The following is a 56,874-nucleotide window of genomic DNA, read 5'->3' on the forward strand; positions in this document are numbered from 1 at the left end:
GCCCGGGCGAGGGCCACCAGCACGAAGGGCAGCGCACCGCCGAGCAGCAGCAGGGCGGCCCACCGGCGCGGCCCGCGGGGGGCGCGGGTCGGGCCGGCGGCGGGTGCCGGGGGAGGGGCCAGGGTGGCGGTCACGGGGTCCTCGGGACGGGGGCGGTCCCCCTCTCCGTCGGCCGGTCGTCAGCCCGCCTTGAGCCCGACCGGTTCCGGATCCCCCGCACGGGCGGGGAGGTGGACGGCGACCAGCGGCAGGAACAGCTGCACCAGCGGACCGATCGCCACCGCGTAGAGCACGGTGCCCACCCCGACCGTGCCGCCGAGCAGCAGGCCGACGGCGAGCACGGTCAGCTCCAGGCAGGTGCGCACCAGCCGGACGCTGCGCCCGGTGCGGGCGACCAGACCGGTCATCAGGCCGTCGCGCGGGCCGGCGCCGAACGCGCTGGCCAGGTAGGTCGCACCGGCCAGGCCGTTGAGGACGACGCCGCCCACGAGCAGGCCGACCCGCAGCGGCAGGGAGTCCACCGGCGGCAGCACCGCCAGGCCCGCGTCCACCGCGACGCCGATGACCACGACGTTGCTCACGGTGCCCAGGCCGGGCCACTGGCGCAGCGGCACCCACAGCAGCAGCACCAGGGCGCCGACCACGACCACCACCGTCCCGAAGGACCAGCCCAGCTGCTCGGACAGGCCTTGGTGCAGCACGTCCCACGGGTCCAGGCCGAGGTCGGCGCGCAGCACCAGGGCCATCGAGAGCCCGTAGAGCACCAGGCCGGCGTACAGCTGCACCAGGCGCCGGGGCAGCCGGCCGGTGCGCAGCTGCTGGATCGGGGAGGGCACGGGCGGGTGGGTCACGGCGTCCAGGGTGGACCGGCTGCGGACCGGCCGGTGCGGTCCACCGTGGCCCGGTGGACTGCTCCGGGCGGGTGGTGTTCACCGCGCGGACGGCTGCTGCACGTGATGGGCGCGCCCGGGCGTGTCACCATGGACGACGGCCCGGACGGCGGGCCCGTCGACCCTGGAGGTGCCGCGGTGCGCAGCGAACCCCCGAGTAGTCCCGAGGTCCCCGCCGTCTGACCACCTGCGCGTGGTGCGAGCGGGACCTCCTCCGGTGCCCCGTTCCGCTCGACCCCCAGGGAGCCCGTCGTGGCCGACCGCCGCCGTCCCCAGCTCACCGCCCCGCTCACCGCGCTGACCACCCTCGCCCGCCGGCCCCGGCCGAACGGGATCGCACCCGAGCCGGCGACCCGGCTCGAGCTGCCCGGCCGCGGTCCCAAGGTGATCGACAACGCCGTCTACAGCGCCGGCAAGCGGGTGGCCACCGCCGACTCCCCGGCCGAGAGCCGCACGCTGCTGCAGCTGGCCGACGGGTTCACCGACAGCCGCCTGGCCTGGCTGGGTCTCTACCGGCCCGAGCCGCGCCAGGTGGGGGAGCTGGCGGAGCTGTTCGACCTGCCCGAGCTGGCGGTCGAGGACGCCATCCACGCCCACCAGCGGCCCAAGTTCGAGCGGTACGGGGAGACGCTGTTCGTCGTCCTCAAGGCCGCCCGGTACCTCGACGCCCGCGAGGAGGTCGAGTTCGGCGAGCTGCACCTGTTCCTGGGGCGCGACTTCGTCATCACCATCCGGCACGCGGAGTCCCCCGACCTGGCCCGGGTGCGGCGCCGGCTGGAGAGCGACCCCGAGCTGCTGGCCAAGGGCAGCGAGTCGGTGCTCTACGCGATCCTGGACGCCGTCGTCGACGGGTACCTGCCGGTGCTGGCGGGCCTGGACAAGGACATCGACGAGATCGAGCTCGAGGTCTTCCGCGGGGACCCGCGGGTGTCGCGGCGGATCTACGAGCTGTCGCAGGAGGTGCTCGACGTGCAGCGGGCCACCGCACCGCTGTCGGGCATCTGCGCGGCGATCGCGGCCGGGTTCGAGAAGTACGGCGTCGACGAGGAGCTGCGGGCCTACCTGCGGGACGTCGCCGACCACGTCACCGGCATCAACGAGCGGGTCGACGGCTTCCGGTCGCAGCTGCGCGACATCCTGACCGTGAACGCCACGCTGGTGGCGCAGCGGCAGAACGAGGAGATGAAGACGCTGTCGGAGACGGCGATCGCGCAGGGCGAGGAGGTCAAGAAGATCTCCGCCTGGGCGGCCATCCTCTTCGCGCCGTCCCTGGTCGGCGGGGTCTACGGGATGAACTTCGACCACATGCCCGAGCTCCGCTGGGTGTTCGGCTACCCCTTCGCGCTGACCCTGATGCTGGTCACCAGTCTGACGCTGTACGTGATCTTCAAGCGTCGCGACTGGATCTAGGGAAGCTTCCGGGCGGCCGGCGGGTTACGCTCTGCGTACAACTGCACAGGGGGTGATTGGTCTCGACTTCGGTCGGGTCACCAGGGGAAGCGAGCCGAGGAAGCCAACGATGAGCTCGTTAACCACGCGTTGGAAAACACACAAGCGCCGACTCCAGTCAGCGCGACTTCGCTCTCGCTGCGTAAGCAGCCGGAGTGAGTCTGTCAGCCCGGGTTCTGTCATCGGCCCGGATCCTGGCATCAGCTAGATGACTCACCGTGCTGGTCGGTCGCGGACCGGCACGGGACACCCCACAGCGACTGGGCCTGTCGTCCCGACCTGTTCGTGGGATCGGGAAGGTCGAGCAGGGACACAGCGGACTGCGCTCGGAGAAGCCCTGGTCGCGCGTCGAAGGACGCGGGTTCGATTCCCGCCACCTCCACCATCACAGCACCACCCCTTGCAGAGCAGAGCCCGGACGGTCCCCGACCGCCCGGGCTCTGCTGCACCTGCCGTGCCCGACCTGGGCGATACCGTCCGCGGCATGAGCTCGGACTTGGCTGCCCAGCACGAGGCCAACGTCGCGCTGGTGGCGCAGCGGGTGGCGATGGGCGACGACCCGACCGTGCCCCGCCCGCTCGACCACCTGGTCCGGGTGCCCCGCAGGCACGCCGACGCCGTGCAGGCCGACCTGGTCGCGGCCGGCTTCCGGGTCGACGGCGTGCGGCGCGGGCTCCGCAGGAGCTCGGTCGAGTTCTCCCGCATCGACGCCGCCGACGTGGCGACCGCCGACGCCTTCACCCGCGAGGTCCTCGACGTCGTCGACCGCTACGGCGGCGAGTACGACGGCTGGGCCGGCTTCCTCGCCGCCACCCCGACCGACGACCGACCCGGTCAGCCGCCGACGTAGTCGGCGAGGTGCTGGCCGGTGAGGGTGGAGCGGTCGGCGACCAGCTCGGCGGGGGTGCCCTGGAAGACCACCCGGCCGCCGTCGTGGCCCGCACCCGGGCCGATGTCGACGACGTGGTCCGCGTGGGCCATCACCGCCTGGTGGTGCTCGATGACGATCGCCGACTTCCCCGAGTCGACGAGGCGGTCGAGCAGGCCCAGCAGCTGGTCGACGTCGGCCAGGTGCAGGCCGGTGGTGGGCTCGTCGAGCACGTAGACGGTGCCGCCCTCGCCCATCTGGCTGGCCAGCTTCAGCCGCTGCCGCTCGCCGCCGGACAGCGTGTTCAGCGGCTGGCCCAGGGTCAGGTAGCCCAGCCCGACGTCGACCATCCGGGCCAGGATCCTCTGCGCGGCGGGGGTCCTCGCCTCGCCGTCGCCGAAGTACTCCAGCGCCTCGCTGACCGGCAGCGCGAGCACCTCGGCGATGTTCTTCCCGCCCAGGCGGTACTCCAGCACCGCGGCCTGGAACCGCTTGCCCTCGCACTCCTCGCACGGGGTGGAGACGGTGCCCATGGTCGGGATCTCGGTGATGATCACGCCCGCCCCGTTGCACGACGGGCACGCACCCTCGGAGTTCGCGCTGAACAGGGCGGGCTTGACCCCGTTGGCCTTGGCGAACGCCTTGCGCACCGGCTCCAGCAACCCCGTGTAGGTGGCGGGGTTGCTCCGCCGCGACCCCTTGATGGCGCTCTGGTCGATGCTCACCACGCCCTCGCGGCCGCTGATCGAACCGTGCACCAGCGAGCTCTTCCCCGACCCGGCCACCCCGGTGACGACGACCAGCACGCCCAGCGGCACGTCGACGTCCACGTCGCGCAGGTTGTGGGTGCTGGCCCCGCGCACCTCGAGCACCCCGGTCGGGGTGCGGACGGCGTCCTTGAGCCGCGCGCGGTCGTCCAGGTGCGTGCCGGTCAGCGTGCCGCTGGCCCGCAGCCCCTCCAGCGACCCCTCGTAGACCACCTCGCCGCCGGCGGTGCCCGCGCGCGGCCCGATGTCGACCACGTGGTCGGCGATGGCGATCGTCTCGGGCTTGTGCTCGACCACCAGCACGGTGTTGCCCTTGTCCCGCAGTTGCAGCAGCAGGGTGTTCATCTTGCCGATGTCGTGCGGGTGCAGCCCGATGGTCGGTTCGTCGAAGACGTAGGTGACGTCGGTCAGCGAGGACCCGAGGTGGCGGATGAGCTTGGTGCGCTGGGCCTCGCCGCCGGACAGCGTGCCGGCCGGGCGGTCCAGCGAGAGGTACCCCAGGCCGATGTCGGTGAAGGCGTCGAGGGTGTCGCGCAGGCCGCCCAGCAGCGGCGCCACCGACGGCTCGTCGAGCGCGCGCACCCACTCGGCCAGGTCGCTGATCTGCATCTGGCACAGCTCGGCGATGTTCTTGCCGCGGATCCGCGAGCTGCGGGCGGTCTCGTTGAGCCGGGTGCCGTCGCAGTCGGGGCAGGTGGTGAAGGTGACCGCCCGCTCGACGAAGGCGCGGATGTGCGGTTGCATCGCGTCGACGTCCTTGCTCAGGAACGACTTCTGGATCTGCGGGATGATCCCCAGGAAGGTCAGGTTGATGCCCTCGACCTTGATCTTGGTGGCGTCCTGGTACAGCAGTGCCCGCAGCTCGCGCTCGGACAGGTCGCGGATCGGGGTGTCGCAGTCGAAGAGCCCGCAGCCGCGCAGGATGCGGCCCTGCCAGCCGTCCATCGACCAGCCCGGGATGGTCAGCGCGCCCTCGTTGATCGACTTGGTGTCGTCGTAGAGCGCGCTGCGGTCGACGTCCGTGACCGAGCCGCGGCCCTCGCACCGGGCGCACATGCCGCCCTGCACGCGGAACTCCTTCCGCTCGACCCGCTTGCCGGCCTCGGGGTCGCCCTTCTCGACGGTCAGCCCGCCCTTGCCGCTGACGGTCGCGGTGTTGAAGGAGAACGCCTGCGCCGAGCCGACGTGCGGTGAGCCGATCTTGGCGAACAGGATCCGCAGCAGCGCGTTGACGTCGGTCGCGGTGCCCAGGGTGGAGCGCGGGTTGGCGCCCATCCGCTCCTGGTCGACGATGATCGCGGTGGTCAGGCCGTCGAGGACGTCGACGTCGGGGCGGGCCTGCGACGGCATGAACCCCTGCAGGAACGCCGGGTAGGTCTCGTTGATCAGCCGCTGGGACTCCGCGGCGATCGTGGCGAACACCAGCGAGCTCTTGCCCGAGCCGGACACCCCGGTGAAGACCGTGAGCCGGCGCTTGGGGATCTCGACGTCGACGTCCTTGAGGTTGTTCTCGCGGGCGCCGAGCACGCGGATGAGGTCATGGCTGTCGGCCGGGTGCTCCACGGCGTGCTGTCTACCGCATGCCGACGACGATTCCGAGCCGGTCACGTCCGCCGGCGCCCGGTCGTCAGGAGGATGTGGACGTGATCGAGGAGTTCGAGGCGCAACGACCCCGGCTGACGGCGCTGGCCGCCCGGGTGCTGGCCGACCGGGCCGAGGCGGAGGACGTCGTCCAGCAGGCCTGGCTGCGGCTGGACCGCACCGCGACCGTCGTCGACGACCTGCCGGCCTGGCTGACGACGGTGACCACCCGGCTGTGCCTGGACCGGCTCAAGGCCCGGACGCCGGTGCCGGTCGAGGAGGTCGAGCTGCCCGGCACCGCCCCGGACCCGGCCGAGGACGTCGTCCTGGCCGACACCGTGGGCGTCGCGCTGCAGGTGGTGCTCGACCGGCTGCCGCCGCGGGAGCGGGTGGCCTTCGTGCTGCACGACAGCTTCGGCTTCGCCTTCGACACGGTCGCCGCCGTCCTGGGCACCACGCCCGCCGCCGCCCGCAAGCTCGCCTCGCGGGCCCGTGCCCGCATCGCCCAGCCCGCGCCCGAGGACCGGCTGGCCGACGAGGAGGTGGTCGACGCCTTCATGGCCGCCGCCCGCGGGGGAGACCTGGCCCGGCTGCTCGAGCTGCTGGCGCCCGGCGCCGGGGTGACCGCGGACGCCGCCGCGCTGCAGGCCGGCACCCCGGAGCGGATCGAGGGCCGCGAGGCCGTGGCCGCGTTCTTCGACGGGAGCGCGCACGCCGCCCTGCCGGTGCTGGTCGGGGACCGGCCCGGCTACGCCTGGTACCACCGCGGCGAGGCGAAGGTCGTCTTCGACTTCACCGTGGTCGGCGGCCAGGTCGCCGGCATCGTCTTCCGGGCCGGGGCCGACGTGCTGGCGGGCGTGCAGCGCCGGTCGGTCACATCCGCGGCGCCGCCGTCGTCAGAGGGGCAGGACACCACCACGACGGAGGAGCACCGATGAAGACCATGACCTGCGCCCAGCTCGGCGGGCCCTGCGACCACCCGCACCGCGGCGAGGACGCCAACGCCGTCATCAACGCCCAGGACCAGCACTTGAAGGAGCGCGAGGCGGCCGGCGACGGCACCCATCAGGAGGCCCGGGACGCGATGAAGGCCCGCTGGCGGCACCCGAAGAGGTCCATGGACTGGTACCGGGGCGCGCAGCGGGCCTTCGCCCAGCTGCCGGAGGACTAGATCCTCACGACCATCTTGCCGGTGTTCTCGCCGCGCATCATGCCGAGGAAGGCGTCGACGGCGTGGTCGATGCCCTCCACGACGGTCTCGTCCCAGGCGATGCGGCCGTCGGCGAACCAGCTGGTCATGTGCTCGCGGAACTCCGGGGCGAGGTGCCCGTAGTTGCCCAGCGTGAAGCCCGTGAGGGTCAGCCCGCCCTTGATGACGTTCATCAGGTTCCGCGGCCCGGGCGGCGCCTGCTCGGCGTTGTAGCCGCTGATCGCGCCGCACAGCGCGGCCCGGCCGCCGTCGTTGAACACCGCGAGGGCCGCCTCGAGGTGGTCGCCCCCGACGTTGTCGAAGTACACGTCGATGCCGTCGGGGGCGGCGTCGCGCAGCTGGTCGAGCACGGGGCCGGCCTTGTAGTCGAACCCGGCGTCGTAGCCGTACTTCCCGGTCAGCAGGGCGACCTTCTCCGGGGACCCGGCCGAGCCGATGACCCGCCCGGCGCCCAGCAGCTTGGCGATCTGGCCGACCGCGGAGCCCACCGCGCCGGCGGCGCCGGAGACGAAGACGGTGTCGCCCTCCTGCAGCTGCGCGATGGCGGTGAGGCCGACGTAGGCGGTCATGCCGGTGAGGCCGAGGATGCCCAGGTGCAGGGAGTGCGGGGCGCCCGGCACCGGCTGCACGACGCGGAAGCCGCGGGCGTCCTCCTGCACGACGTCGCGCCAGCCGAAGTTGTGCAGCACGAGCGAGCCGACCGGGTGGGCGTCGGAGGTGGACTCCTCGACCCGCCCGACGGCGCCGCCGGTCATCGTCTCGCCGAGGGCGAAGGGCGGGACGTAGCTCTTGACGTCGTTCATCCGGCCGCGCATGTAGGGGTCGACGGAGAGGAACTCGTTGCGCACCCGGACCTGGCCGGGGCCCAGGTCGCCGTAGGTGACGGTGACGGTGGCGAAGTCCTCGTGCGTGGGCCAGCCCTGCGGACGGCGGACGAGCTGGATCTGGGTGCTCTCGGTCATGGCGCTCCCCACGGAGTAGTGGAATGATCGGTTCAGAACTTGACCGTACACGTCCGAGGAGGCCGGGTGCCCCGACCGCAGGCCTACGCCACCGCCGACGCCGTCCGCGCCGCGCGCGGGGTGTTCTGGGTGCAGGGCTTCGAGGGGGCGTCGGTCCCCGACCTCGAGCGCGCGACCGGGCTGAACCGGTCGAGCATCTACCACGCCTTCGGCAGCAAGCGGGGCCTGTTCGACGCCGCCGTGCAGAGCTACCTCGACGAGGTGGTGCGCCCGCGCCTCGCCGTCCTCACCGGGGCCGAGGTGGCCCCCGACGCGCTGGTGGAGTACCTCACCGGGCTGCGCGCGGCGGTCGCCGCCGGGGACGACCACCCCGACGCGGCCGGCGCCGGGCAGGGGTGCCTGCTGGTCAACACGGCCACCGCGCCGATCGGCGGGGACGCCGCGGTGCGCGCCGTCGTGGCCGGCTACCGGGCCGAGCTGCGGACGGCGTTCGAGCGCGGTGTGCGGGCGCGGTTCCCCGGCCGCGACCCCGCCGAGCTCGCCGACACCCTCACCTCGCTGGTGGTCGCCGCGTTCGCCCTCGCCCGGGTCGACCCCGACGGCGCCGTGCGCTCGCTGGACGTCGCGCTGGCCCAGACGGCCTAGAGCTCCCCGCGCACCAGCTCGGCGGCGGTGACCAGGGCGCGCATCTTGCCGGCGGCGGACTCCCGCGGCAGGTACTTCAGCCCGCAGTCGCTGGACAGCACCAGCTCGGCGACGTCCACGTGGTCCAGCGCGCGGCGCACCCGGTCGGCGATCACCACCGGCGTCTCGACCTCGGGCGTGGACAGGTCCAGCACGCCCAGGGCGATGCCCTTGCCGCGCAGCGGCTCCAGCGTCGCCGGGTCGAGGTGGGACTGCGCGGTCTCCACCGACACCGCGTCGCAGGCGACGTCGGCGAGCTCGGGCAGGAAGGAGTAGCCGTCCGGTCGCTGCGCGACCATCGCGGCGTAGCCGAAGCACAGGTGCACGTGGGTGGTGCCCGCCGCGCCCGCCAGCGCCCGGTTCAGCGCCTCGACCCCGTACTGCCGGGCGACGTCGGGCCGGGCCTGCAGCCACGGCTCGTCGAGCTGGACGACGTCGGCGCCGGCGGCGAACAGGTCGGCGATCTCCAGGCGCACCACGTCGGCGTAGGCCAGCGCCAGCTCGCGGTCGCTGCCGTAGTGGTCGTCCTGGGCCTGCTGCGCCATCGTGAACGGCCCCGGGACGGTGATCTTCACGGCCCGGTCGGTGTGCGCGCGCAGGAACCGGACGTCGTCGGCCTGCACCGGCCGCGGCCGGGTGATCGGGCCGACCACGCGGGGGACCGGGATGTCCAGGCCCGACCGGTTGCGCACCGTCCCCGGGTGGTCGAGGTCGATGCCCTCGAGCGCCGTGGCGAAGTGGTTGGAGTAGGACTCCCGCCGGACCTCGCCGTCCCCGACGATGTCCAGGCCGGCCTCCTCCTGGGCGCGGATGGTGACCAGGGTGGCGTCGTCCTGCGCCTCGGCCAGCCGGTCGGCGGGGATCCGCCACAGCTCGGCGGCCCGCACCCGGGGCGGGAACTGGTGGCCCAGCCGGTCGCGGTCGATCAGCCAGTCGGGCTGGGGCAGGCTCCCGACGACGGTGGTGGGCAGCGCCGGCAGCGGACGTGGCATGCCGGTGATCCTGCCGCAGGGACGTCAGGCCGGGCGCGGCGAGCGGCGACCGGCGGGGGTGACGGCGGGGAGCTCGGTGGTCAGCAGGCGGACGTGCCGGCGCCGGCCGGGACGGCGGGCGGCCAGGAAGTCCAGCGCGATCGCCGCCGTCCAGGACTGGTCCTTGGAGCCGAGCTGCTCGCCGGTCAGCGGCTCGTAGTACTCGGCGAAGTCGCAGTCGACCAGCTGCGCGAGCCCGGCCAGCCGCAGCGCGTTGGCCGCCTCCTGCTCCCCGGACCGGTTCAGCGCCCAGGCCATCAGCCAGTTGAGCACCGGCCACTGCGGCCCGCGCCAGTACGTGCGCTCGCGGAACGCCGGCGAGGCCGGGGACACCGAGGGGACGACGGGCCAGCGCAGCCGGGAGTGCCCGCACCAGCGGGGGCCCAGCAGCAGGTCGCGCTGACGGCGCAGCAGCGCCTCGTCGCCCCCGCAGACCAGCGGGGCGAAGCCGGCCGCGGAGTCCACCGACAGGTACTCACCGGTCCGCAGGTCGAGGTCGCGGGCGAGGTCGGTGGCCGGGTCGACCGAGCGCAGCACGCCGGTGCGGAACCGCCGGGCGATGGCGCGGGACTCCTCGATGCCGGCCGGGTCGGCGCCGAGCTCGGTGCCCATGTCGGCCAGCAGGTCCGACGCCGCCGCCAGCAGCGCCGACACCAGGACGTCGCCGACCACGAAGTCCCCGGTGGCCCGGTACGCGGCGTCGTCGTAGCGGGCGCGCACCTTCTGCTCGACCAGCCAGAGGTAGCGGGCGTACTCCGCGTCGCTGGGCCGCTGGGAGGGGTCGGACACGTGCGCGAGGTCCCGGCGCACGAACGGCGGCATCGGACCGGGCACCACCCGCGAGTAGGGGGAGTCCCAGCGCGGGGAGTCGTCCATCCCGGACTCCCACCCGTGGTGGATCTCCACCAGGCCGTGGCGGTGCGGGTCGCGGGCGGTGGCCAGGTAGCGGTGCCAGGCCAGCCAGCGGGGGAAGGTCTCGACGACGAAGGCCTCGCACAGCTCCTGGTCCACGCCGCCCCGTCGGCGGGCGTCGTGCAGGATCCGGGAGAGCGCGATGACGTGGATCGGCGGCTGGGTGATGCCGCTGGTCGGCACCCCGACCGGCCGGGCGGCCGCGACCTGGGTGCGCCAGCGGTCCGGGTCGGGGAAGTAGTCGCTGGGGGAGTGGAACATGATGTGCGGGATCATCCCGGTCGTCCACTGCCCGCTCAGCAGCGTGCGCAGCTCGTCCAGGGCCCGCGGCACCGAGACCGTGGCGATGCCGAGCGCGACGAACCCGGCGTCCCAGCTCCACATGTGCGGGTAGAGCGTGGGCGAGGCGACGGTGAACCGGCCGCGGTCGTTGGCCCTGAGCACGTAGCCCGCCCGCCCGGCCATGAGCGCGATGTCGACCGGGGTGGGGTGCTGGACGGCCATGACCCATCCTCACCGGCGGGCCCGCCCGGCGGTAGAGGTGCGCGTCACCACCCGGGCGGGGCGGGTGGGCTGGTGCGCGGGGGCCCCGCCGGGCACCGTGTGCCGGTGCGCAGTGTCCCCGGGCCCGGTCGCTCGTTGACCCGTGCTGTGAGGGCTGCTTGATCACCACCGTGCTGCGGGGCGTGCGCGCGCTGCCGCCGGCGCTGCTGCGCGTCGTCGTCCCGGGGATCCGCCGGGTGGTGCCCGCCGACCGGGTGGTCGCCCCCGGCATCGCGCTGCTGGTGGTGGCGGCCAACGTCGTCGGTGCCGGAGTGGTCACCGTGCTGCTGCTGGGCGTCAACGGCGGCAGCGACGCGGAGTCCCCGACCGGCCGGCTGGTCACCGGCATCGTCGGCGCGGGCTACCTGCTGCTGGCGATCCCGGTCGGCGTCGTCCTCGGCCTGCACAAGCACCGCCGCACCAACCGGTGGCTGTGGGCCGGGCGCGCCCCCACCCCCGAGGAGGTCGTGCTGGCCCTGCGGATGCCCGGGGACGTCGCGAAGCTGGTGGCCTGGGTCTGGGCGGTGGCCGCGGTCGGGCTGGGCGTGGTGTCGGCCGCGGTCTACCCGCAGGCGCTGGTCGGGCTGCGGATCGGCATCTCCGTCGTCCTCGGCGGGGTGGTCACCGCCGGCGTCACCTACCTGCTGGTCGCCCGGGCCGCCCGGCACGTCACCGCCCGCGCGCTGGCCGCCCAGCCGCCCGACCAGCCCCGCACGCTCAGCGTCCGCCGCCGCCTGCTGCTCACCTGGGGCCTGACCAGCGGCGTGCCGATGCTGGGCCTGATCCTGCTGGTCATCGACCCGACCGGCCAGGGCACCCCGGGCCGCTTCACCGCCATCTTCCTGCCCGGCGTGGCGCTGGTCGTCGGCCTGCTCGCCACGCTGCTGCTGGCCCGCGGCGTCGGCACGCCGCTGCGCGAGCTGCGCCGCGCGGTGCAGCGCATCGGCGAGGGCGAGACCGACGTCCGGGTGGTCGTCGACGACGCCGGGGAGATCGGGCTGCTGCAGAACGGCGTCAACACCATGGCCAGCGGGCTGGCCGAGCGGGAGCGGCTGCGCGACCTCTTCGGCCGGCACGTCGGCGCCGACGTCGCCGCCCGCGCCCTGTCCGACGGCGTCGAGCTGGGCGGGGAGACCCGCACGGTGGCCGCGCTGTTCGTCGACGTCGCCGGCTCCACCGGGCTGGCCGAGCGGCTGGGCCCGCAGGAGATGGTCGGGCTGCTCAACCGGTTCTTCGCCGTCGTCGTCGACGCCACCTCCGCCGAGGGCGGGCTGGTCAACAAGTTCGAGGGCGATGCCGCGCTGTGCGTGTTCGGCGCGCCGCAGCCGCTGCCCGACGCGGCCGGTGCCGCGCTGCGGGCGGCGCGGGCGATCTGCACCGCGGTCGCCGCGGCCGGCGAGGTGGAGGTCGGCGTCGGGGTGGCGTGGGGGGACGTCGTCGCCGGCCAGATCGGGGCGGACAGCCGCTCGGAGTACACCGTCATCGGCGACGCGGTGAACACCGCCGCCCGGCTGACCGAGCTGGCCAAGGACCACGCCGGCCGTGCGGTGGCCAGCGACGCCGCCGTGCAGGCCGCCGACGCCGGCGAGCGCGTGCACTGGGTGGCCGGCGAGGAGGTCGTGCTGCGCGGCCGCTCCGAGCCGACCCGGCTGTGGGTGCTCGCCGGGGGATGATCGACCCGTGCCGGGCTTCGAGGACGACCTGCGGGCCCGGTTCGGCGACCTCGCGCGGGACGACGGCCTGGCCCGCGCGGTCTTCTCCACCGACGCCTCGAACTACCGGGTGCCCCCGCGCGCGGTGCTGCAGCCCCGCACCCGCGCCGACGTCGTCGACGCCGTCGCGCTGGCCGCCGCGCACGGCGTCCCGGTCACCCCGCGGGGCGGTGGCACCTCCTGCGCCGGCAACGCCGTCGGCCCCGGCCTGGTCCTCGACTGCTCCCGGTACCTGGACCGGGTGCTGGCGGTGGACCCGGTGGCCCGCACCGCCACCGTGCAGCCAGGCGTCGTGCTCACCGACCTGCAGGCCGCCGCCGCGCCGCACGGTCTGCGCTTCGGCCCCGACCCCTCCACCGCCTCCCGCGCCACCCTCGGCGGACTGATCGGCAACAACGCGTGCGGCCCGCACGGGCTGTCCTACGGCCGCACCGCCGACAACGTCGTGGAGCTGACCTGGCTCACCGGCGACGGCCGGGTCGTCACCGCGGGCTCGGGCCCCGGCGCGCTGGACGCCGTCCCCGGGCTGGCCGGCTTCGTCCGCGACCACCTCGGCGTCGTCCGCACCGAGTTCGGCCGCTTCGCCCGGCAGATCTCGGGCTACTCCCTGGAGCACCTGCTGCCGGAGAACGGGTCGTCGCTGGCCGCCGCGCTGGTGGGCACCGAGGGTACCTGCGGGGTGCTGCTGGAGGCCGTCGTCCGCCTGGTGCCGCGGGCGCCGGCCCCCGCGCTGGCGGTGCTGGCCTACCCCGACATGGCCGCGGCCGCCGACGACGTCCCCGCGCTGCTGCCGCTGGCCCCGCTGGCGCTGGAGGGCCTGGACGCCCGGCTGGTCGACGTCGTCCGGCGGGCGCACGGCCGCGTGCCCGACCTGCCCGCGGGCGGCGGCTGGCTGATGGCCGAGCTGGGCGGGGAGACCGCGCAGGAGGCCGTGGACGCCGCGCACCGGTTCGCCGCCGCGTCCGCGGCCCGCGACGTGCGGGTGCTGCCCGCCGGCCCCGCGGCCACCCGGCTGTGGCAGATCCGGGCCGACGGAGCGGGCCTGGCCGGGCGCACCCCGGCCGGCACCCAGGCCTGGCCGGGGTGGGAGGACTCCGCGGTGCCGCCGGAGCGGCTGGGGGACTACCTGCGCGGCCTGGAGGCGCTGATGGCCGACGAGGACGTCACCGGCCTGGCCTACGGCCACTTCGGCGACGGCTGCGTGCACGTGCGGATCGACTTCCCGCTGCACCTCGGCGGCGGGCCCATGCGCCGGTTCCTGGAGCGCGCGGCGGAGCTGGCCACCGCGCACGGGGGGTCGCTGTCCGGCGAGCACGGCGACGGCCGGGCCCGCTCGGAGCTGCTGCGCACCATGTACTCGGAGCAGGCGCTGGGCGCGATGGCCCGGTTCAAGGGCCTGCTCGACCCGCAGGACCGGATGAACCCCGGTGTCGTCGTCCGGCCCGCCCCGCTGGACGCCGACCTGCGCCGCCCCCGCGCCCTGCCGGTGGTGGCCGCCGACGGGTTCGCGTTCACCGCCGACGGCGGCGACGTCACCGCGGCGCTGCACCGCTGCACCGGCGTGGGCGCCTGCCGGGCCGACCTGCGCGGGCAGGGCGCGTTCATGTGCCCGTCCTCCCTGGCCACCCGGGAGGAGCAGGACTCCACCCGCGGCCGCGCCCGGGCGCTGCAGGAGATGCTGGCCGGCGGGGTCGAGGGCGGCTGGGCGGCCCCGGAGGTGCACGAGGCGCTGGACCTCTGCCTGAGCTGCAAGGCGTGCGCGAGCGACTGCCCGACCGGCACCGACATGGCCACCTACAAGGCCGAGACCCTGCACCGCACCTGGGCCGGGCGGGTCCGCCCGCGGGCGCACTACACGTTCGGCCGGCTCCCGCGGTGGCTGCGGCTGGCCGCCCCGTTCGCCGGTCCGCTGCGGCTGGCCGCGCGGGTCGGCCCGCTGCGCCGCGCGGGGCTGCGGGCGATGGGCGCCGACCCCCGCAGGTCGCTGCCCGACCTGCCGCTGCGGCCCTTCCGCTGGACCCGCACGGCCCGCCGGCGCCGCGCGCCCGCCGGCACCGGGACGCCGGTGCTGCTGTGGGTGGACTCCTTCTCCGACGGCCTCGAGCCCGCGGTCGCGCGCGACGCCGTCGCCGTGCTGGAGGCGGCCGGCTGCGACGTCGTGGTCGCCGAGCCCGGTGCCTGCTGCGGGCTGACGCTGGTGACCACCGGCCAGCTGACCGCCGCCCGCGCCCGGATGCGGCGCACCCTCGCCGTCCTCAACCCGCACGTGCGGGCCGGCCGCGTCGTCGTCGGCCTGGAGCCCAGCTGCACCGCGACGCTGCGCTCGGACCTGGTGGAGCTCCTGCCCGACGACCCGCGGGCCGCCGCGGTGGCCGCCGCCGTCCGCACCGTCGCCGAGCTGCTCACCGAGCTGGACTGGACCCCGCCGGCCGGCGCGGGGGAGCGGCTGCTGGTGCAGCCGCACTGCCACCACCACGCGGTGCTGGGCTTCGACGCCGACCGCGCCCTGCTGGACCGGATGGGCTGCGACGTCGAGCTCTCGGTGGGGTGCTGCGGGCTGGCCGGCAGCTTCGGCATGGAGCACGGCCACCACGACCTGTCGGTGGCCATCGCCCGCGACGGCGTCCTCGCCCGGGCCGCCGAGCACCCCGACCGGGCGCTGCTGGCCGACGGGTTCTCCTGCCGCACCCAGGTGCGCGACCTGGCCGGGCTGCCGGCCCGGCACCTGGTGCAGCTGCTGGCCGACCGGCTGCGCTGAGCCGGACCGCGGTCAGCCGTTCGAGCGGACGACGACCAGCACGTCCTCGCTCTGCAGGGTGCCGATCGCCGGGTCGTCGAAGCGCAGCGTGCGCCCACCCCGGGTCACCGACAGCACCACGTCGCGCAGCTGCCGTGCGCCCATGCCGACCTCGGCGCTGGTGACCGTGCGCTGCGCGAGGTCCAGGCCGTGCCCGGCGGTGAGCAGGTCCTCGACCGCGGCGACCACGCGCGGGGCGTCGGTGGCCAGGCCGAGCAGTCGGCCGGAGGTGGAGGAGGAGGTGATGACCGAGTCGGCCCCGGACTGCCGCAGCAGGCTGGCGTTCTCCTCCTCCCGCACCGAGGCGGTGATCGGCACCGTGGGCGAGAGCTGCCGCACGGTGAGGGTGATGAGGACGGCGGTGTCGTCGCGGTTGGCGGCCACCACCACCGCCCGGGCCTTCTCGATCGAGGTGCGGCGCAGCACGTCGGCGCGGCCGGCGTCGCCGACGATGCCGGTCAGGCCGATGGAGTTGGCCTCGTCGATCGCCGCGGGGCTGGGGTCGACGACGACGATGTGCTCCTTGTCCGTGCCGGCGGCGATGAGGGCGCGGATGGCGCTGCGGCCCTTGGTGCCGTAGCCGCACACGACGACGTGCTGGCGCACGGAGGACCTCCAACGACGGACCCGGAACTCCTCGCGGGAGCGCGCGGTGAGCGCCTCCAGCGTGGTCCCGATGAGGATGAGCAGGAAGAGCACGCGCAGCGGCGTGATGATCAGGATGTTGACCAGCCGGGCGCCGGCGGTGACCGGCGTGATGTCGCCGTAGCCGGTGGTGGAGAGGCTGACCGTGGCGTAGTAGGTCGCGTCCAGCAGCGACAGCTCGCCGCCGTTGTTGTCGCGGTACCCGTCGCGGTCGAAGTACACGATGAGCACGGTCGCCACGAGCACGACCGTGGCGATGACGACCCGCTTGCCGACCTGGCGGACCGGGGACTCCTCGGTGTGCGCGAGCTGCACACCGCCGTGGTCGCTCAGCATGCGGGGATCACGGCAGCGACACTACGCAGCCGCAGGTCAGCGGGCGGGTCGGACACCCCCGTCCGGGTCAGCCCGCCGCCGCCCGCTCCCGGTCGGCCAGCACCCGCTTGAGCACCTTGCCGGCGGGGGAGACCGGGATCGCGTCGGTGAACACGACGGCGCGGACCCGCTTGTACGGCGTCACCCGGTCGTTGACCGCGGCCATGACCGACTCCTCGGTGAGCGCCGAGCCGGCCGCGTCGTCCCGCCGCACCACGTAGGCCACCGGCAGCTCGCCGGCCACCGGGTCCGGCCGGCCGACCACCGCGACCCCGGCCACCCCGGGCACGCCCACCAGGATCTCCTCCAGCTCGCGGGGGAACACGTTGTAGCCCTTGTGCAGCAGCATGTCCTTGGTGCGGTCGACGACGGCCAGGTAGCCGTCCTCGTCCAGCACGCCGACGTCGCCGGAGTGGAACCAGCCCTCGGCGTCGATCGACTGCGCGGTGGCGTCGGGCCGGCCGGCGTAGCCGCGCATCACCTGCGGGCCGCGGATGCACACCTCGCCGCGCTCGCCGACCGGCAGCTCCTCGCCGGTGTCCAGTGCCCGGATGCTGATCTCGGTGTCGGGGACCGGGAGGCCCACCGTGCCCGCTTTGCGCACCGCGGACCGGGCCACCGGGTTGCCGGTGGCCTGCATGGTCACCTCGGTCAGCCCGTAGCCCTCGCCGATGACGGCGCCGGGGAACAGCGCCCGCAGCCGCTCGATGAGCGGGACGGCGAGCGGTGCGGCCCCGCTGGACAGCCCGCGCACGCTGGACAGGTCGGCCTGGTCGATGCCCGGCACCTGCAGCAGCGCCGCGAACACCGGCGGGGCACCGCCGATCGAGGTGACCCGGTGGGCCTCGGCGTCCCGGACGTAGGCGACCGGGTCGAACCGGTCGTGGATGACCACGGTCGCGCCGCTGACCACCTGGCCGTTGAGGTAGCCGATCACGCCCATCGCGTGGAACCACGGCGTCAGGTTGATCGCGCACCCGGTGCCCAGCCGGACCGGGTACTCCTCCAGGTCGCCGACCTGCTCGACGGTGACGTCCCCGTGCCCGTCGCGTGCCGGCACCGACCCCGAGGCCCAGCAGGTCGACTGCAGCACGTTGGTGACCACCTGCCGGTGCGGCAGCTCCACGCCCTTGCTCACCCCGGTGGTGCCGCCGGTGTAGGCCAGGTGCGCCAGGGCGGTGACCGGGTCCAGGGCGGCGTCGCGGTGCGCGTCGGCCGGGTCGGCGTCCAGCAGATCGGCCAGGTCGACGGCGCCCTCGAGCAGCTCGACCGGTGCGTGCGGGTCGGCGACCTGGGCGGGACCGGTGACGACGACGGTGCGCACCGCGGTGTCCCCGAGCGCGGCCCGCACCGCCGGCAGGCAGGCCTCCCAGGTGACGAGCACCCGGGCACCGGAGTCGGTCAGCTGGTGGGCCAGCTCCGTCGGGGTCAGCAGCGGGTTGGTGGGGGAGAAGGTCGCCCCGGCCAGCAGCACGCCGTAGTACACGGGCGGGTACTGCAGGCAGTTGGGCAGGTGCACCGCGACCACGTCGCCGGGCCCGACCCCCTGCCCGGCCAGCCCGGCGGCCACGGCGTTCGCCCGCCGGCCCAGCTCGGCGTAGGTCAGCTCGGTGCCATGGTGCACGAACGCCGTCCGGTTCCCCCAGCGGCGGACCGCTGCACGCAGCAGCGAGCCCACGGGGGCGGTCGGGTAGTCGAGGCTGCGGGGGACGCCGGCGGGCCACAGGTCGCTCACCCGGCCAGCGTGCTCCACGTCACATCCGACGTCGACACCGACCCCGGGAGCGGGTCTCGCCACGACCACGCAGCGTCACGGCTCGCGAGCGACCGGGTGAATCTCGGGCCCGCCAGCCCCGGAACGGGGCCGTTCCGGTGGCTGTGATCCCGCTGTGCTGACACGTTGCGTCACCAACGGGCCGGACAGGCCCCCATCCGTGCCCCGCGAGGGGCCGACGAGAGGTGGTCCCGTGCGGGATCTCGCAGTCCGTTCCGTCGTCGCCGCCATGGTGGGCGCCGGCGTCCTCCTGGGCGGTGCCGGCATCGCCGTCGCCGACACCCCGGGGGCCGACGCCTCCTCCCTGAGCGCCACCTCGACGAGCACCACGACGACGGCCGTCCCGACGACGACGGAGGCGACCACGACGGAGGCGACCACCACGTCGGAGACGACCACCTCGTCCTCGTCCGCGACGGAGACCACCTCGTCGTCCACGGAGACCACCTCGTCGTCCACGGAGACCACCTCGTCGTCGTCGTCGACGGCGACCACGACCTCGTCCCCGTCGACGACCTCGGAGCCGTCGACGACGTCGGAGCCGAGCACGACGACCGGCCCGGGCCAGTCGCCGGGGACCGCGACCGCGCAGCAGGGCTGCCTGGGCGAGGTCACCGTGGTCGTCTCGGGCACCGACATCGCCGAGGGCACCGTCGTCGCCGTCCAGCTGACCGTGGGCGACACGACCGAGACCGTGGAGTCCGAGGTCATCGGCGGCCGCATCGCGGTCCTGGCCACCCCGGAGGCGCTCGAGGGCGTCGAGACCGTCGGCGTGCTGGTGCAGGAGCCCGGCAGCGACGCCGTGTACACCTACGAGGTCCGGGTCCAGCCCCTGACCGACGTGTGCACCGCCGAGGGCAGCATCGCCCTGGCCCGCGACTGCGCCACCCCCGACTCCGTCCTCGCGACGATCGAGGCGTCCGGCCTGACCGCCGGCGGCACCTACGGCATCGCCGTGGTCGGCACCAGCCCGTCGGGCGAGGACGTCGTCCTGGCCAGCGCCGACGTGCTCTCCGAGGACGGCACCCTCGCCGGGACGCTGCCGCTGGTGAGCGCCACCGGCACCGTCCCGCTGGACGGCTTCACCGGTCTGGCGCTGCTGGTCGACGGCCAGGTGTTCGCGTCGGTCGGCGCGACCGAGGCCGTCGTGGGCACCTGCGTGGTCCCGCAGCCGCTGCCCGTCGCCCCGGTCGCCACGGTGCACCCGGTCGCCTCGACCACCCCGGCCGCCGCGGCGCACCCGGCCCAGCCGGCCGCGCTGGCGCAGACCGGTGTGGAGGCCGGCGGCCTGCTGCTGCTGGCCGGCGCGTTCCTGGTGGTCGGTGGCCTGGCCACCCTGCTCGCACGCCGCACCGCGCGCTGATCCCGCGCTGACCGACCGGCCCGGCCCCTCCTGGGGGCCGGGCCGGTCGTGCACGACGGGGTCGTGGGGCTTCGGGTCGCCGAACCCGTGGACCGGGCGCACGATCTTGCTGGTTGAGAGTTGCAACGAGACGGGACACGCACGATGACCAGCACACAAGCCAGCGCCGCGCACCGGCGGGCGGTCACCAAGGCCGCCGCCCTCACCGCGGTCGGTGGCATCCTCTTCGGCTACGACACCGGTGTCATCGGGGGTGTGCTGCCGAACATCAGCAGCGACTTCACCCTCGACACCCCGTTCCTGCAGGGCACGGTGGTGTCCATCCTGCTGGTCGGCGCCGCGGTCGGGGCGCTGGTCGCGGGCCGGGTCGCCGACAGCCTCGGCCGCCGCCGGGCGATCATCATCACCTCGCTGGTCTTCGTCGTCGGGCTGCTGCTCTCGATCGTGGCGCCCGCGTTCTGGGTGCTGCTGCTGTCGCGGTTCCTCATCGGCGTCGGGGTGGGGTCGGCGTCCTTCGTCGTCCCCGTCTACATCGGCGAGATCGCCCCGCCCGAGCGGCGCGGGGCGCTGGTCAGCCTCAACCAGCTGTCGGTGACCATCGGCATCCTGGTCTCCCAGCTCGTCGCCTACTTCCTGGCCGGCAGCGGCGACTGGCGGATCAGCGTGGGCCTGGCTCTGCTGCCCGCCGTCGTCCTGGGCCTGGGCATGGTCCGGGAGCCCGAGAGCCCGGCCTGGCTGGTGCGGCAGGGCCGCGTCGACGAGGCCCGCGAGGTGCTGCGCACGCTGCGGGACTCCGAGGACGCGATCTCCGAGGAGATCGACGACATCCGGGGCACCGCCACCGAGGAGGAGAAGGGGGCCAAGCGCTCGCTGCTAGCGCCCAAGCTGCGCCCGGCCCTGGTGCTGGGCGTGACGCTGGCGATCGTGCAGCAGATCACCGGCGTGAACACCGTCATCTACTTCGCCCCGACCGTGCTGGAGAACGCCGGCCTCGGGTCGCAGGCCGCGCTGCTGGCGCTGCTGGTGGTCGGCCTGACCAACGTGGTCATGACGATCGTGGCCATCAAGGTCATCGACAAGGTCGGCCGGCGTGCCCTGCTCATCTGGGGCATGAGCGGCATGGTCCTGGGCCTCGCGGGTCTGGCGATCGCCTTCCTGTTCGACATCGCCGGTGCCGGCGCGATCGTCACGACCGTGGTGCTGGCCTTCTACGTCGGCTCGTTCGCGGTCAGCCTGGGCCCGGTGGTCTGGCTGCTGATCAGCGAGATCTTCCCGCTGGCGGTGCGCGGCCGGGCCTCCTCGGTGGCCACGATGGCCAACTGGGTGGCCAACTTCGTCGTCGCGGTCAGCTACCTGTCGATCATCGCCGCGATCGGGGAGACCGCCACGTTCGGCCTGTACGCGGTGGTCACCGTGCTGTCCCTGGTCTACGTGGTCAAGGCGGTGCCGGAGACCAAGAACCGCAGCCTGGCCGACATCGAGCGGGAGCTGTCCCCGGCGTCCTGACCGTGCCCTGACGGTCAGGGTTGACTGCCCGGGTCGCACCTGGCAGACATGGCGCCATGACGGACACGGTGCTCGCAGAGGTGGCCGACGGGGTCGGCGTGATCACGCTCAACCGCCCCGAGGCGAAGAACGCGGTCGACCTGGCCACGACGGAGGCCCTGGCCGCCGCGTTCGACGACTTCGACGCCCGGGACGACGTGGCCGTCCTGGTGCTCACCGGGGCGGGCGGGGTGTTCTGCGCGGGGATGGACCTCAAGGCCTTCTCCCGCGGGGAGCGCCCCTCCCTCCCCGGGCGGGGCTTCGCCGGCCTGACGGAGGCGCCCCCGAGCAAGCCCCTGATCGCCGCGGTCGAGGGGTGGGCGCTGGCCGGCGGGTTCGAGCTCGTCCTGGCGTGCGACCTGGTGGTCGCCTCGCGGGAGGCCCGCTTCGGCATCCCCGAGGTGAAGCGCTCGCTGGTGGCGGCCGGCGGCGGGGTGCTGAGGCTGCCCAAGACGCTGCCCTACCAGCGGGCGATGGAGCTGGCGCTGACCGGCGACCCGATGTCGGCCGAGGAGGCGCACCGGTTCGGCCTGGTCAACGCCCTGACCGAGCCCGGCGGTGCGCTGGCCGGGGCGCGCGAGCTGGCCGGGCGCATCGCGGTCAACGGGCCGCTGGCGCTGCGGGCGACCAAGCAGCTGGTGGCCGGCGCCGTCCGCTGGACCGACCGCGACCTGCTCGACCACCAGGCGACGCTGACGGAGTCGGTGTTCTCCTCCGCCGACGCGCAGGAGGGCGCCCGCGCCTTCGCCGAGAAGCGCGCCCCCGTCTGGCGCGGGGTCTGACCACTCGACGGTTGTCCACAGGTCTCGCCCGCGCCGCCCTGATCCCGGGCAGGCTGCGGCTGTGCCCCGACCTCGACGTCCACCCTCGCTGGTGGGTCGGTGGTTCCGCGGCAGCGACGTCGTCGCGAGGGGCCTGCTCACCGCAGGGGAGCTGCGCGGACCGGCGTGGCGGCGGGTGTTCCCGGACGTCTACATCGATGCCGACTGCGAGGTCGACCATGCGCTGCTCGCCCGGATCGCCGCCACGACCGTGGCGCCGGGTGCTGTGGTGACCGGGGTCAGCGCAGCCGTGCTGTGGGGCCTGACCGACCTCGCCGGCGTCGACGACCCGGTCGAGCTCACGGTCGCACCCGGCGCCCGGCGTCCCGCCTGCCCGGGCGTCGTCGTCCGTCGGCGGCCGCTGTCCAGCGCGAGCTCGGTCCGCCGGGGCCAGGTCCTGGTGGCGACGCCCGAGGCGGCGGCGCTCGAGCTGGCCGGTCGGCTCGACCCGGTGGAGGCCGTCGTCCTGCTGGACCGGTGCGTGGCCGAGCGCGTCAGCACGCTGACTGCGCTGCGCCACGCGGCGGCGGAGCTGGTCGGGCGGGGGTGCCGGCGAGCACGCGCAGCCGTCGACCGCGCCGACGGGCTGGCCGGGTCACCCCAGGAGACACGGCTCCGACTGCTCGTCGTCGAGGCGGGGTTGCCCCCGCCGGTGGCGCAGTTCACCGTCCGGGTGGAGGGCAGGTTCGTTGCGCGGGTCGACTTCGCGTGGCCGGACCACCGCGTCGCGCTGGAGTACGAGGGCGCCTGGCACACGACGCAGATCGCTGCCGATCGCCGGCGCATCGAGGCGCTGCAGGCGGCCGGGTGGCGCGTCCTGTTCGTGACGGCCGCCGACCTGCACCACCCGCACACGCTCATCGCCCGGATCCGGGCGGCGCTCGCGTCGAGTGACAGCTGAGAGCTGTGCAGGCGCGGCCGGTACAGCGCTGAGCTGTCAGTCGGTGGGGGTCAGGCCCCGTGGTCCTTGCGGAGCTCGGTCTTGAGGACCTTGCCGCTGGGGTTGCGGGGGAGCGCGCCCACGACGTGGAACTCCCGCGGGCACTTGTAGTGCGCCATCCGCTCCCGGCACCAGGCGGTCAGCTCGGCGGCGGTGGGCGGGGCGGCGGGGTCGCGGGCGGCCAGGACGGCGAGCGGCGCCTCGCCCCAGCGGTCGTCGGGGACGCCGATCAGGGCCACCTCCGCGACGCCGGGGTGCGCGGCCAGCACGTCCTCGACCTCGGCGCAGTAGATGTTCTCCCCGCCGCTGATGATGATGTCCTTCTTGCGGTCGACGACGTAGAAGTAGCCCTCGTCGTCCTGGCGCACCAGGTCGCCGGAGTGGAACCAGCCGCCCTCGAACGCCGCGGCGGTCTCGGCGGGCTTGCCCCAGTACTCGCGCATGACCATGGGGGAGCGGTACACGATCTCGCCGACCTCGCCCCGCGGCACGTCGCGCATCGCCTCGTCGACCACCCGCACCTCGACGTTGAGCATCGGCGTCCCGACCGACCCGATCTTGCGGACGGCGTCCGGACCGCGCAGGAAGCAGGTCACCGGCGAGCACTCGGTCTGCCCGAACGCCGTCACCAGCTCCGCCTGCGGGAAGAGGTCCAGCATCCGCTGCAGCAGCGTGGTCGACGCCGGCGCCGCGCCCCACGAGATGCGCCGCAGCCGGGACAGGTCGCGCTCGGCCAGGTCGGGGACGTCGACGACCGCCTGCCACGCCGCGGGCACGAAGAAGCACGAGGACACCCGCTCGGCCACGATCTCGTCCAGGGTCTCCGCCGGGTCGAAGGAGCCCGAGCGCGTGATCACGAAGGTGCCACCGAGCAGCAGGTTCGGCAGCATCCCGGCGACCGCGGCGATGTGGAACAGCGGGGCGCCGTACAGGGTGACCCGGTCGTCGGGCGCCCAGCCCAGGTGCGTGACGTGGCTGAACGCGTGCATGAGCAGATTCCGGTGGGTGAGCACCGCGCCCTTGGGTCGACCCGTCGTCCCCGAGGTGTACATGAGGAACGCCGCGTCGGTGTCGCCGACCTCGTGCTCGACCGGGGTGGGGTCGGCGGCGGCCAGCGCCGCCTCGTAGTCGGGTCCGACGGTGAGCACGTGCTCGGGCGGGCCGGCCTGCTGCGCGGTCGCCGCGGTGGCGGGGTCGACGACCAGCACCCGGGCGCCGGAGTCGGCCAGCACGTAGGCGACCTCGGCCGGGGCCAGCCGGAAGTTCACCGGGACGGCGACCGCCCCGATGCGTGCCGCTGCCAGGAAGCACTCCACGACCTCGAGCCCGTTGAGGGCCAGCACCGCCACCCGGTCGCCGTGCCGCACGCCCCACCCGGTGAGGACGGCGGCCAGCCGGGTCACCCGCTCGTCGACCTCCGCGTAGCTGCGGCCGGTGCCGGCGAACCGGTAGGCGGCGTCGTCGGGGGTGGTGCGCGCGTGCCGGGCGAGCTGGTCGGCGATGGTCATGCCGCGCCAGCCGCTGTCGTGCCGGGTCTGCTGCACTGCGACTCCTGGAGGGCTCCTCGGACCGGGTGTGGTCGGCGTCATGCTGGCCCGGCCCGTCGGTTACGGTCAACCCTGACTGCCCGGGCTCGCCACGAGCACCGACCGAAGGAGAAGCATGGACGTCACCGACGCCGTCGCCGTCGTCACCGGGGGCGCTTCCGGCCTCGGTCTGGCCACCGCCCGCCGGCTGCGCGAGGCCGGCGCCCAGGTGGTGCTGCTGGACCTGCCCACCTCGGCCGGGGAGTCCGTCGCCGCCGAGATCGGCGCGCACTTCGCCGCCGCCGACGTCACCTCCGAGGAGCAGGTGACCGCCGCGCTGGACCTGGCCACCGAGCTCGGCCCGCTGCGGGTCGCGGTGAACTGCGCGGGCATCGGGAACGGCATCAAGACCGCCGGCAAGAAGGGCGCCTTCCCCCTCGACGCGTTCCAGAAGGTCATCCAGGTCAACCTGGTCGGCACCTTCAACGTCATCCGGCTGGCCGCCCAGCGGATGCTGTCGGTGGAGCTGCAGGGCGAGGAGCGCGGCGTCGTCGTCAACACCGCCTCGGTCGCGGCCTTCGACGGCCAGATCGGGCAGGCGGCCTACTCGGCGTCCAAGGGCGGCATCGTCGGCATGACGCTGCCGATCGCCCGCGACCTGGCCGGCGAGGCCATCCGGGTGGTCACGATCGCTCCAGGTCTGTTCAACACCCCGCTGCTGGCCGGGTTGCCCGAGGAGGCCAAGGCCTCCCTCGGCGCCCAGGTGCCGCACCCGGCGCGGCTCGGCGAGCCCGACGAGTACGGCCAGCTGGTGGCGCACGTCGTGGCCAACCCGATGCTCAACGGCGAGGTCATCCGCCTCGACGGCGCCATCCGGATGGCACCCCGCTAACCGAGCATCTGGCGGGCCAGGTCCTTCCAGATGGCCAGGTGCGGGTCGGTGGCGGCGGGGCGGTCCTCGAAGGAGTAGGCGATCGCCACGCCGCGCATGGAGGTGAACAGCAGCTCGCGCAGCACCGGGTAGCGCGGGGACGCGACCGCGGCCGGCCCCCAGATCCGGTCGGCCGCGGCGCGGATCGCCTGGTTGATCCGGCGCTCCTCGGGGGCCAGCGCCGCGCGCAGCGCCTGGTCGGTGCGGGCGGCGTTCCACAGCTCCATCGCGGCCCAGAACGGCGGCTTCTGGAACAGCGCCCAGTTCAGCTCCACGCACCGCTCGACCCGCTCGACCGGGTCGGCGACGTCGAGCTGCTCGGCCTGGTCGGCGGCCTCGGCCAGCATCTCGTTGACCAGGTGCGAGGCAGCGGCGACCAGCAGCTCCTCCCGGCTGGGGAAGTGGTGCAGCAGCCGGCCGCGGGACACCCCGGCCCGCGCCTGCACCGCCAGCGTCGAGGCCCCGGCGTACCCGTCGGACACCAGGCAGGCGACCGCGGCGTCCAGGATCAGCGCGCGGCTGTCGGCGGTGCGTTCGCTCCGGCTGCGGGTCTCCACGGGACGAGCCTAGCCGCCGGGCAGTCAGGGTTGACCGTTCGTGCACCCGACCGGAGGATGCGGACGACCACCCTCACCGACGAGAGGTGCCACCCCGTGGACTTCGACGACACCCCCGACGAGGCCGCCTACCGGGCCCGCGTGCGGGCCGCGCTGGCCGAGCACGCCGACGAGCTCGTGCACCTCGACGCCGGGGAGGAGGCCGCCGACCCGCGCGAGCAGGAGCAGGCGCTGCGCCGCACCCAGCGCGTGCTGGCCGAGGCGGGTCTCGTCGGGGTCGCGTGGGCCGCCGAGCACGGCGGGCAGGGCGGCAGCCTCGCCCAGCAGGCGATCGTCGGGCAGGAGCTGGCCCGCGCCCGGGTGCCCAGCCTGATCAACCACATCGGCATCGGCATGTGCGGACCCACCGTCATCGCGCACGGCACCCCCGAGCAGCACGAGAGGTACCTGGCGCGGCTGCTGCGCGCCGACGACGTGTGGTGCCAGCTGTTCAGCGAGCCGGCCAGCGGCTCGGACCTCGCCGCGCTGCGCACCACCGCCGTGCGCGACGGCGAGGACTGGGTGGTCAACGGCCAGAAGGTCTGGACGACGCTGGCTCACGTCGCCGACTTCGGCATCCTGCTGGCCCGCACCGACCCCGGGCGGCCCAAGCACGCCGGGCTGACCATGTTCGTCCTCGACATGCACGCCCCCGGGGTGACGGTGCGGCCGTTGCGCCAGATGGGTGGCCAGTCGGACTTCAACGAGGTGTTCCTCGACGACGTCCGCATCCCCGACGGCGAGCGGCTCGGCGAGCCCGGCGAGGGCTGGCGGGTCGCGCTGACCACCCTGCTCAACGAGCGGGTCGCGGTCGGCGGCGGCGGCAACGACCTCGGCCTGTCGGTCGAGGCGCTGGCCCGGCTGGCCGCCGACCGGCTCCCCGGGCTGCCCGCCGACCGGCAGGTGCTGGCCCGGCAGGCGCTGGGCCGGGCCGCCGTCGCCGCGCTGGCCAACCGGTACACCGGCTACCGCCGGCTCACCGCGATCAGCCAAGGCGGCCTGCCCGGGCCCGAGGCCAGCGCCGGCAAGCTCGCCGGCACGGCCGCGGCGAAGCTCGTCGCCGACGCCGGGGTCCGGCTGCTCGGGGACGACGCCGTCTTCGCCGTCGGCCCGGGGGACGACGACGCCGGCCGGTGGCAGCGCAACCAGGCCTGGCTGCCGGGCATCGCGATCGCCGGCGGCACCGACGAGGTGCTGCGCAACATCGTCGGCGAGCGGGTGCTCGGCCTGCCGCCGGAGCCCCGCGAGGACAAGCACCGCCCCTTCCACGCCACCGGGAGCCGGGCGTGAACTTCGACCTCGACACCGACCAGCTCGACGCCGCCGCCGGCGCCCGGCAGTTCTTCGACGGCGAGGCGGGCCCGGCCCGGGCCCGTGCCGCGCTGGAGGGCGGGCCGCTGGCCCCCGGCCGGCCGGCGCTGGCGGGCATCGGCTTCCTCGGCATCACCGTCCCCGAGGCCGCGGGCGGGGCGGGCGGGTCGGTGCTCGACCTGGCCGTGGTCGCCGAGCAGGCCGGCGCCGTCCTCGCCGGGCCGTCGCTGGTCACCGCCGCCCGGGCCGCCGTCCTGCTCGCCGACCAGCCCGACCTGGCCGCGGCGCTGGCCGACGGGTCGCGCGCGTTCTGCGTCGTCGACGGCGACCACCCCGCCCTGGACGCCGTCGGGGCCGACACCTTCCTCGCCCTGGTCGACGGCGACCTGGTGGTGGGCGGGGGCGACGTGGTCACCGGCCAGCCGATGGACGCCACCCGGGGCCTCGGCGTGGTCACCCTGACCGGCACCCGGGTGCTCGTGCCCGACGCGGCCGAGCGCTGGGCGCGGGCCCGGGACGTCGCCGTCGTCGCGCTGGCCGCCGAGGACCTCGGCACCGCCGCCCGGGCCGTCGAGGTCGGGGTCGGCTACGCCCGGGAACGGGAGGCCTTCGGCCGGGCGATCGGCTCCTACCAGGCGGTCAAGCACGCCCTGGTCGACGCCTGGGTCGGCGTCGAGCAGCTGCGGTCGCTGGTCTGGTGGGCGGCCTGGGCCGCCGATGCCGCTCCGGGCGAGCTGCCGCTGGCCGCCGCGTCGGCCGGCGCGTTCGCCGCCGAGACCCTCGAGCGGGCCGCCGAGACCTGCATCCAGGTGCACGGCGGCACCGGGTTCACCTGGGAGCACGACGCGCACCTGTACTGGCGGCGGGCCAAGGTCGACCGGCTGCTGCTGGGCGACACCGCCGAGCACCAGGACGTCGTCGCCGGGCTCGTGCTCGCCGGGGCGCTGTCGTGAGCGACTGGCAGCAGGTCTCCTACGCCGTGGACGGCGGGGTCGCGACGCTGACCCTGGACCGCCCGGAGCGCCGCAACGCCTACACCACGGTGATGGCGCGCGAGCTGGCCGAGGTCGCCGCGGTGGCCGACGCCGACGACGCCGTCCGGGTGCTGGTGGTGACCGGCGCGGGCAAGGACTTCTGCGTCGGCGCCGACCTCGCCGGTGCGGGCACCTTCGACCGCAGCGCGCAGGCCGCCGACGCCGGCACCATCGACGGGGTGGCCCGCGACTGGGGCGCCATCGGCGCGCTGCCCTTCGCGGCGCTGCGCAAGCCGGTGATCGCCGCGATCCGGGGTGCGGCGGTCGGCATCGGCGCCACGATGACCCTGCCGATGGACATCCGGATCGCCTCGGACACCGCCCGGTTCGGGTTCGTCTTCACCCGCCGCGGCATCGTCCCGGAGGCCGCGTCCAGCTGGTTCCTGCCGCGGGTGGTCGGCATCAGCCAGGCGATGGAGTGGGTGGCCACCGGCCGGGTGTTCGGTGCCGAGGAGGCGCTGCGCGGCCGGTTGGTGTCCCGCGTCGTCCCCGACGACGAGCTGCTGGGCACCGCCTACGGCATCGCGCACGAGATCGCCGACCACACGTCGGGGGTCTCGGTGGCCACCAGCCGGCAGCTGCTCTGGTCGATGCTGTCGGCGCCCAGCCCCTGGGACGCGCACCGCGCCGAGTCCCGCGCCCTGGTCGAGCTGGGGTCCGGGCCGGACGCCGCCGAGGGCGTCGCGTCGTTCCTGGAGAAGCGGCCGGCGGACTTCCGCGCCCCGCTGGACGGCGTGGGCCTCGGCTGGCCCGCGCCCCCGGAGGACCTCGCCTAGGGGTTGGCGACGCGTCGCGCGGGGCAACGACCCGTTGTGGACCACCAGATCACCCTCCAGGTCGACGGCGAGCGCTCGGCGCTCACCGTGGACACCCGCACCTCGTTGCTCGACGCGCTGCGCGAGCGGCTGGGCACCACCAGCGCCAAGAAGGGCTGCGACCACGGCCAGTGCGGCGCCTGCACCGTGCTGCTGGACGGGCGGCGGGTGAACAGCTGCCTGGTGCTGGCGGTGACCGCCGAGGACCAGGAGGTGACCACGTCGGACGGGCTGGCCGCCGACGGGCCGCACGCCCTGCACGAGGCCTTCGTCGACCACGACGCCTACCAGTGCGGCTACTGCACCCCCGGCCAGATCACCTCCGCCGCGGGCGTGCTGGCCGAGGCCGCGCAGGGCTGGCCGAGCGCGGTCACCGAGGACCTCACCGCCGAGCGCACCGAGCTCACCGACGCCGAGATCCGGGAGCGGATGAGCGGCAACCTGTGCCGCTGCGCCGCCTACGCGAACATCGTCCCCGCGGTCGCCGACGTCGCCGCGGCGCAGGGGGTCCGGGCGTGAGGGAGTTCCGGTACGAGAAGGCCACCGACCCGGCCGGCGCGGTCGCGCTGCTCGCCGACGCGCCCGAGGGCGCCTACCTGGGCGGCGGCACCAACCTGGTCGACCTGATGCGCCTCGGGGTGGCCACCCCCGACGTGCTCGTCGACGTCCGCCGGCTGACCTCGGACCAGGTCGAGGAGCTGCCCGACGGCGGCCTGCGGATCGGTGCCGCGGTGCCCAACGCCGACCTCGCCGCCGACCTGCGGGTGCGGCAGCGCTACCCGCTGCTGGCCCAGGCGCTGCTGGCCGGCGCCTCCGGGCAGCTGCGCAACCGCGCCACCACCGGGGGCAACCTGCTGCAGCGCACCCGCTGCACCTACTTCACCGACACCACCCAGCCCTGCAACAAGCGCGCCCCCGGCTCGGGCTGCGGCGCGGTCACCGGGCTGCACCGCAACCACGCCGTCCTCGGCGCCACCGACGAGGGTCCGGACTCCCCGCACACCTGCGTGGCCACCCACCCCTCCGACCTGGCCGTCGCGCTGCGCGCGCTGGACGCCGAGGTGCGGGTGCTCGGGCGCGACGGCGAGCGCACCGTGGCGATGGCCGACCTGCACCGGCTCCCCGGCGAGGACCCCGCGCGGGACACCACCCTGGCCCACGGCGAGCTGATCACCGCGATCGACGTCCCCGGCCTGCCGTGGGCGGTGCGCTCCCGCTACCGCAAGGTCCGCGACCGGGCCTCCTACGCCTTCGCACTGATCAGCGTCGCCGCCGCGATGGACCTGGACGGCTCGACCGTCCGCGACGTCCGCATCGCGCTGGGCGGCGTGGCGCACGCGCCGTGGCGGGCCACCGTCGCCGAGGACGCGCTGCGCGGTGGCCCGGCCACCGAGGAGGCGTTCACCGCCGCCGCCGAGGCGGAGCTCGCCGCGGCCCACCCGCTGCCCGACAACGCCTTCAAGGTCCCGATGGCCACCAGCACCCTCGTCCGCACGCTGCTCCAGATCTCCGCGGAGGCCCGCGCATGACCACCACCGAGCGCGCCGTCGGGTCCGACGTCCGCCGCATCGACGGCCCGGACAAGGTCCGCGGCCGCGTCCCCTACGCCTACGAGCACGAGCTGGGCGCCCAGTCGGTCTTCGTCGCGATCGTGCAGTCGCCGGTCGCCCGCGGCCGGGTCACCTCGATCGACGCGTCGGCGGCCGAGGCCGTGCCCGGGGTCCTCGCCGTCCTCACGCACGAGAACGCACCCCGGCTCGGTGACGTCGCCGAGGAGATCCTGGTGCTGCAGTCGCCGGTCGTGCAGTACGCCGGCGAGCCGGTGGCCGTCGTGGTCGCCGAGACCTCGGAGGTCGCCCGGGACGCCGTCGGCCGGGTGCGGGTGGACTACGAGTCGGCCGACCCGGACGTCGTCCTGTCGGTCGACCGCGACGACCTGTACCCGCCGGAGCAGCTGATGGCCGGGTTCGAGACCGACTCGGTGATCGGGGACGTCGACGCGGCCCTGGCCGAGGCGCCCGTGACGGTCGACGTCGTCTACGAGACGCCCAACCAGCACAACAACCCGATCGAGATGCACGCGACGGTGGCCCGGTGGGACGGCGACGTGCTGCGCATGTGGGACGCCAACCAGGGCCCGCACAACCTGGTGCCGGTGATCACCGAGGCGTTCGGGATCACCGAGGACCAGCTGCACATCACCTCGCCCTACGTCGGCGGGGCCTTCGGGTCGAAGGCCTACACCCACGTGCACCAGCTGCTGGCCGGGATGGCGGCCAAGGTCACCGGGCGCACGGTGAAGCTCGAGCTCACCCGGCAGCAGATGTTCAGCCTGGTCGGCCACCGCACGCCGACCATCCAGCGGCTGCGGCTGGGGGCGCGGCCCGACGGCACGCTGACCGCGATCAGCCACGAGGTCGTGGAGCACACCTCGCAGAACGCCGAGTTCGCCGAGCAGACGGCCACGGCCACCCGGCTGATGTACTCCGCGCCCGCCCGCCGGACCACGCACCGGCTGGCCAAGCTCGACGTCCCCGCGCCGACGATCATGCGGGCGCCGGGGGAGGCGCCGGGCATGTACGCGCTGGAGTCGGCGATGGACGAGCTGGCGGCCGAGCTGGGCATGGACCCGGTAGAGCTGCGGCTGCGCAACGAGCCCGACCGCGACCCCGAGCGCGACGTCCCGTGGAGCACCCGCAACCTGGTGGCCTGCCTGACGCAGGGCGCGGAGCGCTTCGGCTGGGCCGGCCGCGACCACCGCCCCGGCGTCCGGGAGGACGGCCGCTGGCTGGTCGGCACCGGGGTGGCCGCGGCGACCTACCCGACCCGCCGCCGTCCCTCGCAGGCCCGGATCGAGGCCGTCGCCGGCAAGCCCTACGTCGTGTCCATCGACGCCTCCGACATCGGCACCGGCGCCTGGACCACGCTGACCCAGATCGCCGCCGACGCCCTCGGCGTGCCGATGGACCAGGTGCGGCTGCGGATCGGCGACAGCCGGCTGCCCCAGGCCTCGGGCGCGGGCGGGTCCACCGGCATCACGTCCTGGGGCCCGGCGATCATGGCCGCGGCGCAGGAGCTGCACGACCGGTTCGGCGGCCAGGTGCCGGCCGACGGCGTCACCGTCACCGGCTCCTCGGGCCCCGGCGACGAGGCCGAGCAGCTGTCCAGCCACGCCTTCGGCGCGCACTTCGCCGAGGTCCGGGTCGACCGCGACACCGGCGAGGTCCGGGTGCCCCGGATGACCGGGGTGTTCGCGGTCGGCCGGGTCATCAACACGGTGACGGCGCGCTCGCAGCTGCTCGGCGGGATGACCATGGGCCTGTCGATGGCGCTGCACGAGGAGTCCGTGCTCGACGAGCGCCGGGGGCACTACGCCAACCACGACCTGGCCGAGTACCACATCGCGGCCAACGCCGACGTCGGCGAGGTGGACATCGCCTGGGTGGACGAGGTCGACGACGCGCACAACCCGCTGGGCGCCAAGGGCATCGGCGAGATCGGCATCGTGGGGTCGGCCGCGGCCATCGGCAACGCCTACTGGCACGCCACCGGGCGGCGGGTGCGCGACCTGCCGATCACGCCCGACAAGTGGTTCCGCTAGGGGTCAGCGCGGCGGGGAGAGGTGCGCCTGCAGGGTCTGGCCGATGTCCTGCAGGGCGCGCACCTGCTCGGGGGTGAGCTGGTCGAACAGGTGGGTGCGCACGCTCTCCACGTGCACCGGAGCGGCCTGCTCGAGGGCGGCGAACCCCTCGTCGGTGAGGACGGCGAGCTGGCCGCGGCCGTCGTCCTCGCAGACCTGCCGGCGCACCCAGCCGCGCTCCTCCAGGCGGGAGACCGCGTGGGAGAGCCGGCTGCGGGAGGACAGGCAGCGGTCGGCGAGGTCGCTCATCCGCAGCGCCCGGCCAGGGGTCTCCGAGAGCTGCACCAGGATCTCGTAGTAGGCATGGGAGATGCCGGTGGCCCGGGTGAGGTCCCGGTCGAGGCGGTCCTGCAGGAGGAGGGTGCTGTAGAGCCAGGCCCGCCAGGCATGCTGCTCCTCGGCGGAGAGCCAGCGGGTCGGCTGCGGCACGGATTCCTGCTCGGACATGCCCAGAAGGGTACTAGCGGAATGCTCAAGCCTTCAACTACGCTACGGTCCAGCGCAGCAGTCAAGCGTTCAACGACTTCGGAGGTCACCATGACCAGCACGCAGATCCCCGGCTACCTGGCCGGCACCTGGGACATCGACGCCGCCCACTCGACGGTCGGGTTCTCCGTCCGCCACATGATGGTCAGCAAGGTGCGCGGGTACTTCACCAAGTTCGAGGGCGTGCTCGTCACGGCCGAGAACCCGGCCGAGTCCACCGTCGAGGCCACCATCGACATGGACTCGATCGACACCCGCCAGGAGCAGCGCGACGCCCACATCAAGAGCGCCGACTTCTTCGACACCGGCAACCACACGGTCATGACCTTCCGCTCCACCGCCATCAAGGCCAAGGGCGACGACTGGACCGTCGAGGGCGACCTCACCATCAAGGGCATCACCAAGCCCACCACCCTGGAGCTGGAGCTCAACGGCTTCGGGCCGGACGCCTACGGCGGCACCCGCGCGGGCTTCTCGGCCAAGACCGACATCTCCCGCAAGGAGTTCGGCGTCGACATCGACATGCCGATGGACGGCGGCGGCGTCGTCGTCGGCGACAAGATCTCCGTCGAGCTCGAGATCGAGGCCGTGCTCCGCACCGCCTGATCCGCACTCCCCAGGAGCCCCGGTACCCGAAGCGGTACCGGGGCTCCTGTGCGTCGGGCACGATGCGCGGCGTGACCGTCGACCTCGCCACCACCACGGAGGGCTCCGGCCCCCCGCTCGTCCTGCTGCACGGCATCACCGAGGACGCCTCGTTCTGGGCGCCGGTGGTCCCGCTGCTCACCCCGTGGGCCACGGTCACCACCGTCGACCTGCGCGGCCACGGCGCCTCGCCGGACGGCGGGGGCTACGACCTCGAGGACATGGCCGACGACGTCGCCGCCACCTTCGGGGACGAGCCGCCGCTGGTGGTCGGGCACTCCCTCGGCGGCCTGCTCGCGGTGGTCGTCGCCGCCCGGCACACCACCCGCGGCGTCGTCGACGTCGACCAGCCGCTGGCCCTGGGCGGGCTGCAGGCCGGCGTGCAGCAGGCCGCGCCGCTGCTGCGCGGGTCGGGTGCGGAGTTCGAGGGCTTCATGACGGCGATGTTCGCCTCCATGCAGGGCGGCACGCCCGACGTCGAGGCCGCCGCGCTCGCCGTGCGCCGCCGTCCCCGGCAGGACGTCGTGACCGGCATCTGGACCCCGCTGCTGGACTGGTCGCCGGCCGAGCTGGACGCCTTCGTCGAGCGGACGGCGGCCGCGGTCACCGTGCCGGTGCTGTCGCTGCACGGCCTGGACCCGGGCCCGGACTACGCCGCCTGGCTGACCGCCCGCGTCCCCACCGCGACCGTCGAGCACTGGACCGACGACGACGGCGCCGACCTCGGCCACCACCCGCACCTGCGCCGGCCGGAGCGGTTCGCAGCCCGCGTCCGGGAGTTCGCCAGCGGACTCTGAGCCCGTTCCCAGGAACTCCGGGGGGTCCGCGGACGACAGTGCCCCCGTGCGGTCCGACGAGGTGCGCCCCTGGCTGGCGACGGCCGCCCGGCTGCTGCTGGGCGGCGTCCTCGTCGTGGCCGGCGCGCTGAAGTTCCCCGACCCGGCCGCCGCCGTGCGCGCGGTTCGCGCCTACCAGCTGCTGCCCGAGCCGCTCGTCGCGCCGGTGGCCTTCGGGCTGCCCGCGGTCGAGGTGGTCGTCGGGCTGGCGCTGCTGGCCGGCGTGCTGGTGCGCGCGGCCGCGGTGGCCACCGCGGTGCTGATGGTGGTCTTCCTCGTCGGCATCGTGTCGGCCTGGGCCCGTGGCCTGCAGATCGACTGCGGCTGCTTCGGCGGCGGTGGCCAGGTGGCCGCGGGGGAGACCCGCTACCTGTCGGAGACCCTCCGCGACACCGCGCTGCTGCTGGTCGCCCTCGCGCTGGCCCGGTGGCCGCACTCCCGTCTCGCCCTCGCCTCCCGTCTGGAGCCCGCCACCCCATGAGCACGTCGACGAAGAAGGAAGCCGCCCGGCAGCGGATCGCCGCCAAGCGCGCCGCGGAGGCCGCCGCCCGGGCCGCCGAGCAGCGCCGCCGCCGCACCGTCGTCGGCGGGGTGGTGGCCGCGGTGGTCGTGGTGGTGGCCGTCGTCGTGGCGATCGTGGTGCAGACCGGCCGGACGTCGACCGCCGCCGACGCGGCCAGCCCGGGCAACCTGTCGGCCGGCGGCAACGGCTACACGTTCTCCGTGGGCACCGGCCCGGTCACCGTGGACGTCTACGAGGACTTCCAGTGCCCCAACTGCAAGGCCTTCGAGGACGCGGCGGGCTCGACGCTGGAGCAGCTGCAGCAGTCCGGCGCCGTGACGATCGTCTACCACGGCATGGCGTTCCTGGACTCCTCGCGCAACGACGACTACTCCACCCGCGCGCTCAACGCCGCGGCCGTGGTCGCCTCCGACGCGGGGACGGCGGCCTACCAGCAGTTCCACGACCTGCTCTACGCCAACCAGCCCGACGAGCAGACCGGCAGCGGGCTCACCGACGACCAGCTGGTCTCCTACGCCGAGCAGGCCGGGGCCACCGGCGAGGACGTCGCCACCGACATCCGCGACCTGGTCTACGGCGACTGGGTCAAGGACGCCACCGACCAGGCCTCGAAGGACGGCGTGACCGGCACCCCCACCGTCTTCGTCGACGGCACGCAGCTGTCCGACCTGTCCGCCGACGGCCTGCGCACGGCCGTCGAGGACGCGGCCGGCTGATCCGGGGACACTGGAGCCATGACGACGTCCACCCCGGTCCGCACCTCCCTGCCCAGCGCGCTGCCGGTCGCCGTCGGCCTGGCCGCCGGTTTCGCGATCGCGCAGGGCACCGGCGTCCGGGCCCTGGGCGGCGCGGTGTTCGTCGCCGGCGGCGTGGCCGCCGGCTGGCTGTGGCGCCGCCGCCGCGGCTGGGCCGTCACCGCCGGGCTGGCCGCGGTCTACCTGGTGGCGTTCGTGCTCGCGCACGTGCTGGCCATCGGCGTGGGCTGGCCCGCGTGGCTGGCCGTGGGCACCGTGACGGTGGTGGCCGCGGCGATCACCTACGGCGTCGCCGACCGCTGAGCCCCGCCGTCCCGGTCGCCGGGGACCCCGCGCGGGGGAGGGGTGACCGCGCACACGCCGGGGGAGGTCGCCGGAGCGCCTACCATGGGAAGGTCGCCGGTCGGCGACCCCGCGGCGTGAGGCGCTGCGACATCCCCGAGCTCCTGAGGTGCTGTTCCGCATGCCCACCCGCAACGACCTGCGCAACGTGGCGATCGTCGCCCACGTCGACCACGGCAAGACGACCCTCGTGGACGCGCTGCTCCGGCAGGCCGGCGCACTCGGCCGCGCCAAGGGCGAGGGCACCGACAACGACTCCACGCAGGACCGGGTCATGGACTCCATGGACCTGGAGCGCGAGCGCGGGATCACCATCCTCGCCAAGAACACCGCCATCCGGCTGGCCGACGCCGACGGCAACCCCGTCGTGGTCAACATCGTCGACACCCCCGGCCACGCCGACTTCGGCGGGGAGGTCGAGCGCGGCCTGTCGATGGTCGACGGCGTCGTGCTGCTGGTGGACGCCTCCGAGGGCCCGCTGCCGCAGACCCGCTTCGTGCTGCGCAAGGCGCTGGGCAAGGGGATGCCGGTCATCCTCGCGGTCAACAAGACCGACCGCGCCGACGCCCGCATCGAGGAGGTCGTCGACGAGTGCTACGAGCTGTTCATGGAGCTGCTCGAGGACGCCGGCCTGCCCGCGGAGACCCTCGAGTTCCCGATCGTCTACTGCAACGGCCGCACCGGCCAGGCCTCGCTGACCAAGCCCGAGAACGGCACCGTCCCCGACAGCCCGGACCTCGGCCCGCTGGTCACCACCCTGCTGGACACCATCCCGGCCCCGACCTACGACGCCGAGGAGCCCCTGCGCGCGCAGGTCACCAACCTCGACGCCTCGCCGTTCCTCGGCCGCCTGGCGCTGCTGCGCATCCACTCCGGTGAGATGAAGCGCGGCCAGCAGGTCGCCTGGTGCAAGGTCGACGGCACCATCACCCGGGTCAAGATCACCGAGCTGCTGGTGACCGAGGGCCTCACCCGCACCCCGGCCGACAGCGCCGGCCCCGGCGACCTGGTCGCCATCGCCGGCATCGAGGACATCGGCATCGGCGACACCCTGGCCGACCCCGAGGACCCCCGCCCGCTGCCGGCCCTGACCGTCGACGAGCCCTCCATCTCGATCACCATCGGGATCAACACCTCGCCGCTGTCGGGCAAGTCGGGCAAGAAGGTCACCGCCCGCCTGATCAAGAACCGGCTGGACCAGGAGCTGGTCGGCAACGTCTCGGTGCGCATGCTGCCCACCGAGCGCCCCGACACCTGGGAGATGCAGGGCCGCGGCGAGCTGGCGCTGGCGATCCTGGTCGAGCAGCTGCGCCGCGAGGACTTCGAGCTCACGGTCGGCCGTCCGCAGGTGGTCACCAAGATGATCGACGGCAAGCTGCACGAGCCGGTCGAGCGGGTCACCATCGACACCCCCGGCGAGTACGTCGGCACGCTGACCCAGGCGCTGGCCATCCGCAAGGGCCGGCTGGAGAACCTGGTGCACCACGACACCGGCTGGGCGCGGATGGAGTACGTCGCCCCCTCGCGCGGGCTGATCGGGTTCCGCACCGAGTTCCTGACCGAGACCCGCGGCACCGGCGTGTTCAACCACGTGCTCGAGGGCTACGAGCCGTGGCTGGGCGAGATGCGTGCCCGGCCCACCGGCTCGCTGGTCGCCGACCGCGCCGGCGTGGCGACCACCTACTCGATGTTCTCCCTGCAGGAGCGCGGCCAGATGATGGTCGAGCCGGGCTCGGAGGTCTACGAGGGCATGCTGGTCGGTGAGAACTCCCGTCCCGACGACATGGACGTGAACATCACCAAGGAGAAGAAGCTCACCAACATGCGCAAGTCCACCTCCGAGGAGCTCGAGCGGCTGATCCCGCCGCGCGTGCTCAACCTGGAGCAGGCGCTGGAGTTCTGCGCCGAGGACGAGTGCGTCGAGGTCACGCCCACCGTCGTCCGCATCCGCAAGGTCGAGCTCGACCAGACCGTCCGCGGCCGCCAGCGGAACAAGAAGCCCAAGGTCGGCGAGTAACCACCGCCCCCCGACGGCCCCGCGCGGCCGTCACCCGACGCCCAGGGCCCACTCCCGACCGGGAGTGGGCCCTGCGCGTCGTCCGACGCCGAGCACAGGAAGCGGGTGCAGGCGCGGGGTCACGCACGGTGAGGGCTGGCCGTGGGGCGCGCGGGGCCGGTGGGGCGCCGCGTGTCCGCGCCGGGTGCACAGGCGGCGGTCCTAGCGTTCACCCGTCGGGGGATCGACACGGGGTTCGAGCGAGGGGTGGTGCCGGTGGCCGACCGGGCGGCGTGGATCGGGGAGCAGGAGCTCCCGGGGTTCCGCGGAGGCATCGACGCGCGGGTCAGCCTGCGCACGGACGCCGGTCCCGGCCTGCACGGCGCGTGGTGGCCCCGCTCGACCGACCTCGCCGTCGAGCTGCCCGAGCTGGTCGCCGCGCTCGCCCGCCGGGGCGTGCACGTCACCCGCTTCACCTACCCCTTCGCCACCTGGCACGCCGTCCCGCGCAAGCTCGCCGTGGGTGACCGGCTGGTGCGGGTGGGCGGGTTCGCCACCGGTGACCCGCAGCTGGTCTGGCTGACCTGTGCACCCGACGACCTGCACCTGGAGCTGCTCGTCGTCCCGCCGGGCACCGAGGCGCTGTTCAGCGCCCGGGCGATGCGGATGGCGTCGGTGCCGGGGGCGGCCCGCAGCGCCCGCGCGGTCCTCGCCGCCGCCGGCCGGCACCCGGCACTGCGCACCGGGGAGATCCCGGTCCAGACCGCCGGCTGAGGACTACCCGGCGCCCCGGTGTGGTTGTGCAGGCCATGACCAGCACCCTGCAGCAGACCTTCGCCGACGAGTGGGCCGCCTGGCACCGGGACCGCGAGGAGCGGCTCACCGACCCGCACGGCTTCCTCGCCGTCACCTCGCTGACCTGGCTGGGCGAGCAGCCCGTCACCGCCCCCGGCGCCCCCGGTCGCTGGTCGGCCGACGCCCGCGGCGTCGTGGTCGACCTCGCCGACGGCGAGACGCTCCTGGTCGAGGGCGCCCCCGTGCAGGGCGAGCACGTCATCGGCGAGCTGGGGCTGCGGGAGAGCCGGCTGCTGCTGGCCGGCGAGGTGGGCGTCGAGGTCGCCGAGCGCGGCGGCCGCTACGTCGTCCGGGTGCGCGACCCCCGCTCCCCGCTGCTGGCCGCCCACCCCGGCACCCCCGCCTTCCCGGCCGACCCGCGCTGGTCGGTGCCCGGCCGGTTCGTGCCCTTCGAGGCGCCGCAGCCGACCACGGTCCCCGGCGTCCTGGAGGGCGTGGAGCACGTCTACGACGCCCCCGGCACCGTGGAGTTCACCCTCGACGGCACCGACTACGCGCTGCGCGCCTTCCCGGGCCACGGCGACGGCGACCTGACCGTGCTGTTCTCCGACGCGACGTCGGGGGACACCACGTACCCCTTCCGGTCGCTGCACCTGGTGCCCGGGGCCGACGGCGGCGTGCAGGTCGACCTCAACCGGGCGGTCAACCTGCCCTGCGCCTACACCGACCTGGCCACCTGCCCGACCCCGCCGGCGGAGAACCGGTTGCCGATCGCGGTCGAGGCGGGGGAGCGGACGCCGACCGTGCGCGGCTCCGCCCGCCCCACCGACGACGGGGCGGTGCTCGCCGGTTAGTCGGAGCCCTCGACCTGGAAGCGGAAGTCGCTGCGGCCGGTGTGCAGGTCCCACAGGTGGCCGGCCATCACGTCGGGGCCCTTCACCGGGTCGCCGTCGACCATCGCGCCGGGGATGACCAGCTGCGCGACGTGGATGCCCTCGTCGGCCAGCACCTCGTGCAGCATCTGCGCGTAGGCGGTCAGCCCGGCGAAGGCCACGCTGGTCCCGGCGACGCCGGCGTTGGGCACGACGGCCGAGCCGCCGTTGACGAACAGGATCGAGGGCTTCGCGCCGTCGGGCAGGTAGCGCATGCCCGGGAGCACCTGCCGGACGGCGGCCACCGGCCCGTAGATCGAGAACTCCACCGGCCCGACCAGGTCGGCAGCGGTGGTCTCCAGCAGCGGGCGCAGGAAGGTCTTGTCCGGCAGCGGGCTGTACTGCAGCACCTCGATCGGCCCCATGGCCTGGCTGACCGTGTCCAGGGTGTGGGTGATCGAGTCGGGGTCGCGGACGTCGGCGACGAACCCGCCCGCGGTGATCCCCTCGCCCGACAGCTCGGACGCGAGGTCGGTCACCCGCTGCTGGTTGCGGGCCACGAGCGCGATGTCGTAGCCCTCCTTGCCGAACCTGCGGGCGGTCTCCGCGCCCAGCCCGCGTCCTGCTCCGATGATGGCCATGACCGGCATGCCGGACCTCTTCCTGGTGGGGTGCACGTCGGAGGAGCCCCTACCCGTTCGGTCGCGCGCAACGCATCGGCTGTCGGCGAACCGGCTGGACGCCGGCCCGGGGGCGCCCGGAGGGTGGGGGCATGCGACTGCTCGTGCTCGGCGGCACCCACTTCCTCGGCCGGCACGTGGTGGACGCGGCCCGCGCGGCCGGCCACGACGTCGCCGTTCTGACCCGCGGTGTCTCCGGGCACCCGCCGGACGGCGTCCGGGCCCTCCGGGCCGACCGGGACGACCCGCTGCCGGCCGACGTGCTGGCGTGGGCGCCCGACCTCGTGGTCGACACCTCGTGCCAGACCCGCGCGGCCGCCGAGCACGCCACCGCGCTGGACCCCCGCGGGTACGCCTTCGTGTCCAGCCTCAACGCCTACCGGGGCTGGCCGCCGGGGCCGCTGCGCGGGGAGGACGAGCCGACCTGGGACACCGACGACGACGAGTACGGCCCGGTCAAGGCGCACGCCGAGCGCGTGCTCGGCGCGGCGTTCGGCGACCGGTTCCTGACCGCCCGCGCGGGGCTGGTGGCCGGCCCGCACGACCGGCTGCACCGGCTGGGCTGGTGGCTCGAGCGGATCGCCGCGGGCGGGCCGGTCGTCGTCCCCGACGCGCTCGACCAGCCGATCGCGCTGGTCGACGCCCGCGACCTGGCCGGCTGGCTGGTCGAGGTGTGCGGGCAGGCGTCGGGGTCGGTGAACACCACCGGGCCGGCCGGGATGACCACCCTCGGCGGGCTGCTGGACACCTGCCGGGAGGTCACCGGCGGCGACGCGGAGTGGGTCGTCGTCGATGAGGCCGCGCTGCTGGACGCCGGCGTGCAGCCCTGGCTGCACCTGCCGTTCTGGCTGCCGGCCGACGTCGCCGTCACCGCCTGGGACGTCGACACCGCGCGGGCGCGGCAGCTCGGGCTGCCCAGCCGGCCGCTGCACGACACGGTGGCCGACACCTGGGCGTGGCAGCAGCAGGCCGTCCGCCCGGCCCCTCCGCCCGGTCGCGACCTCCCCGGCCTGCCCCCCGAGCTGGAGGCCCGCCTGCTCGCTGGTTGACCCGCGCGAGCGCCACCTGGTCCATGCCATGACGCGGACACACGGGCGCCGGCGCGGGTCAACCCGGTTGACGAGCGCGCTGGGATGGAGCCGTGGCGACTCTGCACCGCCCTGCGGTGGACGACCTGTCCGACGTGCTGGCGGCGATGGTCGGGTGGCCGCGGGCCGGGCAGCCGGTGCCGCTGCACGTCGGGGACCTCGGCTGAGCCTGGCGGCTCGGGCCCGACGCCGTGGCGGCCGCGGTGCGCACCTGGCGGCGGGACGGCGTGGTGGTGGCCGTCGGGTTCCACGACGGGCCGGAGGTGGTCCGGTTGGCGGTCGACCCGGCCGCGGCGGAGGACGCCGAGCTCGCCGGGGCCGTGCACGCCTACCTGCGCACGGACGCGGCCCCGGCCGACGTCGAGGTGCGCGCCTGGCCGGTGCTGCACGACCGGCTGACCGGTGCCGGGTGGACGCCGGGCGAGCCGTGGACGCCGCTGGTCCTCGACCTGGCCGACCCGGTCCCGGACCCGGGCATCGACGTGGAGGTGGTCACGGCCGACCGCGCCGAGGCCTGGACCGCTGTCCACCAGGCCGCCTTCGGGATGGCCGGGGCACCGAGGACCGACCGCTGGACGACGATGGCCGCAGGTCCCGCGTGGGAGCGCGCCACCTGCCTGCTCGGGCACGATGCCTCGGGCAGCGCGGTGGCCGGTGCCGTCGTGTGGGCTGCCGACCCGGGACTCCCCGGGCTGGTCGAGCCGCTGGGCGCCCACCCCGACCACCGGGGTCACGGGTACGGCGTGGCGATCACCCGGGCGGCCGCGGCGGCGCTGCGGTCCGCGGGGTCGTCGCAGGCCTGGGTGGCCACGCCCGCGGCCAACACCGGCGGCGTCGCCGCCTACGCCTCGGCCGGGTTCACCCGCCTGCCCGACGTCCGCGACCTCTCCCGCCCCCGGACGTGATCATGGGGTTGTCGCTCGGGGACACGCCGGCCAGCGGCGGGTCACCGGCGACAACCCCATGATCAACAGGTGTCCGCTGCGGGCAGCGGCGTCAGTCGCGGGGGTCCCGGGGGCGGCCGGCGCGCACGCCGTCCTCGTGGTGGCGCGAGGCCTCGCGGACGAGCTCCTCGCGGCGCTCGGCCTCCAGGCGCTGCGCGGCCTCGACGGACTCGGCGGCGGTGTCGGCGCGGTACTGCTTCCACGACCAGGCCACCGCGGCGACCCAGCCGGCGACGACCACGGCGTAGACCGGCCAGCGCACCGCGTCGGGGACGTCGGAGGCGCTGAACAGCGACCGGGTGTTGGTGAACACGATGATCCCGCCGACCGCCGAGCCGAGCAGCCGCGGCGGCACGTGCCGGACGAGCCACGCCGCGATCGGGGCGGCGACCAGGCCACCGATGAGCAGGCCGGCGACCCAGACCGCGTCGATGCCCTGGGTGCCCAGCGACAACAGGAAGCCCAGGGACGCCGACACCGCGATGAGGAACTCGGAGGTGTCGATCGAGCCGATCACCTTGCGGGGCTCCATCCGGCCGCTGGCCAGGATGGCGGGCGTGCCCACCGGGCCCCAGCCACCACCGCCCGTGGCGTCGACGAAGCCGGCCACCAGCCCAAGCGGCCCGAGGAAGCGCTTGCGCATCGGCCGGCCGAGGTTCTGCCTGTTCAGCCCGCGGAAGGTGAAGCGCAGCAGCACGTAGAGGCCCAGCACGAGCAGGATGGCGCTCATCAGGGGGGCGGCGACCGAGGTGTCCAGGGCGGACAGGAAGGTCGCACCGGCGAAGGCACCGACCGCGCCGGGCAGGCCGATCTTCGCCACGACCTTCCAGTCGACGTTGCCGAACCTCCAGTGCGACAGGCCCGAGGCCAGCGTGGTGCCGATCTCGGCCAGGTGCACGGTGGCCGACGCGGCGGCCGGGCTGGCGCCGACGACGAGCAGCAGGGTCGTGGAGGTGACGCCGTAGGCCATGCCGAGGCTGCCGTCGACGAGCTGGGCGCCGAGGCCCACCAGGGCGAACAGGACGAGGGTGCGCACGAGCGGTCTCCAGGGTGGGGGAGGGGTGGAGGGTCCCCGGCCGCGCCGAGGTCAGGGCGGCGAGGCCCTGGCGGAGGTCAGCGGGCGCAGCAGGCCGCGGCGGTGACGCGTGCGAGGTCGACGTGGATGCGGCCCACCAGGTAGTCACCCGGGAGCAGGCAGGACGTCGGCACGGGCCCATTGTCCACCAAGGCGATGGACTAAGGGGCAGTGCTTCCCACCAGGTGGGACGGGCGCAGGGAGACCAGGGACACGAGCCCCCCGGTGACCAGCAGGACGGCGCACAACCGCAGGGCCAGCGCGTAGCCGTCGGTGAACGTCTCCGGCCGGGGGTGGTCGTCGCCGGAGAGCCCCACCGCCAGGGGCAGCGCGGCCACGGCGAGCAGCTGGGCGGCCCGCGCGACGGCGTTGTTCACCCCGCTGGCCACCCCGGCCAGCCGGTCCGGGGCGGCGTCGAGCACGGTGGCCGTCAGCGGCGCCACGGTCAGCGCCATCCCGAGGCCGAACAGCACCGACCCGGGCAGCACCGCGGTCACCCACCGCGACCCGGCGTCCACGAAGGACAGGTAGGCCACCCCGGTCGCGGCGACGAACGGGCCGACCGTCATCGGCAGCCGCGGGCCCGTGCGGGCGGCCAGCGCCCCGGCCCGGGAGGACAGCAGCGAGATGATCAGGATCGAGGGGACGACGGCCGCCCCGGCGGACAGCGCGTCGTAGCCCAGCACGGTCTGCAGCTGCAGCACCAGGAAGAACGACATCCCACCCATCGCGCCGTAGACGGCCAGCGTGGTCAGGTTGGCGCCGCTGAACCGGCGGTCGGCGAACACGCCCAGCGGCAGCATCGGGTCCGCCGCCGTCCGCTCCCGGACCACGAAGCCCGCGGCCGCGGCCAGGCCGACCGCCAGCGCGACCCAGGTGCCGGGTCCGCTGCCGGCGTCGATGAGGGCGTAGGTGGTGCCGCCCAGCGCGAGGGCGGCCAGGGCCGAGCCGGCGACGTCGAACCGGCCGTGGTGGCCCTCGTCGCGGCTCTCGGGCACGTGCCGCAGCGAGACCAGGACGACGGCGACCGCCAGCGGCACGTTGAGCAGGAACACCCACCGCCAGCTCACCGCGTCGACGAGGAACCCGGCCAGGAACGGCCCGCCGAGCCCGGCGATGCCGCCGAGCCCGGACCACAGCCCGATGGCGCGGCCGCGGTCGGCGTGCGCGAACGAGGACTGGATGATCGACAGCGACCCCGGCACCAGCAGGGCCCCGCCGATGCCCTGCAGCACCCGGGCGGCGACCAACAGCCCCGTCGAGGGCGCCAGGCCGCACAGCAGCGAGGCGGCGGCGAACCACACCACGCCGACCAGGAAGACCCGCCGACGGCCGTACCGGTCGCCGAGCGCGCCGCCCAGCAGGATCAGCGCGGCCAGGGCCAGCGTGTAGCCGGTGACCGTCCACTGCAGGCCCGACAACGACGAGCCGAGGTCGCGGCCGATGGTGGGCAGCGCGACGTTGACCGCGGTGGCGTCCAGGAACGCCATCGCCGAGGCCAGCACGGTGGCCAGCAGCGTCCACCGGGCCGGTGCCGTGCCCAACCGGAGCTCGGGCACGTCTCTCCTGTCAGCCGACGACCGCGTGCACCACGTAGTAGACACCCGCCGCGACCGCCCCGGCGGCGGGCAGGGTGAGCACCCAGGCGACCACGATGTTCCCGGCCACGCCCCAGCGCACCGCCGACAGCCGGCGGGTGGCGCCCACGCCCATGATCGAGGTGGTCGTGATGTGCGTGGTGGACACCGGGACGGCGAACACCGTCGCCGTGGTGACCATGACCGCCGAGGCGACGGTCTGCGCGGAGAACCCGCCCGCCGGGGTGAGCTGGATGATCCGCCGGCCGAGGGTGCGCATGATCCGGAAGCCGCCGGCGTAGGTGCCGGCGCTGATCGCCAGCGCCGCCGCCAGGATCACCCACAGCGGCACCTCGAAGGTGTCGATCTGCCCGGAGGTGACCAGCGCGAGGGTGATGATGCCCATCGTCTTCTGCGCGTCCTGCAGGCCGTGGCCCAGCGCCATCGTCGCGGAGCTGACGATCTGGGCGTACCGGAAACCGCGGTTGGCCCGGGTCACGTTGGCGCCCCGGAAGGACCACAGGATGGCCAGCATGAACAGGTAGCCCAGCCCGAAACCGACCAGCGGCGACAGCACCATCGGGACGACGACCTTCTCCACGATCCCCATCCACTGCACCGAGTGGACGGCGGCCAGCGCGGCCCCGACCAGCCCGCCGATGAGCGCGTGGGACGAGGAGCTGGGCAGCCCGAAGTACCAGGTGATGAGGTTCCAGGTGATCGCGCCCATGAGCGCGGCGAACACGATCTGCAGCCCGCCGGCGCCGCTGGGCGTGTCGATGATCCCCGCGCCCACGGTCTTGGCGACCTCGGTGGAGATCAGCGCACCGACCAGGTTCATCACCGCGGCCAGCGCCAGCGCGACCCGGGGGGTCAGCGCCTTGGTGGAGACGGCGACGGCGATCGAGTTGGCGGCGTCGTGGAAGCCGTTGGTGTAGTCGAAGGCCAGCGCGACGACGACGATGACGACCATCGCCAGGAAGAGCCCGTCCACGGCGGGGTCAGGACTCCTTGACCGCGATGGTCTCGACGACGTTGGCCACGTGCTCGAAGGCGTCGGCGGCCTCCTCGAGCTGGTCGGCCACCTCCTTGAGCTTGAGGATCTCCAGCGCGTCGAACTCCCCGGAGTACAGCCGGGAGAGCAGCCGGCGGTAGAGCTTGTCCGCCTCGTTCTCCAGGCTGTTGACCTCGATCCAGTAGTCCGACAGGCCCTTCATCGCCTTCAGCCGGGGCATCGCGTCGGCGGTGACCTGGGCGCAGCGCTGCAGCAGGGCGACCTGCTGGCCCATCTCGGGGGGCAGCGTGCCCAGCCCGGTGAGGACGACGAGGTCGGCGGCGGCCTCGATGGCGTCCATGACGTCGTCCAGGTCGCTGGCCAGGTTGTAGATGTCCTCCCGGTCGAACGGGGTGACGAAGCTGGAGTTCAGCTGGCGGAAGACCGCGTGCGTGGCGTTGTCGCCCTTGTGCTCGAGGTCGCGCAGCGTGCGGGCGAGCTCCGCGCGGCGGAGGTGGTCGTGCACGAAGTCGCCGAGGACCCCGGTCGCCTCGACGAGGTTGACCGCCGAGGCGGTGAACATGTCGTAGAAGCTCGAGTCCTTGGGCGTCAGGCTGAAGGGCACGCCAGGAGCCTAGAGCCCCCTTGCGTACACCAACCGTTCACCTGCGCGTCACCTAGCCCGCGCGCCGCCGGCCCGTCCGTCGTCGGCCTGCTCGTCGGCCTGCTCGTCGGCCAGGGCGTCGACGAGGTCGCCGCGGGCCCGGGCGACCCGGGAGCGGATGGTGCCCACCGGCACCCCGGCGACCTCGGCCGCCTCCGCGTAGGGCAGCCCCATCAGCTGGGTCAGCACGAACGCCTCGCGCCGGTCGGGGTGCAGCCGGGCCAGCAGGTCGTCGACGGCGGCGCCCTCGCCGGTGCGGTCGGCGCCGTCGGTGCGCTCCAGCAGCTCGTCGTCGCCGACCAGCACCAGCCGGCGCCGCCGCCGCGAGCGGATGGCGTCGGCGCAGGTGCGGCGGGCGATCGACAGCAGCCAGGTGCGCACGGTCGACCGGCCGGCGAACCGGTGCAGCGAGCCGAACGCCCGCAGGTAGGTCTCCTGGGTGAGGTCGTCGGCGGACTGCCGGTCGCCCAGGTGCGCGCACAGCCGCCAGACGTCGGCCTGGGTGGCGCGCACCAGCGCCGCGGCGGCCAGCGGGTCCCCGTCGGCGGCGTCCCGGGCGACCCGGGCCAGCTCGTCGACGGGTTCGCTCACGCACCCCAGTCTGACCTGTGACCGCGGCCATGCCGACCCCCGGGAACTGGGGGCCCTTCCCCGGCGACCACCAGTCCATGCACTGCGAGCGTTTCCGCGAGGCGGCGTCGGCCCGGATGGACGGCGAGGGCTCCCCGGTCCCCGCCGCGGCCCTCGACGCGCACCTCGATGCCTGCACCTCGTGCTCCCGGTGGGTGGCCACCGCCGGCACGCTCACCCGCCGCGCCCGGCTGGCCCCCGCGCCCGCCGTCCCCGACCTGACCGCCGCGGTGCTCGCCGCGCTGCCCGACCGGCTGCCCGGCGCCGCGGCGGCCGCCCGGTCGCGGCTGGTCACCACCGCGCTGCGGCTGGCCCTGCTGGCCGTGGGCGTGGCGCAGATCGGCCTGGCCACCCCGTCGCTGCTGGACGGCGCCGGAGCGATGAGCGCCCCTGTGCACATGGCGCACGAGACCGGCGCGTGGAACCTCGGCCTGGCGGTCGCCTTCCTCGCCTGCGCCGCCGCCCCCCGGCTGGCCCCCGGTGCGCTGCCCTTCCTGGTCACCTTCACCGTGGTGCTCACCGTGACCACCGTCGCCGACCTGGAGTCCGGCCACGTGCACGCCGACCGGGCGGTCGGGCACCTGCTGCTGCTCGTCGGGCTGCTGCTCACCGCCGCGCTGGCCTGGCGCGGGCGCCGGCGGCGGACCGCCGGCGCCGCCGCCGGGGTGCGGGTGCTCGCGTGAGGCGGCTGGTCCTGGTCCTGCTGGGCGGGGTCGCGGTGCTGCTGGGCACCGCGGGCCCGGCCAGCGCGCACGCCACCCTGGTGACCTCCTCGCCGGCCGACGGCGCCCGGGTGGACGCCGCCCCCGGCGAGGTGACCCTGGAGTTCGACGAGTCGGTGTCGCTGGGCGCCGGCTACGCCCGGGTGCTCGGTGCCGACGGCGAGCGGGTGGACACCGGCGCCGCCTCGGTCACCGACGACGTGCTGACCATCCCGCTGCGCGACGGGCTGCCCGACGCCAGCTACGTCGTCACCTGGCGGGTCGTGTCCGCCGACTCCCACCCGGTCTCGGGCGCCTACGCCTTCGTCGTCGGGGACGGCGAGCTGGTGCCGGCCACCGACGTCGAGGCCGGCACCGACGTCGACCCGGTCGTGGCGACCCTGCTGCCCGTCGCCCGCTGGCTCGGCTTCGGCGGCCTGGCCCTCGGGCTGGGCATCACGGTCGTGCTGGCGTTGTGCTGGCCGGCCGGCTGGGCCTCCCGGCGGGCGCGGTCGCTCACCGTCGCCGGGCTCGGCGCGGTCGGGGCGGGGGCGTTGCTGTCGTTCCTGCTGCAGGGGCCCTACGCCGCGGCGACCGGGCTGTCCGGCGCGGTCGACCCGCAGCTGCTGGGCACCACGCTGGGCTCGGCCTACGGGACCACCCTGCTCGTGCGGGTCGTCCTCGTCGCCGCCCTCGCCGCGCTGGTCGTCCTGCGGCCGGCGGCCGGTCCACCCGGTCGGCCGTGGCTGGCCGTCGCCGGTCTGCTCGGGCTGGGCCTGGTGGTGAGCACCGCCGCGGTCGGCCACCCGGTCGCCGGTGCGCTCCCCGGGCTGGCGGTCGTCGTGACCACCGTGCACGTGGCCGCGATGACCGTCTGGCTGGGCGGGCTGGTGCTGCTGCTGGCCGTCGTGCTGCGGCCCGGGGTGCCGGCCGGCGAGCTGGGCTCCGCACTGCCCCGGTACAGCCGGCTGGCCGCGGGGTCGGTGGCCGCGCTGGTGGTCAGCGGGGTGGTGCAGTCCGTCCGCGAGGTCGGCTCACCCGCCGCGCTGGTGTCCACCACGTACGGCTGGCTGCTGGTCGCCAAGCTCGGCCTGGTCCTCGCGCTGCTGGCCGCCGCCGGGGTCAGCCGGGTGTGGGTGCAGCAGCGCCTGGGCGCCCCGCGCCCGGGCGGGCGCCGGGTCGTCGCGCACGCGTACAGCGCCGAGGAGGAGGCCGCCGCGGCGCAGCGCACGCAGACCGCGGTGGCCGACGTCGCGCCCTTCCGGCGGTCGGTGCTCCTCGAGGTGGCGGTCGCCGCCGTCGTCCTGGCCCTGTCCGCGGTGCTGGTGGGCACCCCGCCGGCGAAGGCCGCGCTGGCCCAGCCGGTCGACGTCACGCTGCCGCTGCAGTCGGCGACCGGCACCGACGGCAGCGTGCAGCTGTCCCTGGACCCGGCCCGGCCGGGCAGCAACGCGCTGCACGTCTACCTCTTCGACGCGCAGGGGCAGCTCGCCCAGCCCCGGTCGCTGAGCGTCACGCTCACCGAGCCGGAGCAGCAGATCGGCCCGCTGGAGGTCGACCTGCAGCCCGCCGGACCCGGCCACTCCACCGGCGACGCCGCCATCCCCACCGCCGGCACCTGGACGGTCACCGTCGCCGTCCGGCTCGACGAGTTCACCGCGCTCACCGCGCAGACCACGTTCCCCGTCCGCTGACGCGGGCGACCCCCACCGAAGGAGAAGCATGTCCCGCACCCTCCGCCGCGCCGCCGTCCTGGCCGTGGCGACCGCCGCCACCCTGGTGGCCGGCACCGGCATCGCCTCGGCGCACGTCCGGGTGTCCTCCGACGACGCCGTCCCCGGCGGCTACGGCGTGATGACCTTCCGGGTGCCCAACGAGAGCGACACCGCCAGCACGGTGTCGCTGCGCATCCAGCTGCCCACCGACAGCCCGCTCACCTTCGTGCAGGCCGAGCCGGTGCCGGGCTGGACGATCACCCAGACCACCACCCAGCTCGACCCGCCGGTCGAGGCCGACGGCGACACCGTCACCGAGGCGGTCAGCGTCGTGCAGTTCAGCGCCGCCGACGGCGGCGGCATCGCGCCGGGGCAGTTCCAGGAGTTCCGGCTGCTCGGCGGGCCCTTCCCGGACGCCGACAGCCTGACCCTGCCCGTCGTGCAGACCTACAGCGACGGCACCGAGGCGGCCTGGATCGAGCCGACCGTCGAGGGCCAGGACGAGCCGCAGAGCCCGGCCCCGGTGCTGAGCCTGACCGGCGGGACGGGCGAGGCGGCCGCCGACGCCCACGGCTCGGGGGACACCGACACCGACACCGACACCGCCTCCTCGGCGACCCCGGCCGGCGACGACGGCGACGGGCTGGCCGTGACCGCGCTGGTCCTGGGCGGGCTCGGGCTGCTCGCCGGGGTCGCCGGGCTCGTCCTGGGCCTGTCGGCACGCCGACGTACCGTGGGGCAGTGACCACCCGACGACGGGCCCGACGGGCAGTGGCGCCGGCGCTGCTGGCCGCGGGTCTCCTGCTGGCCGGCTGCGGCGGCACCGCCGAGGCCGACGCGGGCCACGACCACGCCGCCGGCGAGGCCCCGGCCACGGTGTCGGGCCCGAGCAACCCCTACGACGGCCTGTACCTGCAGAGCCCGTACCAGAAGCCGGAGTTCACCCTCACCGACCAGTCGGGTGCGGCCTACGACTTCCAGGCGCAGACCGCCGACGGGCCCACCCTGCTGTTCTTCGGCTACACGAACTGCCCCGACATCTGCCCCACGACGATGGCCGACGTCGCCGTCGCGCTGCAGACCGTCGACCCGGCGGTGGCGGAGAGGACGCACGTCGTCTTCGTGACCACCGACCCGACCCGGGACAGCCCGGAGGTGCTGGGGGAGTACCTGGCGCGCTTCGGCACCGGCGTCGCCCCGGCCATCGTCGGGCTCACCGGTGACCAGTCGCAGATCGACGCCGCGCAGCTGGCCGCCGGGGTCCCGCTGGCCGAGGACATGGGCCAGCAGCACTCCTCCCTGCTGCTGCTCTACGGGACCGACGGCGAGGCCAGCGTGGCCTTCGACGCCGGCAACACCTCCCGCGACATCGCCCACGACCTGGCCCTCGTCGCCGCGGAGTGAGCGTGCTGCGCGCCCGGGTGCTCGCCGTCCTGGTCGGGGTGGTGGGGGTCCTGGCGCTGGCCGGGCCGGCGTCGGCGCACGTCGGCGACGGCCGGGCCGGCAGCGACTTCGACGGCCGCGTCCTCGCGGTGACCCCGGCGCTGCCCGGGGTCACCGTGCGGGTGCTGCAGTTCGGCGACGAGCTCGAGGTGGTCAACCCGACCGGCACCGAGCTCGCCGTCCCCGGGTACTCCGGGGAGCCCTACCTGCGCATCGGGCCCGACGGCGTCTGGCGCAACCGGCTCAGCCCGGCGACCACGATCAACCTCGACCGGTACGGGCGCACCCCGCTGCCGGCCGACGCCGACCCGCTGGCCGCCCCCGACTGGGTGCAGGTCAGCACCCAGCCGTCCTACACCTGGCACGACCACCGCACGCACTGGATGAGCGAGGGCCAGCTGCCCCCGACGGTGGCCGCCGACCCCACCCGCGACCACGAGGTCCTCGCCTGGACCGTCCCGATGGCCTACGGCGGCACCGACGTCGCCGTCACCGGCGAGCTGACCTGGTCGCCCCCGCCGCCGGGCTGGCTGGTCTGGCCGCTCTACGCCGCCCTGCTCGTCGCGGTGGTGGCGGCCGGCGTGCGCGGGCCGGCACCGCTGGCCGGTGCGCTGGGCCTGGGTGCGGGCGCCTCGCTGTGGCACGCGCTGGCCACCCCGGTGCCGGCGGTGACCCAGAGCTCGCACACCGGGGCGCTGCTGTCGGCCCTGCTGCCCGCGCTGCTGGTCACCGCGGTGGCCGTGCTCGGCATCCGCGCCGCGCGCCGCGGGCGGGCCGGGCTGACCGGGGTGCTGGCCGTGGTGGCCGGCTGGCTGCTGCTCGTGCAGGGCCTGCCCGACGTCGACGTGCTCTGGACGGCGAACGTGCTGGCCACCGGGCCGGCGCTGCTCGCCCGGGCCGCGGTGGCGGTGCTGCTGGCCGGCGGGCTGGGCCTGGTCGTCGGCGGCGCGCTGGCCGCCCGCCGGGCCCGCCGGGTCGAGACCGAGCCGCTGCCGGCCTGAGCGCGCGCCCCGGCCGACGCCGGGCGCGCGGTCGTGGCAGGCTCGCAGCCGTGCGCGACGTCGTGGAGGTCCTGGCCGCAGCCGGGCCGCACCGCGGGGGATCGCCGAACCTGGCGCTCTCGGTGCTGCTCGCCCTGCTCTCGGCGTGCGCGTTCGCGGTGTCCACCGTGGTGCAGCACCGCGCGGCCACCGTCGCCGGGCAGGACCTGCCGCAGGGCGCGGTGCTGCGGCTGGTCGGCAAGCTGGTGCGCAACAAGGCCTGGATCGGCGGCCAGGCCGCGGCGCTGAGCGGGTTCTGCCTGCACGCCGCGGCGCTGAAGTTCGGCCCGGTCGTGGTGGTGCAGCCCCTGCTCTCCGGTGGGCTGGTCATCTCCCTGGCCCTGGGTGCGCTGGTCGACCGCCGGCACCCCGACCGGCTGCTGCCGGAGAAGGGCCAGTGGATCGCCGCCGGCGTGGTGGCGGTGACCCTCGGCCTGTTCGTCGTCTCGGCCCGGCCCGACCACGGCGGGGCCTTCGCCCGGCCCGGCCCGCTGCTGGTCTGCGTGGGCGCCGCGGCCGCGACGATGCTGGTGGCGGCGCTGTGGGCGCTGCGACCCGGGGCGCCGCACAAGGCGCTGGCGCTGGGCCTGGGGGCGGGGTTCGGCTTCGGCATCACCGGCCTGCTGCTCAAGGACGTCGTCGCCCACCCGCCGGGCGACCTGCTGACCAGCTGGACCACCTACCTGCTGCTCGCCTCGGGCGCGGCGTCGATCACCTTCGCGCAGTGGGCCTACCAGTCCGGCCAGCTCATCGAGTGCCTGCCGGTGATGGCCATCCTCGAGCCGCTGGTCGCCGTCGGGCTGGCCGCGCCGGTGTACGGCGAACGGCTCGCACCCGGGTTCCTCGCCACCACCGGGCAGGTGGTCGGCGTCGTCGGGCTGGTGGCCGGCGTCGCCGTGCTGGCCCGCCGCACGGCCGCCCGGGAGACCACGGGGGTGCCCCTCGCGGTGCCCGCACCGGCACCTGCGCCTCCGCCCACCTGAGCCCGAATTACACCGATGTCATTTTCCTGGCGGCGTGTCGAGGGCGACGCGCCGTACAGGGGGTCACAGACGGGTCACGGCTCGTTACGTTGCGGGCGACGGATGTGGCGGTGACGAGGGGGACGCAGGATGGCGGGTCGGGACGCGGTGGGCCGGGGACGCAGCGGTCGGGGGCGCCGTCCGGCCGCCCTGCTGGTCGCGTTGGCCCTGGGCGGCGTCCTGGCCGGGGTGCTGGGTCTGCCGGGCACCGCGCCCGCCGGGGCCACCGAGGACGTCGCGGTCGCCGAGGCGCTCGCCGCGTCGGAGAACTCGGCGTTCGAGGCCGACACCATGCCGCAGATGGCGATCACCGAGGCGCAGGCGCAGCAGCGGCTGGCCGAGGTCGCCGCCTCCCGCGCCCAGCGCGACGCCGAGGCCGCGGCCGCCGCCGAGGCCGCCCGCCCGAAGGCGGTGCTGCCCGTCGACGGCGCCCGGATGACCACCTGCTTCTGCATGCGCTGGGGCCAGATGCACTACGGCATCGACCTGGCCGCCCCGATGCTGACCCCGGAGTACGCGGCCGAGGACGGCGTGGTCATCCGCGCCGGTGCCGCCAGCGGCTACGGCCAGGCCGTCTACATCCTGGGCGTGAGCGGCGACGTGACCATCTACGGGCACATGGAGGAGATCGAGGTCTCCGCCGGCGACGCGGTCGAGGCCGGGCAGACCATCGCCCTGCTGGGCAGCCGCGGCCAGTCCACCGGCCCGCACCTGCACTTCGAGGTGCACTCGGGGGGGCTGGACGGCGAGCCGGTCGACCCGGTGGAGTGGCTGCGCGACCGCGGCGTCGAGGTCTGAGACCTCAGGGCGTGAAGCGGTAGCCCATCCCGGGCTCGGTGTGCAGGTACCGCGGGTGCGCGGGGTCGGGCTCGAGCTTGCGGCGCAGCTGGGCGGTGTAGACCCGCAGGTAGTTGGTCTCCCGCTCGTAGGCCGGGCCCCACACCGACTGCAGCAGCTGCTTCTGGCCCACCAGCCGGCCCGGCGCGCGCACCAGCTCGCTCAGCAGCGCCCACTCGGTCGGGGTCAACCGCACGGGGACGCCGTCCACGGTCACCTGCCGGGCGGCCAGGTCGACGGTGAAGTGGTCGGTGACCACCACCGGCTCGGCCGGGGCGTCGGAGCGCCGGCGCAGCAGCGACCGCAGCCGGGCCAGCAGCTCGTCCATGTCGAAGGGCTTGGTCACGTAGTCGTCGGCGCCGGCGTCGAGGGCGTCGACCTTGTCGCGGCTGTCCGAGCGGGCCGAGAGCACCAGCACCGGCCCGGTGAACCAGGGCCGCAGCCCGGCGAGCACCTCGGTGCCGTCCAGGTCGGGCAGGCCCAGGTCCAGGACGACGACGTCGGGGTGGGCCGCCGCGGCCTCGCGCAGCGCCGCGGCGCCGTCGGGCGCGGTGACCACCTCGTGGCCGGCGGCGCGCAGGGTGATCCGCAGCGCCCGCAGGAGCTGCACGTCGTCGTCCACGACCAGCACCCGGCTCATGCCGCGACCTGCAACGACAGCACCATCGTCAGCCCGCCGCCGGGGGTGTCCTCGGCGTCCAGCGTGCCGCCCATCGCCTCGGTCAGCCCGCGGGCCACCGCCAGGCCGAGCCCGACGCCGTGCCCGGACGGCGCGTCGCCCAGCCGCTGGAAGGGTGCGAACACCCGCTCCCGGTCCGCGGCCGGCACCCCCGGTCCGCGGTCGACGACCCGCAGCTCCACCCGGTCGGGCAGGCAGCCGGCGGTGACCGCCAGCGGCCCGGCCGGGGCGTGCTTGGCGGCGTTGTCGACCAGGTTGGCCACCACCCGCTCCAGCAGGCCGGGGTCGGCCAGCACCGGCGGCAGGTCGTCGGGGGCGGTCACGGTGACCCGGGTCGGGTCCTCCAGCCAGGTCAGCGCCCGGTGCACCACGCCCACCAGGTCGGCCGGCGCGGTCACCGGGGTGACGGCGCCGGCCTGGAGCCGGCTCATGTCCAGCAGGTTGTCCACCAGCCCGGCCAGCCGGTCGGCGGACTCGTCGACGGTCTCGACCAGCTCGGCGCGGTCGGCGTCGGTGAGCGCGAGCTGGGTGGAGCGCAGCGCGGAGGAGGCGGCCTTGATGCCGGCCAGCGGCGTGCGCAGGTCGTGGCTGACCGCGGCCAGCAGCGCCGTCCGCATGCTGTTGCCGGCGGCCAGCCGGTCGGCCTCGGCGGCCGCCGCGGCCAGCCGGCCCTGCTTGAGCGCGACGGCGGCCTGCTCGGCGAAGGCGACCAGCACCCGCCGCTCGCCGGGTGCCAGGCCGCGGCCGGTGAGCTGCAGCTGCAGGGTGTCGGTGACCGCGACCGTGTCGACGTCCCCGGTGGGTTCCCCGCAGGAGCCGACGACGGTCCCGGACTCCACCAGGGCAACCGACTGCAGCCCGAAGGCCTCCCGGACCTTCTCCAGCATCGCCTGCATGCCCCCGCCGCCGGCCAGCACCGACCGCGACAGCGACGCCAGCAGCGCGGTCTCGGCGCGCGACCGGGCCGCGGTGGTGGCCCGCTGGGCCGAGCGGTCGACCACGGTGGCCACCGCGACCGCCACCACCAGGTAGCCCACGAGGGCGACGAGGTCGTCGAGCCGGGCGACGGTGAGCCGGCCGGTGGGCTGGGTGAAGAACCAGTTCTCGACCAGCGCCCCGACGACGGCGGCCAGCAGCGCCGGCCAGAGCCCGCCGACCAGCGCGACGGCGACGACCAGCAGCAGGAAGACCAGCAGCACGCTGGCCAGCGACAGCGCCGAGCCCGCGGCCAGGCACCCGAGCGTGACCGTCGGGATCCCGAGCACGGCCAGGGCCAGCCCGGCCCACCGGCGGCGCGCGGTGAGCGCACCGGTGAGCGGGGGCAGCCGCAGGCCTCGGGAGCCGGCGGCGGAGTGGGTGACGATGTGCACGTCGATCTCGCCGGACCCGGCGATGACCGCCCCGCCCACGCCGCCGCGGAACGCCCGGGCCCAGATGGTGCGGCGGGACGTGCCCACCACGAGCTGGGTGGCGTCGGCACCGCGGGCGAACTCCAGCAGCGCCGCGGCGACGTCGTCGGAGACCACCTGGTGGTAGCTGCCGCCGAGGGACTCCACCAGCGCCCGCTGCGCGCGCAGCGCGGCGGGGGAGGCGCCGGTCAGCCCGTCCGAGCGCAGCACGTGCACGGCCAGCAGGTCGCCGTCGCCCTGCCGCCGCGCCACCCGGGACGCGCGCCGGATGAGCGTCTCGCCCTCGGGCCCGCCGGTCAGCGCCACGACGACGCGCTCGCGGGTCTCCCAGACGTGGTCGATGTCGTGCTCGGCGCGGTAGCGCCGCAGGCCCTCGTCGACCCGGTCGGCCAGCCACAGCAGGG

At 75.1% G+C, this 56,874-nt stretch carries 55 protein-coding genes and 1 other RNA gene (2 of these 56 running past the window's edge); 36 read left to right on the plus strand and 20 right to left on the minus strand.

Annotation, left to right across the window (positions count from 1 at the left end):
- Together BLT39_RS19025 and yczE are read right to left on the minus strand one after the other, a co-directional pair.
- Positions 1-134 carry the 5' end (the start) of a hypothetical protein gene (locus tag BLT39_RS19025; protein ID WP_091067707.1) on the minus strand. The gene continues 1,399 nt to the left of window position 1, outside the view, so only the first 134 of its 1,533 coding nucleotides appear in the window; it begins with the start codon at positions 132-134; the stop codon falls past the left edge of the window.
- A 45-nt stretch (positions 135-179) separates the two neighbouring features.
- The gene (gene yczE / locus BLT39_RS19030) at positions 180-851 is read right to left on the minus strand and encodes a membrane protein YczE (protein ID WP_091067710.1); all 672 of its coding nucleotides are present in this window, start codon (positions 849-851) and stop codon (positions 180-182) included.
- 291 nt (positions 852-1,142) lie between these two features.
- Between yczE and BLT39_RS19035 the strand changes: the two genes are divergently transcribed.
- The 3 genes from BLT39_RS19035 (at position 1,143) to BLT39_RS19045 (ending at position 3,189) form a co-directional block, all read left to right on the plus strand.
- On the plus strand, positions 1,143-2,300 hold the full coding sequence (locus tag BLT39_RS19035) for a magnesium and cobalt transport protein CorA (RefSeq protein WP_109502189.1): 1,158 nt from the start codon (positions 1,143-1,145) through the stop codon (positions 2,298-2,300).
- A gap of 48 nt (positions 2,301-2,348) precedes the next feature.
- Positions 2,349-2,724, plus strand: a transfer-messenger RNA (tmRNA) gene (ssrA, locus tag BLT39_RS19040).
- Between the two features lie 99 nt (positions 2,725-2,823).
- Entirely contained in the window at positions 2,824-3,189 is a 366-nt protein-coding gene (locus BLT39_RS19045) for a ribonuclease E inhibitor RraB (RefSeq protein WP_131801521.1), read from the plus strand.
- Here the strand turns inward: BLT39_RS19045 and BLT39_RS19050 are convergent.
- On the minus strand, positions 3,174-5,537 hold the full coding sequence (locus BLT39_RS19050; RefSeq protein ID WP_207508169.1) for an ATP-binding cassette domain-containing protein: 2,364 nt from the start codon (positions 5,535-5,537) through the stop codon (positions 3,174-3,176). The two genes, BLT39_RS19045 and BLT39_RS19050, sit on opposite strands and share 16 nt — an antisense overlap.
- A gap of 80 nt (positions 5,538-5,617) precedes the next feature.
- On the opposite strand from BLT39_RS19050, the gene BLT39_RS19055 reads away from it, so the two are divergent.
- Together BLT39_RS19055 and BLT39_RS19060 are read left to right on the plus strand one after the other, a co-directional pair.
- Positions 5,618-6,493, plus strand: coding sequence for a sigma-70 family RNA polymerase sigma factor (locus BLT39_RS19055; protein WP_207508171.1), 876 nt, complete (start codon positions 5,618-5,620; stop codon positions 6,491-6,493).
- Positions 6,490-6,726, plus strand: a complete 237-nt coding sequence (locus tag BLT39_RS19060; protein ID WP_091067722.1) for a hypothetical protein — start codon at positions 6,490-6,492, stop codon at positions 6,724-6,726. The genes BLT39_RS19055 and BLT39_RS19060 overlap by 4 nt, the downstream gene beginning before the upstream one ends.
- Here the strand turns inward: BLT39_RS19060 and BLT39_RS19065 are convergent.
- On the minus strand, positions 6,723-7,727 hold the full coding sequence (locus tag BLT39_RS19065; RefSeq protein WP_091067726.1) for an NADP-dependent oxidoreductase: 1,005 nt from the start codon (positions 7,725-7,727) through the stop codon (positions 6,723-6,725). The genes BLT39_RS19060 and BLT39_RS19065 overlap by 4 nt on opposite strands.
- 66 nt (positions 7,728-7,793) lie before the next feature.
- Between BLT39_RS19065 and BLT39_RS19070 the strand changes: the two genes are divergently transcribed.
- Positions 7,794-8,372 carry a TetR/AcrR family transcriptional regulator gene (locus BLT39_RS19070; protein WP_091067730.1) on the plus strand — a complete coding sequence of 193 codons (579 nt, stop codon included), beginning with the start codon at positions 7,794-7,796 and terminating at the stop codon, positions 8,370-8,372.
- On the opposite strand, the gene BLT39_RS19075 is transcribed toward BLT39_RS19070, so the two are convergent.
- Both BLT39_RS19075 and ggh read right to left on the minus strand, forming a co-directional pair.
- A complete protein-coding gene (locus BLT39_RS19075) occupies positions 8,369-9,403 on the minus strand; it encodes a uroporphyrinogen decarboxylase family protein (RefSeq protein ID WP_091067735.1) in 1,035 nt (344 codons plus the stop codon). The two genes, BLT39_RS19070 and BLT39_RS19075, sit on opposite strands and share 4 nt — an antisense overlap.
- Before the next feature lie 24 nt (positions 9,404-9,427).
- Entirely contained in the window at positions 9,428-10,858 is a 1,431-nt protein-coding gene (gene ggh, locus BLT39_RS19080) for a glucosylglycerate hydrolase (RefSeq protein WP_109502191.1), read from the minus strand.
- Between the two features lie 158 nt (positions 10,859-11,016).
- Between ggh and BLT39_RS19085 the strand changes: the two genes are divergently transcribed.
- Both BLT39_RS19085 and BLT39_RS19090 read left to right on the plus strand, forming a co-directional pair.
- Entirely contained in the window at positions 11,017-12,570 is a 1,554-nt protein-coding gene (locus BLT39_RS19085; protein WP_207508173.1) for an adenylate/guanylate cyclase domain-containing protein, read from the plus strand.
- Between the two features lie 7 nt (positions 12,571-12,577).
- Positions 12,578-15,367, plus strand: a complete 2,790-nt coding sequence (locus BLT39_RS19090) for an FAD-binding and (Fe-S)-binding domain-containing protein (protein WP_091067739.1) — start codon at positions 12,578-12,580, stop codon at positions 15,365-15,367.
- Between the two features lie 12 nt (positions 15,368-15,379).
- On the opposite strand, the gene BLT39_RS19095 is transcribed toward BLT39_RS19090, so the two are convergent.
- Positions 15,380-16,387: a potassium channel family protein gene (locus BLT39_RS19095; protein WP_091067743.1), complete on the minus strand. Its 1,008-nt coding sequence runs from the start codon at positions 16,385-16,387 to the stop codon at positions 15,380-15,382.
- A gap of 67 nt (positions 16,388-16,454) precedes the next feature.
- Positions 16,455-18,161 carry a class I adenylate-forming enzyme family protein gene (locus tag BLT39_RS19100; RefSeq protein ID WP_165640335.1) on the minus strand — a complete coding sequence of 569 codons (1,707 nt, stop codon included), beginning with the start codon at positions 18,159-18,161 and terminating at the stop codon, positions 16,455-16,457.
- Between the two features lie 232 nt (positions 18,162-18,393).
- Here BLT39_RS19100 and BLT39_RS22110 point away from each other — a divergent pair, with 232 nt between their 5' ends.
- From BLT39_RS22110 to BLT39_RS19125, 4 genes are all read left to right on the plus strand, one after another.
- Positions 18,394-19,563 (plus strand): hypothetical protein, encoded by a 1,170-nt coding sequence (locus BLT39_RS22110; protein ID WP_131801522.1) that lies wholly within the window; start codon positions 18,394-18,396, stop codon positions 19,561-19,563.
- A gap of 144 nt (positions 19,564-19,707) precedes the next feature.
- The gene (locus tag BLT39_RS19115) at positions 19,708-21,069 is read left to right on the plus strand and encodes a sugar porter family MFS transporter (RefSeq protein WP_091067754.1); all 1,362 of its coding nucleotides are present in this window, start codon (positions 19,708-19,710) and stop codon (positions 21,067-21,069) included.
- 56 nt (positions 21,070-21,125) lie between these two features.
- Positions 21,126-21,890, plus strand: coding sequence for a crotonase/enoyl-CoA hydratase family protein (locus BLT39_RS19120; protein WP_091067757.1), 765 nt, complete (start codon positions 21,126-21,128; stop codon positions 21,888-21,890).
- Between the two features lie 91 nt (positions 21,891-21,981).
- Positions 21,982-22,830: a DUF559 domain-containing protein gene (locus BLT39_RS19125; protein WP_242658550.1), complete on the plus strand. Its 849-nt coding sequence runs from the start codon at positions 21,982-21,984 to the stop codon at positions 22,828-22,830.
- A 50-nt stretch (positions 22,831-22,880) separates the two neighbouring features.
- On the opposite strand, the gene BLT39_RS19130 is transcribed toward BLT39_RS19125, so the two are convergent.
- Positions 22,881-24,413, minus strand: a complete 1,533-nt coding sequence (locus BLT39_RS19130) for a long-chain-fatty-acid--CoA ligase (protein WP_242658551.1) — start codon at positions 24,411-24,413, stop codon at positions 22,881-22,883.
- A 118-nt stretch (positions 24,414-24,531) separates the two neighbouring features.
- Between BLT39_RS19130 and BLT39_RS19135 the strand changes: the two genes are divergently transcribed.
- Entirely contained in the window at positions 24,532-25,287 is a 756-nt protein-coding gene (locus tag BLT39_RS19135) for a 3-hydroxyacyl-CoA dehydrogenase (RefSeq protein ID WP_091067764.1), read from the plus strand.
- Here BLT39_RS19135 and BLT39_RS19140 read toward each other — a convergent pair.
- Positions 25,284-25,883, minus strand: a complete 600-nt coding sequence (locus tag BLT39_RS19140) for a TetR/AcrR family transcriptional regulator (protein ID WP_207508177.1) — start codon at positions 25,881-25,883, stop codon at positions 25,284-25,286. The two genes, BLT39_RS19135 and BLT39_RS19140, sit on opposite strands and share 4 nt — an antisense overlap.
- A gap of 96 nt (positions 25,884-25,979) precedes the next feature.
- Here BLT39_RS19140 and BLT39_RS19145 point away from each other — a divergent pair, with 96 nt between their 5' ends.
- From BLT39_RS19145 to BLT39_RS19170, 6 genes are read left to right on the plus strand one after another with little or no spacing between them, the layout of a single operon-like run.
- Positions 25,980-27,212 (plus strand): acyl-CoA dehydrogenase family protein, encoded by a 1,233-nt coding sequence (locus tag BLT39_RS19145; protein ID WP_091067767.1) that lies wholly within the window; start codon positions 25,980-25,982, stop codon positions 27,210-27,212.
- Positions 27,209-28,186 (plus strand): acyl-CoA dehydrogenase family protein, encoded by a 978-nt coding sequence (locus BLT39_RS19150; protein ID WP_091067772.1) that lies wholly within the window; start codon positions 27,209-27,211, stop codon positions 28,184-28,186. The genes BLT39_RS19145 and BLT39_RS19150 overlap by 4 nt, the downstream gene beginning before the upstream one ends.
- Positions 28,183-29,043: an enoyl-CoA hydratase-related protein gene (locus BLT39_RS19155; RefSeq protein ID WP_091067776.1), complete on the plus strand. Its 861-nt coding sequence runs from the start codon at positions 28,183-28,185 to the stop codon at positions 29,041-29,043. The genes BLT39_RS19150 and BLT39_RS19155 overlap by 4 nt, the downstream gene beginning before the upstream one ends.
- Positions 29,044-29,079: 36 nt before the next feature.
- The gene (locus BLT39_RS19160; RefSeq protein ID WP_091067778.1) at positions 29,080-29,601 is read left to right on the plus strand and encodes a 2Fe-2S iron-sulfur cluster-binding protein; all 522 of its coding nucleotides are present in this window, start codon (positions 29,080-29,082) and stop codon (positions 29,599-29,601) included.
- On the plus strand, positions 29,598-30,611 hold the full coding sequence (locus BLT39_RS19165) for an FAD binding domain-containing protein (RefSeq protein WP_091067782.1): 1,014 nt from the start codon (positions 29,598-29,600) through the stop codon (positions 30,609-30,611). The genes BLT39_RS19160 and BLT39_RS19165 overlap by 4 nt, the downstream gene beginning before the upstream one ends.
- The gene (locus BLT39_RS19170) at positions 30,608-32,683 is read left to right on the plus strand and encodes a xanthine dehydrogenase family protein molybdopterin-binding subunit (RefSeq protein ID WP_091067785.1); all 2,076 of its coding nucleotides are present in this window, start codon (positions 30,608-30,610) and stop codon (positions 32,681-32,683) included. The genes BLT39_RS19165 and BLT39_RS19170 overlap by 4 nt, the downstream gene beginning before the upstream one ends.
- 3 nt (positions 32,684-32,686) lie before the next feature.
- On the opposite strand, the gene BLT39_RS19175 is transcribed toward BLT39_RS19170, so the two are convergent.
- Positions 32,687-33,169: a MarR family winged helix-turn-helix transcriptional regulator gene (locus tag BLT39_RS19175; protein ID WP_207508179.1), complete on the minus strand. Its 483-nt coding sequence runs from the start codon at positions 33,167-33,169 to the stop codon at positions 32,687-32,689.
- A gap of 90 nt (positions 33,170-33,259) precedes the next feature.
- On the opposite strand from BLT39_RS19175, the gene BLT39_RS19180 reads away from it, so the two are divergent.
- The 8 genes from BLT39_RS19180 (at position 33,260) to BLT39_RS19215 (ending at position 39,954) form a co-directional block, all read left to right on the plus strand.
- A complete protein-coding gene (locus BLT39_RS19180) occupies positions 33,260-33,814 on the plus strand; it encodes a YceI family protein (protein WP_091067792.1) in 555 nt (184 codons plus the stop codon).
- Between the two features lie 71 nt (positions 33,815-33,885).
- The gene (locus tag BLT39_RS19185; RefSeq protein ID WP_165640336.1) at positions 33,886-34,650 is read left to right on the plus strand and encodes an alpha/beta fold hydrolase; all 765 of its coding nucleotides are present in this window, start codon (positions 33,886-33,888) and stop codon (positions 34,648-34,650) included.
- A gap of 46 nt (positions 34,651-34,696) precedes the next feature.
- Positions 34,697-35,170 (plus strand): MauE/DoxX family redox-associated membrane protein, encoded by a 474-nt coding sequence (locus BLT39_RS19190; RefSeq protein WP_091067799.1) that lies wholly within the window; start codon positions 34,697-34,699, stop codon positions 35,168-35,170.
- A complete protein-coding gene (locus BLT39_RS19195) occupies positions 35,167-35,928 on the plus strand; it encodes a DsbA family protein (RefSeq protein ID WP_091067802.1) in 762 nt (253 codons plus the stop codon). The genes BLT39_RS19190 and BLT39_RS19195 overlap by 4 nt, the downstream gene beginning before the upstream one ends.
- 18 nt (positions 35,929-35,946) lie before the next feature.
- Positions 35,947-36,270, plus strand: a complete 324-nt coding sequence (locus BLT39_RS19200; protein WP_091067805.1) for a hypothetical protein — start codon at positions 35,947-35,949, stop codon at positions 36,268-36,270.
- A gap of 160 nt (positions 36,271-36,430) precedes the next feature.
- Positions 36,431-38,326, plus strand: coding sequence for a translational GTPase TypA (gene typA / locus BLT39_RS19205; RefSeq protein WP_091068097.1), 1,896 nt, complete (start codon positions 36,431-36,433; stop codon positions 38,324-38,326).
- 255 nt (positions 38,327-38,581) lie between these two features.
- On the plus strand, positions 38,582-39,079 hold the full coding sequence (locus BLT39_RS19210; RefSeq protein WP_242658552.1) for a DUF5994 family protein: 498 nt from the start codon (positions 38,582-38,584) through the stop codon (positions 39,077-39,079).
- A gap of 35 nt (positions 39,080-39,114) precedes the next feature.
- Positions 39,115-39,954: a DUF1684 domain-containing protein gene (locus BLT39_RS19215; protein ID WP_091068105.1), complete on the plus strand. Its 840-nt coding sequence runs from the start codon at positions 39,115-39,117 to the stop codon at positions 39,952-39,954.
- Here BLT39_RS19215 and BLT39_RS19220 read toward each other — a convergent pair.
- Entirely contained in the window at positions 39,951-40,613 is a 663-nt protein-coding gene (locus BLT39_RS19220) for an SDR family NAD(P)-dependent oxidoreductase (RefSeq protein ID WP_242658553.1), read from the minus strand. The genes BLT39_RS19215 and BLT39_RS19220 overlap by 4 nt on opposite strands.
- A gap of 131 nt (positions 40,614-40,744) precedes the next feature.
- Here BLT39_RS19220 and BLT39_RS19225 point away from each other — a divergent pair, with 131 nt between their 5' ends.
- Positions 40,745-41,701, plus strand: a complete 957-nt coding sequence (locus BLT39_RS19225; protein ID WP_091067811.1) for a Rossmann-fold NAD(P)-binding domain-containing protein — start codon at positions 40,745-40,747, stop codon at positions 41,699-41,701.
- Positions 41,702-41,943: 242 nt separating this feature from the next.
- Positions 41,944-42,645, plus strand: coding sequence for a GNAT family N-acetyltransferase (locus BLT39_RS19230; protein WP_207508181.1), 702 nt, complete (start codon positions 41,944-41,946; stop codon positions 42,643-42,645).
- A gap of 91 nt (positions 42,646-42,736) precedes the next feature.
- Here BLT39_RS19230 and BLT39_RS19235 read toward each other — a convergent pair whose 3' ends face one another.
- The 6 genes from BLT39_RS19235 to BLT39_RS19255 form a co-directional block, all read right to left on the minus strand.
- The gene (locus tag BLT39_RS19235; RefSeq protein ID WP_091067815.1) at positions 42,737-43,720 is read right to left on the minus strand and encodes a sulfite exporter TauE/SafE family protein; all 984 of its coding nucleotides are present in this window, start codon (positions 43,718-43,720) and stop codon (positions 42,737-42,739) included.
- Positions 43,721-43,797: 77 nt separating this feature from the next.
- The gene (locus BLT39_RS23475; RefSeq protein ID WP_341349874.1) at positions 43,798-43,893 is read right to left on the minus strand and encodes a putative leader peptide; all 96 of its coding nucleotides are present in this window, start codon (positions 43,891-43,893) and stop codon (positions 43,798-43,800) included.
- 27 nt (positions 43,894-43,920) lie between these two features.
- A complete protein-coding gene (locus BLT39_RS19240; RefSeq protein WP_091067818.1) occupies positions 43,921-45,318 on the minus strand; it encodes an MFS transporter in 1,398 nt (465 codons plus the stop codon).
- Positions 45,319-45,328: 10 nt separating this feature from the next.
- Complete coding sequence (locus BLT39_RS19245; RefSeq protein WP_278247015.1) at positions 45,329-46,330, minus strand: inorganic phosphate transporter; 1,002 nt, start codon at positions 46,328-46,330, stop codon at positions 45,329-45,331.
- Between the two features lie 7 nt (positions 46,331-46,337).
- On the minus strand, positions 46,338-46,955 hold the full coding sequence (locus BLT39_RS19250) for a DUF47 domain-containing protein (RefSeq protein ID WP_091067822.1): 618 nt from the start codon (positions 46,953-46,955) through the stop codon (positions 46,338-46,340).
- 48 nt (positions 46,956-47,003) lie between these two features.
- Positions 47,004-47,585, minus strand: a complete 582-nt coding sequence (locus BLT39_RS19255; protein ID WP_091067825.1) for a sigma-70 family RNA polymerase sigma factor — start codon at positions 47,583-47,585, stop codon at positions 47,004-47,006.
- A gap of 29 nt (positions 47,586-47,614) precedes the next feature.
- On the opposite strand from BLT39_RS19255, the gene BLT39_RS23405 reads away from it, so the two are divergent.
- The 7 genes from BLT39_RS23405 (at position 47,615) to BLT39_RS19290 (ending at position 54,343) form a co-directional block, all read left to right on the plus strand.
- Complete coding sequence (locus BLT39_RS23405; protein WP_278247016.1) at positions 47,615-48,307, plus strand: zf-HC2 domain-containing protein; 693 nt, start codon at positions 47,615-47,617, stop codon at positions 48,305-48,307.
- On the plus strand, positions 48,304-50,019 hold the full coding sequence (locus BLT39_RS19265) for a copper resistance CopC/CopD family protein (protein ID WP_091067829.1): 1,716 nt from the start codon (positions 48,304-48,306) through the stop codon (positions 50,017-50,019). Before BLT39_RS23405 ends, BLT39_RS19265 begins: the two co-directional genes overlap by 4 nt.
- Before the next feature lie 28 nt (positions 50,020-50,047).
- Positions 50,048-50,785 carry a YcnI family copper-binding membrane protein gene (locus BLT39_RS19270; protein WP_091067832.1) on the plus strand — a complete coding sequence of 246 codons (738 nt, stop codon included), beginning with the start codon at positions 50,048-50,050 and terminating at the stop codon, positions 50,783-50,785.
- Complete coding sequence (locus BLT39_RS19275) at positions 50,782-51,444, plus strand: SCO family protein (RefSeq protein WP_091067836.1); 663 nt, start codon at positions 50,782-50,784, stop codon at positions 51,442-51,444. Before BLT39_RS19270 ends, BLT39_RS19275 begins: the two co-directional genes overlap by 4 nt.
- A gap of 2 nt (positions 51,445-51,446) precedes the next feature.
- Positions 51,447-52,484, plus strand: a complete 1,038-nt coding sequence (locus BLT39_RS19280) for a hypothetical protein (RefSeq protein WP_242658554.1) — start codon at positions 51,447-51,449, stop codon at positions 52,482-52,484.
- Between the two features lie 50 nt (positions 52,485-52,534).
- Positions 52,535-53,506, plus strand: a complete 972-nt coding sequence (locus tag BLT39_RS19285; RefSeq protein ID WP_091067841.1) for a DMT family transporter — start codon at positions 52,535-52,537, stop codon at positions 53,504-53,506.
- A gap of 129 nt (positions 53,507-53,635) precedes the next feature.
- Positions 53,636-54,343: a M23 family metallopeptidase gene (locus tag BLT39_RS19290; RefSeq protein ID WP_091067843.1), complete on the plus strand. Its 708-nt coding sequence runs from the start codon at positions 53,636-53,638 to the stop codon at positions 54,341-54,343.
- Between the two features lie 4 nt (positions 54,344-54,347).
- Here BLT39_RS19290 and BLT39_RS19295 read toward each other — a convergent pair whose 3' ends face one another.
- Positions 54,348-55,022: a response regulator gene (locus tag BLT39_RS19295; RefSeq protein ID WP_091067846.1), complete on the minus strand. Its 675-nt coding sequence runs from the start codon at positions 55,020-55,022 to the stop codon at positions 54,348-54,350.
- A protein-coding gene (locus BLT39_RS19300) for an ATP-binding protein (RefSeq protein WP_091067850.1) crosses the window boundary here: on the minus strand, positions 55,019-56,874 show its 3' portion. It continues 607 nt past the right edge of the window; only the last 1,856 of its 2,463 coding nucleotides appear in the window; its start codon lies beyond the right edge, outside the window; its stop codon occupies positions 55,019-55,021. The genes BLT39_RS19295 and BLT39_RS19300 overlap by 4 nt, the downstream gene beginning before the upstream one ends.

It is taken from the genome of Klenkia brasiliensis (assembly GCF_900100695.1).
Lineage (GTDB): Bacteria > Actinomycetota > Actinomycetes > Mycobacteriales > Geodermatophilaceae > Klenkia > Klenkia brasiliensis.

Bases quoted from the DNA above. Each gene is read 5' to 3' on its own strand.
- BLT39_RS19290 (WP_091067843.1), top strand. From the start codon at position 53,636: ATGGCGGGTCGGGACGCGGTGGGCCGGGGACGCAGCGGTCGGGGGCGC.
- BLT39_RS19045 (WP_131801521.1), top strand. From the start codon at position 2,824: ATGAGCTCGGACTTGGCTGCCCAGCACGAGGCCAACGTCGCGCTGGTG.
- BLT39_RS19065 (WP_091067726.1), bottom strand. From the start codon at position 7,727: ATGACCGAGAGCACCCAGATCCAGCTCGTCCGCCGTCCGCAGGGCTGG.
- BLT39_RS19195 (WP_091067802.1), top strand. From the start codon at position 35,167: ATGAGCACGTCGACGAAGAAGGAAGCCGCCCGGCAGCGGATCGCCGCC.
- BLT39_RS19115 (WP_091067754.1), top strand. From the start codon at position 19,708: ATGACCAGCACACAAGCCAGCGCCGCGCACCGGCGGGCGGTCACCAAG.
- BLT39_RS23405 (WP_278247016.1), top strand. From the start codon at position 47,615: ATGCCGACCCCCGGGAACTGGGGGCCCTTCCCCGGCGACCACCAGTCC.
- BLT39_RS19075 (WP_091067735.1), bottom strand. From the start codon at position 9,403: ATGCCACGTCCGCTGCCGGCGCTGCCCACCACCGTCGTCGGGAGCCTG.
- BLT39_RS19225 (WP_091067811.1), top strand. From the start codon at position 40,745: ATGCGACTGCTCGTGCTCGGCGGCACCCACTTCCTCGGCCGGCACGTG.
- BLT39_RS19060 (WP_091067722.1), top strand. From the start codon at position 6,490: ATGAAGACCATGACCTGCGCCCAGCTCGGCGGGCCCTGCGACCACCCG.
- BLT39_RS19120 (WP_091067757.1), top strand. From the start codon at position 21,126: ATGACGGACACGGTGCTCGCAGAGGTGGCCGACGGGGTCGGCGTGATC.
- BLT39_RS19095 (WP_091067743.1), bottom strand. From the start codon at position 16,387: ATGCTGAGCGACCACGGCGGTGTGCAGCTCGCGCACACCGAGGAGTCC.
- BLT39_RS19180 (WP_091067792.1), top strand. From the start codon at position 33,260: ATGACCAGCACGCAGATCCCCGGCTACCTGGCCGGCACCTGGGACATC.
- ggh (WP_109502191.1), bottom strand. From the start codon at position 10,858: ATGGCCGTCCAGCACCCCACCCCGGTCGACATCGCGCTCATGGCCGGG.
- BLT39_RS19135 (WP_091067764.1), top strand. From the start codon at position 24,532: ATGGACGTCACCGACGCCGTCGCCGTCGTCACCGGGGGCGCTTCCGGC.
- BLT39_RS19220 (WP_242658553.1), bottom strand. From the start codon at position 40,613: ATGGCCATCATCGGAGCAGGACGCGGGCTGGGCGCGGAGACCGCCCGC.
- BLT39_RS19270 (WP_091067832.1), top strand. From the start codon at position 50,048: ATGTCCCGCACCCTCCGCCGCGCCGCCGTCCTGGCCGTGGCGACCGCC.
- BLT39_RS19170 (WP_091067785.1), top strand. From the start codon at position 30,608: ATGACCACCACCGAGCGCGCCGTCGGGTCCGACGTCCGCCGCATCGAC.
- BLT39_RS19175 (WP_207508179.1), bottom strand. From the start codon at position 33,169: ATGTCCGAGCAGGAATCCGTGCCGCAGCCGACCCGCTGGCTCTCCGCC.
- BLT39_RS19200 (WP_091067805.1), top strand. From the start codon at position 35,947: ATGACGACGTCCACCCCGGTCCGCACCTCCCTGCCCAGCGCGCTGCCG.
- typA (WP_091068097.1), top strand. From the start codon at position 36,431: ATGCCCACCCGCAACGACCTGCGCAACGTGGCGATCGTCGCCCACGTC.
- BLT39_RS19295 (WP_091067846.1), bottom strand. From the start codon at position 55,022: ATGAGCCGGGTGCTGGTCGTGGACGACGACGTGCAGCTCCTGCGGGCG.
- BLT39_RS19215 (WP_091068105.1), top strand. From the start codon at position 39,115: ATGACCAGCACCCTGCAGCAGACCTTCGCCGACGAGTGGGCCGCCTGG.